General features: G+C 71.4%; 53 protein-coding genes. 20 read left to right on the top strand and 33 right to left on the bottom strand.

The features are described from left to right. Positions 1–261 precede the first annotated feature (261 nt). The 12 genes from DEJ05_RS14200 to DEJ05_RS14145 form a co-directional block, all read right to left on the bottom strand. Positions 262–1584, bottom strand: coding sequence for an ATP-dependent RecD-like DNA helicase (locus DEJ05_RS14200; protein WP_111030936.1), 1323 nt, complete (start codon positions 1582–1584; stop codon positions 262–264). After that, on the bottom strand, positions 1581–3623 hold the full coding sequence (locus DEJ05_RS14195) for a cytochrome c oxidase assembly protein (protein ID WP_111030934.1): 2043 nt from the start codon (positions 3621–3623) through the stop codon (positions 1581–1583). Before DEJ05_RS14195 ends, DEJ05_RS14200 begins: the two co-directional genes overlap by 4 nt. A 163-nt stretch (positions 3624–3786) precedes the next feature. After that, positions 3787–4074 carry an HU family DNA-binding protein gene (locus DEJ05_RS14190; RefSeq protein WP_017886454.1) on the bottom strand — a complete coding sequence of 96 codons (288 nt, stop codon included), beginning with the start codon at positions 4072–4074 and terminating at the stop codon, positions 3787–3789. A 290-nt stretch (positions 4075–4364) separates the two neighbouring features. Beyond that, positions 4365–4670 (bottom strand): 30S ribosomal protein S14, encoded by a 306-nt coding sequence (gene rpsN, locus DEJ05_RS14185; protein ID WP_017886455.1) that lies wholly within the window; start codon positions 4668–4670, stop codon positions 4365–4367. A 2-nt stretch (positions 4671–4672) separates the two neighbouring features. After that, the gene (rpmG, locus tag DEJ05_RS14180; protein ID WP_017886456.1) at positions 4673–4843 is read right to left on the bottom strand and encodes a 50S ribosomal protein L33; all 171 of its coding nucleotides are present in this window, start codon (positions 4841–4843) and stop codon (positions 4673–4675) included. Further along, positions 4843–5079 carry a 50S ribosomal protein L28 gene (rpmB, locus tag DEJ05_RS14175; RefSeq protein ID WP_027464952.1) on the bottom strand — a complete coding sequence of 79 codons (237 nt, stop codon included), beginning with the start codon at positions 5077–5079 and terminating at the stop codon, positions 4843–4845. The genes rpmG and rpmB overlap by 1 nt, the downstream gene beginning before the upstream one ends. A 431-nt stretch (positions 5080–5510) precedes the next feature. Beyond that, positions 5511–6206 carry an alpha/beta fold hydrolase gene (locus DEJ05_RS14170; RefSeq protein WP_071246243.1) on the bottom strand — a complete coding sequence of 232 codons (696 nt, stop codon included), beginning with the start codon at positions 6204–6206 and terminating at the stop codon, positions 5511–5513. 10 nt (positions 6207–6216) lie between these two features. Then, positions 6217–6642, bottom strand: coding sequence for a Fur family transcriptional regulator (locus DEJ05_RS14165; protein ID WP_111030932.1), 426 nt, complete (start codon positions 6640–6642; stop codon positions 6217–6219). Next, positions 6639–7577: a metal ABC transporter permease gene (locus DEJ05_RS14160; RefSeq protein ID WP_111110725.1), complete on the bottom strand. Its 939-nt coding sequence runs from the start codon at positions 7575–7577 to the stop codon at positions 6639–6641. The genes DEJ05_RS14165 and DEJ05_RS14160 overlap by 4 nt, the downstream gene beginning before the upstream one ends. Further along, positions 7577–8422, bottom strand: coding sequence for a metal ABC transporter ATP-binding protein (locus DEJ05_RS14155; protein ID WP_051596603.1), 846 nt, complete (start codon positions 8420–8422; stop codon positions 7577–7579). The genes DEJ05_RS14160 and DEJ05_RS14155 overlap by 1 nt, the downstream gene beginning before the upstream one ends. A 47-nt stretch (positions 8423–8469) precedes the next feature. After that, positions 8470–9381 carry a metal ABC transporter solute-binding protein, Zn/Mn family gene (locus tag DEJ05_RS14150; protein ID WP_111039737.1) on the bottom strand — a complete coding sequence of 304 codons (912 nt, stop codon included), beginning with the start codon at positions 9379–9381 and terminating at the stop codon, positions 8470–8472. Positions 9382–9509: 128 nt separating this feature from the next. Further along, complete coding sequence (locus DEJ05_RS14145; RefSeq protein WP_111030930.1) at positions 9510–10778, bottom strand: PTS transporter subunit EIIC; 1269 nt, start codon at positions 10776–10778, stop codon at positions 9510–9512. Between the two features lie 178 nt (positions 10779–10956). Between DEJ05_RS14145 and DEJ05_RS14140 the strand changes: the two genes are divergently transcribed. Further along, complete coding sequence (locus tag DEJ05_RS14140) at positions 10957–11193, top strand: PTS transporter subunit EIIB (protein WP_111085371.1); 237 nt, start codon at positions 10957–10959, stop codon at positions 11191–11193. Further along, positions 11190–11642, top strand: coding sequence for a glucose PTS transporter subunit IIA (locus tag DEJ05_RS14135; protein WP_071404905.1), 453 nt, complete (start codon positions 11190–11192; stop codon positions 11640–11642). The genes DEJ05_RS14140 and DEJ05_RS14135 overlap by 4 nt, the downstream gene beginning before the upstream one ends. A 76-nt stretch (positions 11643–11718) precedes the next feature. Here the strand turns inward: DEJ05_RS14135 and DEJ05_RS14130 are convergent, their stop codons facing one another. Next, positions 11719–12453, bottom strand: a complete 735-nt coding sequence (locus DEJ05_RS14130; protein ID WP_017886466.1) for a GntR family transcriptional regulator — start codon at positions 12451–12453, stop codon at positions 11719–11721. A 207-nt stretch (positions 12454–12660) separates the two neighbouring features. Here DEJ05_RS14130 and DEJ05_RS14125 point away from each other — a divergent pair, with 207 nt between their 5' ends. The 3 genes from DEJ05_RS14125 (at position 12661) to DEJ05_RS14115 (ending at position 15779) form a co-directional block, all read left to right on the top strand. Further along, positions 12661–13053, top strand: a complete 393-nt coding sequence (locus DEJ05_RS14125) for a lactococcin 972 family bacteriocin (RefSeq protein WP_111088534.1) — start codon at positions 12661–12663, stop codon at positions 13051–13053. Between the two features lie 63 nt (positions 13054–13116). Then, positions 13117–15144, top strand: coding sequence for a hypothetical protein (locus tag DEJ05_RS14120; protein ID WP_111110724.1), 2028 nt, complete (start codon positions 13117–13119; stop codon positions 15142–15144). Then, positions 15141–15779, top strand: coding sequence for an ABC transporter ATP-binding protein (locus DEJ05_RS14115; protein WP_111104993.1), 639 nt, complete (start codon positions 15141–15143; stop codon positions 15777–15779). Before DEJ05_RS14120 ends, DEJ05_RS14115 begins: the two co-directional genes overlap by 4 nt. 4 nt (positions 15780–15783) lie before the next feature. Here the strand turns inward: DEJ05_RS14115 and DEJ05_RS14110 are convergent, their stop codons facing one another. The 5 genes from DEJ05_RS14110 to DEJ05_RS14090 all read right to left on the bottom strand — a co-directional run bounded on the left by DEJ05_RS14110 (position 15784) and on the right by DEJ05_RS14090 (position 21430). Then, positions 15784–16365: a GNAT family N-acetyltransferase gene (locus DEJ05_RS14110; RefSeq protein ID WP_111053910.1), complete on the bottom strand. Its 582-nt coding sequence runs from the start codon at positions 16363–16365 to the stop codon at positions 15784–15786. Between the two features lie 139 nt (positions 16366–16504). Continuing rightward, entirely contained in the window at positions 16505–18103 is a 1599-nt protein-coding gene (locus DEJ05_RS14105; RefSeq protein WP_111110723.1) for a dihydrolipoamide acetyltransferase family protein, read from the bottom strand. Between the two features lie 41 nt (positions 18104–18144). Then, positions 18145–19104, bottom strand: coding sequence for an alpha-ketoacid dehydrogenase subunit beta (locus tag DEJ05_RS14100; protein ID WP_110864996.1), 960 nt, complete (start codon positions 19102–19104; stop codon positions 18145–18147). 86 nt (positions 19105–19190) lie between these two features. After that, entirely contained in the window at positions 19191–20327 is a 1137-nt protein-coding gene (locus tag DEJ05_RS14095; RefSeq protein WP_071404900.1) for a thiamine pyrophosphate-dependent dehydrogenase E1 component subunit alpha, read from the bottom strand. Positions 20328–20350: 23 nt separating this feature from the next. Continuing rightward, positions 20351–21430, bottom strand: a complete 1080-nt coding sequence (locus DEJ05_RS14090; protein ID WP_111110722.1) for a histidinol-phosphate transaminase — start codon at positions 21428–21430, stop codon at positions 20351–20353. A gap of 60 nt (positions 21431–21490) precedes the next feature. Here DEJ05_RS14090 and DEJ05_RS14085 point away from each other — a divergent pair, with 60 nt between their 5' ends. The 5 genes from DEJ05_RS14085 (at position 21491) to DEJ05_RS14065 (ending at position 26021) form a co-directional block, all read left to right on the top strand. Continuing rightward, positions 21491–21889, top strand: coding sequence for a phage holin family protein (locus DEJ05_RS14085; protein ID WP_071404898.1), 399 nt, complete (start codon positions 21491–21493; stop codon positions 21887–21889). 47 nt (positions 21890–21936) lie between these two features. After that, positions 21937–22449: a low molecular weight protein-tyrosine-phosphatase gene (locus DEJ05_RS14080; protein ID WP_111110721.1), complete on the top strand. Its 513-nt coding sequence runs from the start codon at positions 21937–21939 to the stop codon at positions 22447–22449. Continuing rightward, on the top strand, positions 22446–23831 hold the full coding sequence (gene purB, locus DEJ05_RS14075) for an adenylosuccinate lyase (RefSeq protein ID WP_111094300.1): 1386 nt from the start codon (positions 22446–22448) through the stop codon (positions 23829–23831). The genes DEJ05_RS14080 and purB overlap by 4 nt, the downstream gene beginning before the upstream one ends. A 151-nt stretch (positions 23832–23982) precedes the next feature. Next, a complete protein-coding gene (locus tag DEJ05_RS14070; RefSeq protein WP_111110720.1) occupies positions 23983–25212 on the top strand; it encodes a hypothetical protein in 1230 nt (409 codons plus the stop codon). A 2-nt stretch (positions 25213–25214) separates the two neighbouring features. Beyond that, positions 25215–26021, top strand: a complete 807-nt coding sequence (locus tag DEJ05_RS14065) for a L,D-transpeptidase family protein (RefSeq protein WP_258373867.1) — start codon at positions 25215–25217, stop codon at positions 26019–26021. Between the two features lie 82 nt (positions 26022–26103). Here DEJ05_RS14065 and DEJ05_RS14060 read toward each other — a convergent pair whose 3' ends face one another. Further along, positions 26104–27018: a LysR family transcriptional regulator gene (locus DEJ05_RS14060; protein ID WP_111110719.1), complete on the bottom strand. Its 915-nt coding sequence runs from the start codon at positions 27016–27018 to the stop codon at positions 26104–26106. 72 nt (positions 27019–27090) lie between these two features. Between DEJ05_RS14060 and DEJ05_RS14055 the strand changes: the two genes are divergently transcribed. Beyond that, positions 27091–28113 carry an EamA family transporter gene (locus tag DEJ05_RS14055; protein WP_258376165.1) on the top strand — a complete coding sequence of 341 codons (1023 nt, stop codon included), beginning with the start codon at positions 27091–27093 and terminating at the stop codon, positions 28111–28113. Here DEJ05_RS14055 and DEJ05_RS14050 read toward each other — a convergent pair. After that, a complete protein-coding gene (locus DEJ05_RS14050; RefSeq protein WP_110864975.1) occupies positions 28082–29059 on the bottom strand; it encodes an epimerase in 978 nt (325 codons plus the stop codon). The two genes, DEJ05_RS14055 and DEJ05_RS14050, sit on opposite strands and share 32 nt — an antisense overlap. 1 nt (position 29060) lies before the next feature. Then, the gene (locus tag DEJ05_RS14045) at positions 29061–29729 is read right to left on the bottom strand and encodes a DUF4166 domain-containing protein (protein WP_111110718.1); all 669 of its coding nucleotides are present in this window, start codon (positions 29727–29729) and stop codon (positions 29061–29063) included. 47 nt (positions 29730–29776) lie between these two features. On the opposite strand from DEJ05_RS14045, the gene DEJ05_RS14040 reads away from it, so the two are divergent. Next, positions 29777–30691, top strand: coding sequence for a cation diffusion facilitator family transporter (locus DEJ05_RS14040; protein ID WP_111110717.1), 915 nt, complete (start codon positions 29777–29779; stop codon positions 30689–30691). 110 nt (positions 30692–30801) lie between these two features. Here the strand turns inward: DEJ05_RS14040 and DEJ05_RS14035 are convergent, their stop codons facing one another. Next, positions 30802–31407 carry a hypothetical protein gene (locus DEJ05_RS14035; protein ID WP_111110716.1) on the bottom strand — a complete coding sequence of 202 codons (606 nt, stop codon included), beginning with the start codon at positions 31405–31407 and terminating at the stop codon, positions 30802–30804. Positions 31408–31527: 120 nt separating this feature from the next. Next, complete coding sequence (locus tag DEJ05_RS14030) at positions 31528–32817, bottom strand: MFS transporter (RefSeq protein ID WP_111110715.1); 1290 nt, start codon at positions 32815–32817, stop codon at positions 31528–31530. Between the two features lie 81 nt (positions 32818–32898). Here DEJ05_RS14030 and DEJ05_RS14025 point away from each other — a divergent pair, with 81 nt between their 5' ends. After that, a complete protein-coding gene (locus DEJ05_RS14025; protein WP_181440732.1) occupies positions 32899–33777 on the top strand; it encodes a LysR family transcriptional regulator in 879 nt (292 codons plus the stop codon). A 133-nt stretch (positions 33778–33910) separates the two neighbouring features. Here the strand turns inward: DEJ05_RS14025 and DEJ05_RS14020 are convergent, their stop codons facing one another. The 6 genes from DEJ05_RS14020 to DEJ05_RS13995 form a co-directional block, all read right to left on the bottom strand. Continuing rightward, positions 33911–34675 carry a hypothetical protein gene (locus DEJ05_RS14020; RefSeq protein WP_146245113.1) on the bottom strand — a complete coding sequence of 255 codons (765 nt, stop codon included), beginning with the start codon at positions 34673–34675 and terminating at the stop codon, positions 33911–33913. Further along, a complete protein-coding gene (locus DEJ05_RS14015) occupies positions 34665–35204 on the bottom strand; it encodes an RNA polymerase sigma factor (protein WP_111053937.1) in 540 nt (179 codons plus the stop codon). The genes DEJ05_RS14020 and DEJ05_RS14015 overlap by 11 nt, the downstream gene beginning before the upstream one ends. A gap of 142 nt (positions 35205–35346) precedes the next feature. After that, on the bottom strand, positions 35347–35610 hold the full coding sequence (locus tag DEJ05_RS14010; protein ID WP_071404886.1) for a hypothetical protein: 264 nt from the start codon (positions 35608–35610) through the stop codon (positions 35347–35349). Then, positions 35607–36266 (bottom strand): DUF308 domain-containing protein, encoded by a 660-nt coding sequence (locus DEJ05_RS14005; protein WP_228513510.1) that lies wholly within the window; start codon positions 36264–36266, stop codon positions 35607–35609. The genes DEJ05_RS14010 and DEJ05_RS14005 overlap by 4 nt, the downstream gene beginning before the upstream one ends. A 143-nt stretch (positions 36267–36409) precedes the next feature. Then, positions 36410–38419: a DUF11 domain-containing protein gene (locus DEJ05_RS14000; RefSeq protein ID WP_111110713.1), complete on the bottom strand. Its 2010-nt coding sequence runs from the start codon at positions 38417–38419 to the stop codon at positions 36410–36412. 109 nt (positions 38420–38528) lie between these two features. Next, positions 38529–40175 (bottom strand): glycoside hydrolase family 13 protein, encoded by a 1647-nt coding sequence (locus DEJ05_RS13995; protein WP_111110712.1) that lies wholly within the window; start codon positions 40173–40175, stop codon positions 38529–38531. A gap of 106 nt (positions 40176–40281) precedes the next feature. On the opposite strand from DEJ05_RS13995, the gene DEJ05_RS13990 reads away from it, so the two are divergent. From DEJ05_RS13990 to DEJ05_RS13970, 5 genes are all read left to right on the top strand, one after another. Continuing rightward, a complete protein-coding gene (locus DEJ05_RS13990) occupies positions 40282–40848 on the top strand; it encodes an NADPH-dependent FMN reductase (protein WP_027464982.1) in 567 nt (188 codons plus the stop codon). 174 nt (positions 40849–41022) lie between these two features. Further along, complete coding sequence (locus DEJ05_RS13985; RefSeq protein ID WP_111024711.1) at positions 41023–41535, top strand: MarR family winged helix-turn-helix transcriptional regulator; 513 nt, start codon at positions 41023–41025, stop codon at positions 41533–41535. 113 nt (positions 41536–41648) lie between these two features. Beyond that, positions 41649–42155 (top strand): Dps family protein, encoded by a 507-nt coding sequence (locus tag DEJ05_RS13980; protein ID WP_017886495.1) that lies wholly within the window; start codon positions 41649–41651, stop codon positions 42153–42155. A gap of 8 nt (positions 42156–42163) precedes the next feature. Next, complete coding sequence (locus DEJ05_RS13975; RefSeq protein ID WP_071246288.1) at positions 42164–42964, top strand: SDR family NAD(P)-dependent oxidoreductase; 801 nt, start codon at positions 42164–42166, stop codon at positions 42962–42964. Positions 42965–42995: 31 nt separating this feature from the next. Then, the gene (locus DEJ05_RS13970) at positions 42996–44189 is read left to right on the top strand and encodes an NAD(P)/FAD-dependent oxidoreductase (protein ID WP_111110711.1); all 1194 of its coding nucleotides are present in this window, start codon (positions 42996–42998) and stop codon (positions 44187–44189) included. Between the two features lie 156 nt (positions 44190–44345). Here the strand turns inward: DEJ05_RS13970 and DEJ05_RS13965 are convergent, their stop codons facing one another. The 4 genes from DEJ05_RS13965 to DEJ05_RS13950 form a co-directional block, all read right to left on the bottom strand. Further along, the gene (locus DEJ05_RS13965; protein WP_111039756.1) at positions 44346–45416 is read right to left on the bottom strand and encodes an alpha/beta fold hydrolase; all 1071 of its coding nucleotides are present in this window, start codon (positions 45414–45416) and stop codon (positions 44346–44348) included. Positions 45417–45486: 70 nt separating this feature from the next. Next, entirely contained in the window at positions 45487–46362 is an 876-nt protein-coding gene (locus DEJ05_RS13960) for an SMP-30/gluconolactonase/LRE family protein (RefSeq protein WP_111110710.1), read from the bottom strand. 79 nt (positions 46363–46441) lie between these two features. Further along, positions 46442–47275, bottom strand: a complete 834-nt coding sequence (locus DEJ05_RS13955; RefSeq protein ID WP_111039758.1) for a DUF1206 domain-containing protein — start codon at positions 47273–47275, stop codon at positions 46442–46444. 127 nt (positions 47276–47402) lie between these two features. Then, positions 47403–48569 carry an RtcB family protein gene (locus tag DEJ05_RS13950; RefSeq protein WP_111110709.1) on the bottom strand — a complete coding sequence of 389 codons (1167 nt, stop codon included), beginning with the start codon at positions 48567–48569 and terminating at the stop codon, positions 47403–47405. Between the two features lie 504 nt (positions 48570–49073). Between DEJ05_RS13950 and DEJ05_RS13945 the strand changes: the two genes are divergently transcribed. After that, positions 49074–50894 (top strand): glycoside hydrolase family 15 protein, encoded by a 1821-nt coding sequence (locus DEJ05_RS13945; protein ID WP_071404875.1) that lies wholly within the window; start codon positions 49074–49076, stop codon positions 50892–50894. 46 nt (positions 50895–50940) lie between these two features. Then, positions 50941–51543, top strand: coding sequence for a DUF1992 domain-containing protein (locus DEJ05_RS13940; protein ID WP_111088577.1), 603 nt, complete (start codon positions 50941–50943; stop codon positions 51541–51543). The last annotated feature ends 298 nt before the right edge of the window (positions 51544–51841 follow it).

Below are 51841 nucleotides of genomic sequence, written 5' to 3'. Positions count from 1 at the left end.
GTGTATAAGAGACAGGGTCCGGCGGCGGTGGTCCGGCGGGGGGGGGTGCTCCGGCGGGGGTGTCGTGCGGTCACGACTCCCCGCTCAGGTGCTTCGGCCGGTCACGAACTGTCGGATGCGGAGTGTCCAGGCGACAACGAGTGACCACTCGGCGCAGGACCGACGGGGAGTCGTGACCGCTCGGCGGTGTGCGTCCGGGCATGCAGGCGCGCGTGCCGGCGGCGTGTGGCCGAAGCGGACCCAACGGGTCAGTCGGACGCGTCAGTCGGCGTCGGGCTCCGCGTCCGGCTGCTTCTTCGGGGCCTCGAGCTCGGTGGCGACGATGCGGGGCGCCTCGGACATGAAGCGTCGGACGTCCAGGTCGACGATGATGTCCTGCGGCCGGAGCGGCCGGGTGAGGAACAGCCCCTCGAGGGAGGTCAGCCGCGACAGCGCCACGTACGTCTGACCCGCGCTGAACACCCGGTTGCCGAGGTCGACCACGGCCCGGTCGTAGGTGCTGCCCTGGGACTTGTGGATGGTCACGGCCCAGGCGAGCCGGAGCGGGAACTGCTGGAACTCCCCGACGGTGTCCTTCTTGAGTTCCTTCTTGTCCGCGTCGTACGAGTACTTGAACTTCTCCCACACCGACGGCTGGACCTCGAACGACTCGCCGTCGACGTCGACCCACACCGTGTCGCGGATGGCCGTCACGATGCCCAGGGTGCCGTTCACCCAGCGCTGGTCGGCGTCATTGCGCAGGAACATCACGTGCGCGCCGGGCTTCAGCTCGAGGGCTTCGTCGGCCGGGAAGTTCCGTCCACCGAAGTCCCCGTTGACGTCGGCCTTGGCGGTCTTCACCTTGCCGGGCAGCCGTTCGAGGGCCGCCTTGTTGATCCGGGCGACCGTGTCGTTGCGGGTCGCCAGGGTGATGGCGTCGTCCGGGGCCGGGCGGGCCCCCGCGGTGTTCAGCTGCTCGGCGATGTCCGCGGTGACCCGACCGTGCCGGACGGCGGTGAGCATCGCGGCGAAGGCGTCGTCGCGCTGCCGGTGCACCGTGGCGAGCTCGATGATGTTGAGCTCGGCTTCGAGCCACACCTTGGCGTCGAAGAACCACATCGACCGGTAGTGGTCGGTGAAGTAGGCGCGCTCGTCGGCGTCGCCGGGCACCGGGGGCAGCTGGTACGGGTCGCCGAACATCACGACCTGCACCCCGCCGAACGGCTCGAACTGCCGACCGCGGGCCTTGCGGAGCGACCGGTCCATGCCGTCGAGCAGGTCGGCGTTGACCATCGAGACCTCGTCGATGACCAGGGTGTCGATCGTGTTGAGCAGCTTGCGGGTGTCCGGGCCCTGCCGCAGCTCGGCGTCGGCGATGAGCCCGATCGGCAGCCGGAACAGCGAGTGGATCGTCTGGCCGCCGACGTTGAGCGCGGCGACCCCCGTCGGGGCGCAGATGACGACCTGCTTCTCGGTGTTCCACGACAGGTGGTTGAGCAGCGTGGACTTGCCCGTGCCGGCCCGGCCGGTGATGAACACGTGGTCACGGGTGTGCTCGATGTACTCGAAGACGGCGCGCTGTTCGTCGCTCAGCTCGATGCTCATCGGGCGTCCGCTCCGGGCGAGGGTTCGAGGTCGTCGCTGCCGTCGTCGAAGTCCAGGTCGTCCTGGTCAACCCGGGAAGCGGGCTCGGCGGCGGCGGTCGGACCGGCCACAGCTGCGTCGCCGGCAGCAACTGCGTCGACGACGTCGGCCGGGTCTCCCCCGTCACGACGCAGCCGCACGAGCACCACCACGACCACGGTCACCAGGAGCAGCACCCCGGCGACGATCAGCACCAGGCCCGCCCGGGCCTGGTCGACGAGCGGATCGGGCCCCCACGTCCGGCCCATCGCGCCGAACCACGATGCCTGCAGCAGCCCGAGCGGCCCGCGCATCGCGATGCCGAGCGAGACGATGCCCGCCGCGATCACCACCGCCCCGACGATCCGGACGACGGCGGCAGCCGTGGTCGGGCGGCGGTGCCCGGCAGGGATCGGTGTGCAGAGCGTCGGGACGGCCAGCAGCCCGACCAGCAGGAACACGGCGTCGCTGACGGTACGACCGGTGGGGTCGCTCACGGACCACCGGACGGCATCGGTGGCGAAGAAGGCCCACCACAGGGCTGCCGCGAGCAGGAACGCGGGGAACGGCTGGGCCAGGTACCGCACGGACGGGTGCTCGACGATGACGTCGGTCCACTCACGCACCCCGGTGCTGTCGTCGCTGCGGGGGTGCACGGCGGCGCGGATCAGGGCGACCGGTGCCGCCGCCCACACCAGGGCGGGGACCACCAGGCCGAGCAGCACGTGGGCGCCGACGTTCGCCGAGACCAGGAACCGGTCGTACTGGTGGAGCGAGCCCGAGGTCGCGACCACCAGGGACACGATCGCAAGGGCCGCGGCGATCGAGCGTCGCGCCGGCCACCGCACGCCGCTCCGCCGCAGTCGCACGACGCCGGCCACGTACGTCGCGGCGAGCAGCACGGCGGCCATCAGCCAGAACAGGTCGATGTTCCACTGGGTCAGCCAGCCCCACGCACCGGGCGCGTGCGGCAGCAGGTCGTCCGTCAGGAGCTCCGCCGGGCTCGGGTCGGTGGTCTTGCTCAGGGCGATCTGGTCGACCGGGGTGGCGGTCCGTCCGAGTGCCGCGGCGAACCCCGACGCCACACCCATCACCGCGAGTTCGACGACGATGAGGGTCCAGAAGGGCCGCTGCCGACCGGGCGAGGTGGTCAGCGCACGGATGGCCCGACGGCGCTGCACCGCGCCGAGGACCCCGATGGCCACGATCGCGCCGATCTTCACCAAGACGAGCGTGCCGTACGGGGTGAACAGGTTCGACAGCGCTCCGACGCGGATCTGCGCCGACGCGCTGCCCGAGACGGCGACGAGCACGAAACAGCCGAGGGCGATGCTCGAGTACCGCGCCACGACCACGGCCAGCCGGTCGCCGGGCAGCACCCCGCGCAGCAGCACGAGCATGACGAGCCCACCGACCCACAGCGCCGCACCGACCAGGTGCAGCCCCAGTGCCGTCACGGCGGCGTCGTGGCTGGCGGTGCCGGCGGCGTGACCCTGCTGCGCGAGCGGGATGAGGCCGATCATCGAGACGCCGGCGGTCAGGGCGACCATGCCCCGCGAACGGACGGCGAAGCAGAGCACCGTGACGGCCGCGGCGACGAGGACGGTCACGAGCCAGGCGAGCCCGAGCTCGGTGCCGGTGAGGAAGACCCCCATCGACTGCCCGAACTGCTCGTCGATGCTGATGCGCGAACCGGCGACGCTGAGGAACGTGCAGAACGTGGCGACGGCCGACGCGACCGTCCAGACACCACTGGCCCCGGCGGCGACGTCGATCGCGCGGTTCCACTCGGGGCCGGAGCGCGAGAGGCCGACGGTCGCCAGCGCGAGCCCACCGATCGTGGTGGCCGCGGACAGGTCGACGACGAGCCGGGCGATCGGCAGCCCGAAGCGGACGACGGGCCCTGGGTCGGCGATGAGTGCGGGGTTCGCGCCCCCACCGATGACGAGTGCCGTGAGCAGCGCCACGAACCCGACGAGCAGGAGCACGGCGGGACCGGCGATGCGCGCGATCCGATTCACCCGTCAAGCCTAGGCGGTGCCCACCCGGCCGACGGACGGGGCGGGCCGATCTGTGCAAACCGGCACGGGCCTCCAGGCCAGGACCCGCGCACCACGCGCCCGCGCGCCCCGGGAACGACGAAAGGGACGGCCGAAGCCGTCCCTCCCGATGCGCGGAACAGTCTTACTTGACCGCAGCCTTGAGCTTCGAGCCGGCGCTGACCTTGACCGAGTCGCTCGCGGCGATCTCGATGGCGTCACCCGTCTGCGGGTTGCGGCCGGTGCGGGCGGCGCGGTGCGTCTTCTCGAAGGCGATCCAACCGGGGATCGTGACCTTCGTGCCGTCGGCGACGGACGACGAGACGACGCTGAAGAGCGCGTCGACGACGCCGTTGACGGTGGCCTGGCTCTGGCCGGACTCAGCGGCGACGGCAGCGACGAGCTCGGTGCGGTTCAGTGACTTGTCAGCCATGGATGTCCTCCTCGGACTTCTTGCAGTATCGGTCGGACGCACGTGTCGTCCGGCGCCCGGAGCGGGTGCCCCGTGCCACGGTGCCAGTGGGCCGAGGGCCCGGCGGAACCGGAGTTGAACCTACCAGCCGCCGGGGGTGAAAACCGCCGACTCGCCCGGATTTCCGGGGTTGCCGGGGCTCCGAGGGGGTGCTGGAGGGGCAGATGTGACGAATGACGGCTCGCATGTACCCCGTACACAGCGAACGCCCCGCCACCAGGAGGTGACGGGGCGTCGTGTACTGCGAGTGCTTACCAGGAGCTCTTCGTGATGCCGGGGAGCTCGCCGCGGTGGGCCATGTCACGGAAACGGACACGGCTGATGCCGAACTCACCGAGGTGGCCACGGGGGCGGCCGTCGATGGCGTCGCGGTTGCGGTAGCGGATGGGCGATGCGTCGCGGGGCAGCTTCTGCAGGCCCACGCGGGCGGCCTCACGCGACTCGTCGGTGCCGTTCGGGTCCACGAGGGCCTTCTTCAGCTCGAGACGACGCTCGGCGTAGCGCGCGATGATGACGGCACGCTGGTTGTTCTTCGCGATCTTGCTCTTCTTCGCCATGCTTAGCGCTCCTCACGGAAGTCGACGTGCTTGCGGATCACCGGGTCGTACTTCTTGAGCACGAGTCGGTCGGGGTTGTTCCGACGGTTCTTCTTGGTCACGTAGGTGAACCCGGTGCCCGCCGTCGAGCGGAGCTTGATGATCGGACGGATGTCCTGACCCTTTTTCGCCATCAGATCTTCTCCCCACGGGCGAGGAGATCCTTGACGACGGACTCGATGCCACGTGCGTCGATCACCTTGATGCCCTTCGCGCTGAGCGTGAGCGTGACGTTACGACGAAGCGAGGGCACGTAGTACGTCTTCTTCTGCACGTTCGGGTCGAAGCGACGCTTCGTCCGGCGGTGCGAGTGCGAGATGTTGTGACCGAAGCCGGGAACGGCGCCGGTCACCTGGCACACTGCTGCCATGGTTTCCTCCTGAGTACCGTGCGACCGGACGGCCGCACCCAAGTTCACTTGCCTGGTGCACACGCGCAGTGCCACCGGGGTGGCCGTGCGAGGGGGTTGTGTGCACCGCCCAGGTCCGCTTCCCCTGTCGAAGGAGAGCCGGACACCGCGCGACCGCGGCGTTCGCGACGGTCGGAGGGCTTGGAACAACGGGCCCGCCGCGCGGACGCGGAGAACCAGGGGTCCACGTTACGCGAGGACCGGGCGTGTCGCAAGCCGCGCCTCCAGGCCTGGAGGCCCGTGGCGGCAGACCGGACCGCTCTCGTGGCCCCGTTGGTCACCCCCACGGCGTTCGAGTGTGCAGAAGACGCCGGGTGCCGGAGGCGGACCCGACGTCTTCTGCTCACTCGACGGCGACGCGCACTCGAGGCCGCGCGCTCGGCGCTGCGCGCCTACGGCGCCTGCGTCGGCTTGGGCGCGAGCGCCTGCACCATCAGCTCCCCGAGCTGCTGCGGCGCCGTGAACATCGGCCAGTGGCCCGTCTCGAGCCCGACGATGGAGAGCTCCTCGGTCGCGACGAGCTCAGCCGCCCAGGCCTGGTGGTCCGCCACCATCGCCAGCAGCTCGGCGGCGGGGATCTCGCAGGTGATGATCGTCGCGGGGATCGTGTGCCGTGCGGGGTCGGCGTAGTGGAACCGGTCCGACGGCACCGAGGCCGGCTCGGGGATCGCCCGGTGCTCGACGTCCTGCCGGACCTCGGGCGTCATGCCCCGGACGGTGGCGGGTTCCCAGATGTCCCACGACGGCAGCGGCACGACCCCGTCGACCACGGGCAGCTCGTCGTTGACGCACCCACCCTCGGGCCCCGGGAACGTGTCGACGTAGAGCAGGTGCGCGACGAGCGACGGGCGCTGGTCGGCGGCCATGTACGCGATCGGCCCGGCACCCGAGTGTCCGGCGAGCACGACGGGTTCGTCGGCGGACGCGACGTCGTCCAGGATCGCGACCAACGCGGCGACCTGCTCGTCGAGCGTGTCGCCGTCGCGCGTGACGGCCTGCACCGAGTGCCCGGCTTCCCGGAGCACCGGGGCGACGTCGTCCCATGCGCTCGCGTCGAGCCAGAACCCGGGGACCAGGATGACGTGCATGCGGGGCAGGTTACTCGCCGGTGGAGTCCGTCGCGCGGGCTGCCGTGCAGACGGCGCACTCGCCGAAGATGTCGACGACGTGACTGGCGTTGGTGAACCCGTTGGCGGCGGCGACGTCCTGCGCCCACTGCTCCACCGGGTCCGCCTCGATCTCGACGGTCCGGCCGCAGTTCCGGCAGATCAGGTGGTGGTGGTGCGCGTCCGTCGTGCACGCCCGGTACAGCGATTCGCCGTCCTGCTGCAGCGAGTCGGCATCACCCTCGGTGGCCAGGTCGGCGAGCGCCCGGTAGACGGTGGCCAGACCGATGGTCGATCCCTCGTCCCGCAGGTGCTGGTGCAGCGCCTGCGCACTCACGAACCCCTCGGTCGAGTCGAGGGCTCCGCGCACCGCTTCGCGCTGCCACGTGTTCCGCTTGGTCTTCTGCACGGCGTTCATGCTGACACCTCTTCCTTCCGACCGGCTGTCGACGTCGTCCCTGCCTGGAGGCCCGGCTCGCCCCCGCCACGCTGGCTCCGGCCGGCGACGCGGTTGCGTCCCCGCTTGTCGCGTCGTGACCCGACGATCCGGCAGACCACCCAGATCGCGAACGAGATGGTCGTCACGTACGGGCTGATCGGCAGGCCGCCGCCCAGTGCGAGCAGGATGCCCCCGACGACCGACGTCACCGCGAACACCGTCGACAGCACCGGCACGACGACCGGGTGCGAGCTGAGGCGCAGGGCAGCGGCCGCCGGGGTGACGAGCAGGGACAGCACGAGCAACGCACCGACGATCTGCACCGACACGGCGGTGGCCAGTCCGAGCACGAGCATGAACACGATCGCGAGGGTCCGCACCGGGATCCCCGCGGCCGCAGCCACGTCGGGGTCGACCGAGGCGAACATCAGCGGGCGCCAGATGACGAGCAGCGTCGCCACGACGATCGCGGCGACCACGATCAGGAACGTCAGCTGCGGGTTGTCGACCGAGACGATCTGCCCGGTGAGCAGCCCGAACTTGTTGGCGGCCCGGCCCTTGTAGAGCGCCAGGCAGAGGATGCCGAGCCCGAGCCCGAACGGCATGAGGACGGCGATGATCGAGTTGCGTTCCCGGGCACGCGACCCGAGGAGACCGATGAGCAGAGCGGCGATGACCGACCCGACGAGCGATCCGGACACCACGTTCACCCCGAGCAGCAGCGAGGCGCTGGCCCCGGCGAACGAGAGCTCCGAGATGCCGTGCACGGCGAACGGCATGTTCCGGGCGACGACGAACGGGCCGATGAGGCCGCCGACGATGCCGAGCACCGCGCCGGCCCAGATCGAGTTCTGCACGAGCACGAGGAGCTCGCCGTAGTCCTGGAACGAGAAGACGGTCGACAGCAGGTCCATCAGATCCGCCCTTCGTCGGGCTGGTCGGCGTGCGGGTCGACCTCGCCCGGGTGGTGCTCGTGGGCCTCGTTGGCCCCGACGATGACGATGCGTCCCATGGTGCGGACGACGTCGACGGGCGTGCCGTACAGGTCGCTCAGGACGTCGGCACGCAGGACCTCGTCCGGGGAACCGATCCGGAACCGACCCCCGGCGATGTACAGCACCCGGTCGACGACGTCGAGGATCGGGTTCACGTCGTGCGTCACGAACAGCACGGCGGCCTCGCGCTGCCGGCGCTCGCGGTCGATGAGCTCGGTGATCCCGCGCTGGTGCCGCAGGTCGAGCGAGATGAGGGGTTCGTCGCACAGCAGCAGGGCGGGGTCGGCGGCGATGGCCTGCCCGACGCGGGTGCGCTGCTGCTCGCCGCCGGAGAGCTCGGCGACGGGGGCGTCCGCGAAGGCGGTGGCGCCGACCTCGTCGAGGACCCGGTCGATGCGCATCCGGTCGGCCTTCGACGCCCGTCGGATCCCCCACCGGTGCCCGGTCACGCCCTGGGCGATCATGTCCCGCGCGCGCAGGGGCGTCCCCGCCTCCATCAGGCGCTGCTGCGGGATGTAGCCGATCTTCCGGTGGCCGCGGTGCACCGGCTGCCCGAGGAACGACATCGTGCCGCTCGTGAGCCGCTGCTGCCCGAGGACGGTGCGGAGCAGTGAGGTCTTGCCGGCGCCGTTCGGGCCGAGGACCGCGACGAACTCCCCCGGCGCGAGGTCGAGGTCGAGGCCTGCCCAGAGCTTCCGGGCGCCGTAGGACAACCCGGCGTCGCGGAGCGCGAGGACCGGACGAGCCGCAGCCCGGTCGTCCACCGTGGTGGTCGCCGGGCTGGGGGTCGCCGCTGCTGCGGTCGAGGTCGTCACTTCTGGAGCGCTGCCTTCACCGCGTCGATGTTCGCCTGCTGCCACGAGACGTAATCCTGCCCCTTGGGGAGCGTCTCCGTGACACCGACGACGGGGATGTCGTTCTGCTCGGCCGCCTTCTGGACCTGCTCGGTCTCGGGGCTGGACGCCTGGTTGTTGTAGGCGAGCAGCTGCACGCGCTTGCCGGTGAACAGCGCGAGGGTGTCGCGGAGGGCCGCCGGCGGGACGTCGTCGCCTTCCTCGATGGCCTCGGAGAAGTCCGGCGGGGTCTCGTTCTCGAGCCCCATCGCGTCGAACAGGTACCCGGGCACCGGCTCGGTGTACGCCACCTTGTCGCCGGAGTCCTGCTTCTTGACGGCGTCGGTCTGGGACTCGAGGTCCTCGAGCTTGGTGGTGAGCGTGGCGGCGTTCTTCTCGAAGGCGTCCTTGCCGCTCTCGTCGAGCGCGCTGAGGTCCTTCGTGACCGCCTCGACCAGCTTCACCATCGTCGGGTAGCTGTAGAAGACGTGCTCGTTGAACTCGGCGCTGCCTCCCTTGTCGAGGCCGGAGAGCTTCACGACGTTGATCGTGTCCGCCTTGGTGTCCGAGGCGTTCGCGAGCGTCGTCATGAAGTCGTCGTACCCGCCACCGTTCTCGATGAGCAGGTCGGCCTTGGACACGGAGAGCTGCGTGCGGGCGCTCGACTCGAACGAGTGCGGGTCCTGCGACGGGTCGCTCAGGATGCTCGTCACGGTGACGGCGTCGCCACCGATGGTCTTGACGATCGAGCCGTAGACGTTGGTGGAGGCGACGACGTTGACCGTGCCGTCACCGCTGGCCTCCCCCGAGGCGGACGAGGTGGCGCACCCGGTCAGGGCGAGCGCGGCGGCGCCGGCGACGAGTGGGAGGGCGAGGAGGCGGTTGTGCATGGCACGACGCTAACGCCTACTGATAACGATTGTCAAAACCGCTATGAGGGCTCTCAGCGCGACCGGGAGACGGACGGGAGGCCCGGTGCCAGCTGGCACCGGGCCTCCCGTCATGGAGACGCTCGCGTCTACGGCTTGGTGGCCGCGTCGATCGTGTTCTCGGCGATCGTGTCCTCTTCACGGCCGGGCGTGCGGAGGTTCCACTTCTTGATCACGAAACTGAACAGGAAGTAGTACACGACCGCGTAGCCGAGGCCGATCGGGATGAGCCAGATCGCCCCGTCCGCCTTGCCGAAGTTCAGCACGTAGTCGATCGCGCCGGCCGAGAACGAGAACCCGTCGTGGATCCCGAGGGCGTTCACCAGGGCGAGCGAGGTGCCCGTGAGCACCGCGTGGATGATGTACAGCGGGAACGCGACGAACATGAACGAGTACTCGAGCGGCTCGGTGATGCCCGTGACGAACGAGGTCAGTGCGGCGGAGATCATGATGCCGCCGACGAGCTTGCGGTTCTGCGGCTTGGCGTTGCGCCAGATCGCGAGGGCACCGGCGGGCAGCGCGAACATCATGATCGGGAAGAAGCCGGTCTGGAAGATGCCCGCGGTCGGGTCGCCCGCGAGGAAGCGAGGGATGTCACCGTGGACGAGGTCGCCGGCCGCGTTGGTGAAGCTGCCGAGCTGGAACCACGGGAAGAAGTTGAGCAGCTGGTGCAGCCCGATCGGGATGAGCATGCGGTTCGCGAAGCCGAAGATGCCGCCGCCGATCACGGCGTTGTCGGCGACGGCGGTGCCGGCCGCGGTCAGTGCGATGTCGAAGTAGCGGTAGACGAACGACATCGCGACGGCGATGACGAGACCCGCAGCGGCCGTCAGGATCGGAACCAGGCGGCGACCGGAGAAGAACCCGAGGAAGTCGGGCATCTTCGTGCGGTGGAACTTCTCCCACATGACCGCGGAGACGAGCCCCATCACGATGCCGCCGAGCACCCCGTAGTTGATCGTGGCCTGCTCGCCATTGGCGTTCTTGACCCCGGCGAGGACGACCGGCGACATCACTGCGAACACCTCGTACATGACCATGTAGCCGACGACCGCAGCGAGCGCGGTGGTGCCGTCGGACTTCTTCGCCCAGCCGATCGCGATGCCCACCGCGAACAGCAGCGGGAGCCACGTGAAGATCGCCTGGCCGGCAGCTGAGATGACTCCGGCGCCGGTCTCGAAGCCGGGGATCGCGCCGAGGAGGTCCGGCTGACCGATGCGGTTCAGGATGCCCGCCGCCGGCATGACCGCGATCGGCAGGAGCAGGCTCCGTCCGAGGCGCTGGGCCTGTGCGAACAGCCGTGACTGCTTCTTCGGCTTCTTCTTCTCCGGCACATCCGTGGCAGTGGTGGCGCTCATCGGAGGTCCTCTCGTCATTGGGTGGAGCTGTCGGGGTGAGTTGAGTCGTGCAGCCAGCGCAGGTAACCTCGGCGGTGTCGCCAGGTCCGGTCCTGTCCGGTCATGACCAGTTCCGTAGTCTGATCCGAGAGCGGTCCGGTGTCAACCTGCGACGCAAACCCTTAACGAGGAGGAAACGATGGCCGACATCAAGGCAGCCGACATCATCGCCGCACTCGGCGGTGCCGATAACATCGAAGAGGTCGAGGGCTGCATCACGCGCCTCCGCGTCGAGGTCGAGGACGGGGACCTGGTCGACAAGGCAGCCCTGCAGGCAGCCGGGGCCCAGGCGGTCATCGGTGGCGGCACCGGCTGGCAGGTCATCGTCGGAACGGTCGCCGACAACCTCGCCCAGGACATCCAGGACGAACTGTGACCGTCGTCCGCACCCCGTTCGGCGGCCCGGTCGTTGCCCTCGCCGACGTGCCCGACCCGGTGTTCGCCGGGCAGCTCGTCGGCGCCGGCGTCGCGGTCGACCCGACGGGCGTCGAGGGTGCGGTCACCGCGGTGGCCCCGGTCGACGGCACCATCGTCAAGCTGCACCCGCACGCGTTCGCCCTGCAGGGCGCCGCGGGCACCGACGTCCTGGTGCACGTCGGCATCGACACCGTGAAGCTCTCCGGCGAGGGCTTCGAGCTCCTCGCGACCGAGGGCGACACCGTCACCGCCGGTGACCCCGTCGTCCGGTTCACCCCCTCGGTCATCTCGGCCGCCGGGTACTCGCCGATCTGCCCGGTCGTCGTGCTCGGTTCGACGCCGGACAGCGTCGACCAGGGGACGGTCGGCACCACGGTGCTCGACGGCGACACCCTCTTCGAGGTCTAGGCCACTTCCCCTTCGAGAGCGACTGTGCACTGCGGAACACCCGCGGCGCACAGTCGCTTTCGCGTTGCTGGCCGGACTACGCGACCGCGGGGGTCGCGGTGACCTCCATCTGCACGCGGTAGCGGTCCGAGCGGTACCAGCTGCGGGTGTGCTCCACGGGTCGTTCCCCCGCGTACGACACCCGGTCGAACTCGAGCACCGGCGCTCCGGTCTTCGTCCCGAGCAGCGTCGCGACGTCGTCGGCCGCCGGGTTCGCCGCGACGGTCTGCTGCGCGCGGTCGATCGGGGTGCCGTACTCCGTGGCGATGATCGAGTACACCGACCCCGACAGGTCGTGGTCGAGCAGACCCGGGAACGCGTCGGCCACGAGCCAGGCGTCGTCGATCGACACCGGGGCACCATCGGCCATCCGCAGGCGCTTCACATGGAAGGCCGGCACGTCCGGGTCGATCCGCAAGGCTGCGGCGGTGTCGGCCGGCGGTACCCGCTCTTCGCGCACGAGCACCACGGTGGTCGGTTCGTGCCCCATCGCCCGCATCTCCTCGGTGAACGAGGCGAGGTGCAGCGTCGACTGCACGGGCCGGTGCGCGACGAAGGTGCCCTTGCCGCGGACGCGCTCCAGGTAGCCCTCGTTCACCAGCTGCCCGAGGGCTTCACGCACGGTGATCCGCGAGACGCCGTACTCGGCGATGAGCTGCCGTTCGGACGGGATCGCAGCACCGGGAGCCAGTCGCGTGGTGACGAGGTCGAGCAGGATGCGCCGCAGCTGCTGGTGCTTCGGTTCGGCACCCTCGGTGATGCGGCTCGTCATGCGTCCCTCGTGCTCCGTTGCTGGTCCTGGGCGGTGGTCATGCGCGGACATGACCAGTTCCCATCACAGTAGCGAGTCAGGCCGGGAAGACCAACGTCGGGCGTCTCGGTCTCTGTGGAACATGTATTCCAGATTCTTGACATCAGTGCTACGCCGCTGCCACGATCGGTCGAGCCTCATCGGGGGGGCACATGGGAGGAAACAGTCATGCACAAGTCCAGAACGAAGATGCTCGTCGGCCTCGGTCTCACCGTCGGCCTGATCACGGGCACTGCGACGGCGGCATCAGCTGCGCAGTTCGAGGTCATGGGATCAGGGTCGGAAGCCGGCGGAGTGGCCGTCGCTGCTTCCGGCGCAAGTGCGAGCGGTGAGACCAGGGGCATCGGTACCGACAACGACGGCGGGGGCGGGAGCTTCTGGCAGTGGGGCGTCGGCAAGGACGACACCTGGTCGAACTACTTCCGCGAGAAGCGGTGCCACGGCGCGACCGCGGTCGGCAAGAAGTCGAAGCGCGTCACGAACGTGCCAGGCGGCCGGTACGCGATGGCGATGACACCGAAGGCGCGCAGCGGCAACAAGGCGTACTACCACAACTGCTGAGACCGGGAGCGGGCAGTCCCGAGCAGCCGTCCGCTCCGGCTCACGCTCGCCGCAAGGGGGACCATGAACATCCGATCGGTGACGCTCGCGTACTTCGTCCCGCCCCTCCTGGCTGCCGTCCTGGGCTTCATCGGCCTGGTGCAGGTCAGCGAAGCCGGCATCGTGGGCGCCTCGTCCGTGGTGACCGCTGCCGCCGGTGCTGAGACCCGATCGAACCAGCGGGTCGCGATCGCACTCGAGCGGGTCGCCGAGGCCGAGCACGCGACGATCGCCCGGGTGGTGGCGGACCGCGAAGCTCCGACGACGCGCCGCGTGGCGCTCGTCACCGACGCTCCCTCAAGCCGCGGTGCCGGCTGGCTCCTCGACGGGTACGAGGACTTCACGAGGTCGATGGCCACCACCGTCCGTCCGATGTCGGAACTCGACCAGTTCGACCCGACCGGCTCGTACTCGGTCTTCGGGGACGACGACGCTCGGCGAGCCGTCGTGAGCGCACTGACAGACGCCGGGTACGAGGTCAGCGTGGAGCGCGTGCCGCTCCTGCAACGCATCGGCGTCACCGACGGCTTGGATCAGACCCTGGCCCTGGTCGGAGCACTCGTCTCGGGATGCGTGGCGCTCTGCCTGATGACGACCGTCGGGGCCCCTCGCCGCAGCGCAGTCCGCCGACTGCACGGAGACACCACAGCCGCCATCGTCGTCCAGGAGCTGGCTGAGCTCCGGACCGCCGTGCTCGTCACCGCCATCGGAGCACCCGTCGCCGCCATCGGGCTCTGGTTCTACAACGGGCTCGCTTCGGCACCGACCCTCGCCGCAGCGATCTCAGTGTTCCACGTGGGGCTGCTCGTTCCGGTCGTCGTCGCGCACACGATCGGCACGGTGGTCGCGTGTCGACAGCCGTTGGCTGGCGCACTTCGGGGCGCTCGACCAGCGGGCGCGCTCCTGCTCGTCGCACAGATCGCACGGGTGCCCGCGCTGCTGTTGCTCGTCGCGGCCGTCTTCGAACTGACCGGGGCGGTGACCACCGCGCGACAGGGAACGGCAGAACGGGATCTTCGGGCGGCCGGCGAAACCGTCCAGCTCTGGGTCACCCCGGATCCCCGCCCGGTCGAGGAGCAGGCCTACTGGGACCGCATCGGTGACTTCGCCGGCGGGGCACTCGAGCGGCGTGATGCATTCCTCGCCGCTGCGGTCGAGGTGTCGAGTGGCCGAGGGAAGTCGATGGTTCCTGCGCTCGTCGTCGACCAGGGCTACCTCGCCCTGCAGGACGTCCGTTCCGAGGACGGGGCACGCATCACCACCGACGGCGCGGAGATCGCCGTGTGGATGCCTGCCGACAGTGACCTCTCCCGCGAGCGGCTCGTCGAGGGTCTGACCGACTGGCAGTTGCGGGATGCACCCGACGCCCTCCTTGAGCACGTCACCGGCGGCACGCTGGCCCGCCAGCAGGTCTACTCGTACCCGGACGACGCGTCGTCGCGCGCGTGGCTCGACGATGCCGTGATCGTGGTCGTCCCCACGCCGGTCGACGTCTTCTCGGCCGATGAACTCGGATCGTGGTTGTCGACCGGAGACGTCGTCTTCACGTCCCGTGCTGCCGCCGAGCGGTCGATCGGCGCGTCGGGGCTCCGCGACGAGTTCAGCGCGGTCGTCGCGGTGGGTCAGTCTGCGGCGGAACAGGCACGGCACGCAGCGACGACCGTGGCGATCGGGACGGGCACCCTGGTCAGCACCCTCGCTGTCAGCGTCATGCTCGGGATGGTCGCCACGATCGCGCACCGACGCCGTCACGGCCGTGCGCTGTTCGCGAAGTTCACCAGTGGCGTCTCGCCCGTCCGCACCGATGCTGGCCTGCTGGTAATCGAAGCCGGTCTGGTCTCGATCTCCGTCGTCGCCGTCGTCAACACCTGGTGGTCGCAACGCCCGGACGGGAGCGGTCTCAGATCGTCACTCGACCCGGTCGCGCAGTCGGCCGGAGTCGCCGGGGCGCTCGCGCTCGTGACGCTCGCGGCGGTGAGCGCCACGAGCCTCGTCGTCATGGCCGTCACGGCACGGAGCACTGCACGCAACCGAGGGAACGGATCACGATGATCGAGGTACGGAACGCATCGAAGCGTCGTGGAGGCCGTGCACTGTGGCACGACCTGACGTTCGAGGTGGCAGGCGGAGAGATCGTCGGCTTGGTCGGGCCGAGCGGCTGCGGGAAGTCGACGCTGCTCGACTGTGTCGGGCACGTCGATGCGCTCGACGGCGGCACGATCCGGATCAACGGAGAGTCGGCGGGCTCGAACGAGCGGCGGGCACGACTGATCCGGCGGCGCCACCTCGGGTACCTGTTCCAGGACTTCGGGTTGGTACCCGACATGACGGTCCAGTCGAACGTCGACGTGGTTCGCCTGCCGGACGGACGGCGGAGACACCGAGGCATCCGGACGGGCGAGGCCCTCGACCGTGTCGGTCTGGCTGGACGCGGAACGGACCGCGTCCACGAACTCAGCGGCGGCGAGCAGCAACGCGTCGCGATGGCGCGGCTCCTGGTGAAGCGTCCGTCGGTCATCCTCGCCGATGAACCGACGAGTGCCCTCGACGACGACAACGCGGCGATGGTGCTCGACCTACTGGGCGAGCTGGCGGCTGGCGGAGCGGCCGTCCTGATCGCGACACACTCGTCATCGGTCGAAGCGCGCGCCGCACGGAGCATCACGCTCAGCGGACCCGCTGGCTGACGGGTCAGGCGTTGGCGACGAGCCAGGCGAACTGCTCGTCGGAGAGCAGCCGATCGGTCCAGACCTGCCCCTCGACGCCGGCGGCCGCACGGTTCTGCGCGGCGGGAGCCCCCTGCCACACCAGCGACAGCCCGGCACGACGCAGCACGGCTGCAGAAGCAGGGTTGTTCGTGAGCACCCGGCCGGTCACCGGGACGTCCGGAGCGGTGTCGGCGGCGGCACGCACGGCAGCGAGAGCGATCTCGGACGCGAAGCCCTGCCCCCATGCCGCGGGCGCCAGGCGGTAGCCGAGGTTCCAGACCCCACCGGCGGTCATGTCGACCCCGCCCACGCCGACGAAGGCGTGGTCGGAGGCGCTCCGGACTGCCCAGGATCCGAGGCCGTGGCGTGCACGCCCGCCGATCTTGCGCTGCACCATGTCCACGCTCGAACTCCGCGCCACGTGCCGACCCGTGGGCAGGTGCTGCCACGTGCGGGCGTCCGAGAAGAGCGTGTGCACGTCGTCGATGTCGGCCGGGGTCAGCGGGGTGAGGAGGAGGCGATCCGTTCGGATCTCCTGCGAGGGGGTCAGGAGCTGGTGGACCATGCACCGATCATGCCGCCGACCCCCGACATCCGTGTGAACACCACGCGACGTTTGCGGAAGCCCGCAGATGGTGAGCAGGAATGGTCGAGTGGCTCGAAGCAACCCGACCACTTCTGCTCACGAAGCGGAACGACCGACGCTAGTCGAGCAGGAGCGCGGGCTCCTCGAGCACCGAGGCGACGTCGTGCACGAAGCGGGACGCCACGTCACCGTCGACGACACGGTGGTCGAACGACGCACCGATGGTGGTCACCATGCGCGAGCGGACCTCGCCGTCGACGACCCACGGCTTCGGCTTGATCGTGCCCATGGCGACGATCGCGACCTCTCCCGGGTTGAGGATCGGGGTCCCCGTGTCCATGCCGAACACCCCGATGTTCGTGATCGACACCGTGCCGTTCGCCATCTGCTTCGGCGTGGTCTTGCCGTCGCGGGCGGTCAGGGTGAGTTCCTCGAGCGCCTGCGCCAGCTCGAGCAGCGACATGTCCTGCGCGTCCTTGATGTTCGGCACGATGAGCCCGCGCGGGGTCGCCGCGGCGATGCCGAGGTTCACGAAGTGGTGGACGATGATCTCGCGGTCGGTCCAGGTCGAGTTCACCGAGCGGTTCCGGCGGACGGCCCAGATGACGGCCTTCGCAACGATGAGCAGCGGCGAGACCTTGACGCCGGCGAACGTCGGCGAGGCCTTGAGGCGCTTGACGAACTCCATCGTGTGGGTCGCGTCGACGTCGACGAACAGCGACACGTGCGGTGCCGTGAACGCGGACGTGGTCATCGCGGTGGCGATGGCCTTGCGGACGCCCTTGACCGGGATCGTCTCGCTGCGGACCTCACCCCACTCCGGCGTCTCGATGTTCCGGAAGACGCTGGCCTGCTTCGCGTGCCGGATGACGTCGTCGCGGGTGACCTCGCCGGCCAGACCGGTCGCGACGATCTCGGTCAGTTCGACGCCGAGGTCCTTCGCGAGCTTCCGGATCGGCGGCTTCGCCAGCACGTTGGTCGCGGTGCTCTGCTTGTGCGCGGAGCCCGTCCCGAGGGCGCTGATCGCCTCGGCGGTGCTCTCCTCGCCCGGGTCGACGGAGGCTTCCGCCGCCGCGGCGGTGTCCACACTGGAGGCGCGGCTCGCCTCGGCCGCGAGCGCTGCGGCCCGGCGGGCGCCCGGCTTGCGACGGGAGGGCGACGAGGTCGCCGAGCCGTAGCCGACGAGGACGGCACCGGAGGACTCGTCGGTGCCCTGGACGGTCGCGTCGACGGCGACCGGCTGGACCGGCGCCGCCGGCGCGGCGGCAGGGGCAGGTGCTGCCGGTGCGGGGGCAGCGGCGCGTGTCGGCACCGCCGCGGGAGCGGGAGGGGTCTGCGCGACCGGAGCCGACGGGGCGGCAGCGGTCGGAGGGGTGGACGCGACAACGGGCGAGACCGGGGCGGTCTGGGCGACGGGCGCCGCGCCTCCAGGCTGTTCCGCAGGCGGTGTGAGGGCCGCACCGGAGGCGACCGACGCGTCCGAGTCGACGCGGATGATCGGCTTGCCCACCTCGACCGTGTCCCCCTCGGAAACGAGCAGACCCGTGACGGTGCCGGCGAACGGCGACGGCAGCTCGACGAGCGACTTCGCGGTCTCGATCTCGACGAGCACCTGGTCGACGGCGATCTCGTCCCCGATCGCGACGCGCCACTGCACGATCTCGGCCTCGGTGAGACCTTCACCCACGTCGGGCAGGGGGAATTCGGCGGCGGCCACTACGGCTCCTTCGCGGATCTGGTCGTGCTCGGTCGGACGGGTCAGTAGGCGAGGGCGCGGTCGACGGCCTCGAGGATGCGGTCGGCGTCCGGCAGGTGCAGGTGCTCGAGCTTCGACACCGGGAACGGCACGTCGAAGCCGGAGACCCGCAGCGGCGGTGCCTGCATCGTGTAGAACGCCCGCTCGGCGACGGTCGCGGCGATCTCGCTACCGACACTGACGAAGCCGGAGGCCTCTTGTGCGATGACCAGGCGACCGGTCTTGCGGACGGAGGCGAGCAGCGGCTCCCAGTCGATCGGCGAGATCGAGCGGAGGTCGATGACCTCGCAGCTGGTGCCCTCGGCCTCGGCGATGTCCGCCGCCTGCATCAGGGTGGCGACCATGGCGCCGTGCCCGACCAGGGTGACCTCGGTGCCGGTGCGGGCGACGCGGGTGGTGTGCATCGGGACGTGGCCGTCGACCAGGTCCACCTGGCCCTTGGGCCAGTAGCGGGACTTCGGCTCGAGGAAGACCACCGGGTCCTTCGACGCGATGGCCTCCTGGATCATCCAGTAGGCGTCGTTCGGGGTGCTCGGGCTGACGACCCGCAGGCCCGGGGTGTGCGCGAAGTACGCCTCGGGGGACTCCTGGTGGTGCTCCACGGCGCCGATGTGGCCGCCGTAGGGGATGCGGATGACGACGGGCAGCGACATGTGTGCCGGCAGGCGGTTCGCCATCTTCGCGAGCTGCGAGGTGATCTGGTCGAAGCCGGGCCACACGAAGCCGTCGAACTGGATCTCGACGACCGGGCGGTAGCCGCGCAGGGCGAGGCCGATCGCGGTGCCGATGATGCCGGCCTCGGCGAGCGGGGTGTCCCGCACGCGCTCGGCGCCGAAGCGGTCCTGCAGGCCCTCGGTGATGCGGAAGACGCCGCCCAGCTGGCCGATGTCCTCGCCCATCAGCAGGACCTTGTCGTCCGCTTCCATGGCCGCGGCGAGCCCGGCGTTGAGGGCCTTGGCCATCGGCAGGGTCGGGGTGGGGTCGCTCGGGACCTCGCCGGCGCCCGGGTGGGAGCGCAGGGTGTAGTCGAAGAGCTGCTCGGTGGTGCTCATGCGTGGGCGCCCCCTTCGAAGCCGGCCTCGTACTGGGCGAGCCAGGCCTTCTGCTCGGTGATCCGCGGGTGCGGTTCGCGGTACACGTTGTCGAACATGACGTCGACGGACGGTGCGGTCAGGGCGACGGTGCGGCGTCGGACGTCGGCGGCGATGTCCTCGCCCTCTTCGTCGAACGCGGCGAACTGCTCGTCCGTCGCACCCTTCGAGCGCAGGTACGCCTCGGACCGGACGATCGGGTCGCGGAGGACCCACTCCTCGAGCTCGCCGTCGGCGCGGTACCGGCTCGGGTCGTCGGAGCTGGTGTGCGCACCGATGCGGTATGTGTCGGCCTCGATGAAGGCCGGGCCCTGGCCGCTGCGGGCGTGCTCGGTCGCGACGACCGAGGCCGTGTAGGACGCGAGGATGTCGTTGCCGTCGATCAGGACGCTCGGGATCCCGAAGCCGCGCGGGCGGTCGACGAGCGGCGTCGGGGACTGCACCGACACCGGCACCGAGATGGCCCAGTGGTTGTTCTGCAGGAAGAAGACGACCGGCGCCTTGGTCGACGCGGAGAACACGAAGGCCTCGTTCACGTCGCCCTGGCTGGTGGCGCCGTCGCCGAAGTAGACGATCGAGCAGGCGTCGCGGTCCGGGTCGCCCGTGCCGACGTCGCCGTCGAGCTTCTGGCCGAGCGCGTACCCGGTGGCGTGCAGGGTCTGCGAGCCGATCACCAGCGTGGAGATGTGCGTGTTGCCACGCTGGTCCGGGTCCCACCCGCCGTGGGTCTGCCCGCGGTACATCGCGATGATCTCCATCGGCTCGACGCCGCGGTGCATCGTGACGGCGTGCTCGCGGTAGGACGGGAACACGTGGTCCTGGGCGCGCAGGGCGAAGGCCGAGCCGGTCTGTGCCGCCTCCTGCCCGTGGCTGGGCACCCACAGGCCGAGCTGGCCGGTGCGCTGGAGGTTGTGGCCGGCGTGGTCGAACCGACGGGTGAGCACCATGCGGCGGTGCATCGCCAGCAGGGTCTCGTCGGGGATCGCCCGCGCGGCGGCGGCGAACTCGGCGTTCTCGTCGGTCTCCACGAACCGCCCCTCGGGGTCGAGGAGCCGGACGGTGGTCGTCGCGGGAGCCGCGGCGCGGAATGACATGCGGGCCAGCGTAGCGCCAGGCACTAGTCGGCCACCTGGAGGTCCCCCACAAGTGAGCGGGCTGTTTGGAGGAGCGTTTCCACAGCTTCGTGCTCGCCGATCGAGATGCGGATGCCCTCTGGCGGGAAGGCCCGGACGATGATGCCGGCGTCCTCGAACGCGGCCGCCGCGGTCGCCGTCCGCTCGCCCGTCGGCAGCCAGAGGAAGTTGCCCTGGGCGTCGGGGACGTCCCAGCCCTGGGCCCGGAGCTCGACGACGATCCGGTCGCGCAGGGTGGCGATCTCGGTCACGCGTCCGAGCAGTTCGGCCTCGCGTTCCAGGCTGGCGAGCGCCGCCGCCTGGCCCTGGGCGGTCACGGACAGCGGGATGGCGCAGGCGCGGACGGCGTCGAGCACGTAGTCCGGACCGAGCGCGTAGCCCACCCGGAGGCCGGCGAGCCCGTACGCCTTCGAGAAGGTGCGGAGGACCACGAGGTTGGGGTGCGCGGTGAGCAGCGGGTGGCCGTGCACGGCGGCCTCGTCGGTCACGAACTCGGCGTATGCCTCGTCGAGCACGACCAGCACCGACTGCGGCACCGCGGCCATGAACGCGTCGAACTCCGCGGCGGTCACGATCGGCCCCGTCGGGTTGTTCGGCGAGCAGACGAGCACCATGCGGGTGCGTTCGGTGACGGCCGCGGCCATCGCGTCGAGGTCGTGCCCGCCGTCGGCGCGGTTCGGCACCTGCACGCTGGTGGCGCCGGCGACCGTGACGACGCCCGGGTACGCCTCGAACGAGCGCCACGCGTAGACGATCTCGTCGCCGGGGCCCGAGGTCGCGCGGGCGAGTTCGTGCAGGATCGCGACACTGCCCGGGGCGACGTGCACCTGCTCGGCGGTCAGCCCGAAGCGGTTGGCCAGCACGGCGCGCAGGGCGAGGGCGGTGGCGTCGGGGTAGCGGTTGTACGAGGTCTGGGCCTGCACGGCCTCGACGACCCCGGGGAGCGGCGGGAACGGGTTCTCGTTGCTCGACAGCTTGAAGGCGGAGTCGGACGCCTGTCGCCCCTGCTTGTACGCGGGGAGGACGGCCACCTCGGGCCGGATGTGCACACGCTGCTCGCTCACGGGTCCAGGCTACCGGCAGGCCCACGGCACCCACGAGGGGAACGAGGGCATCATGGGCGCATGCGATTCCTCGTCCGCCTCGTCGTCAACGCCCTCGCGCTCTGGCTCACCACGCTCATCGTCAGCGGCGTCTCCGTGACGCCGTTCGGTGACGGCGGGACCACTGCGACCGTCCTCACCTTCCTGCTCGTGGCGTTCGTGTTCGGTCTCGTGAACGCGGTGATCGGCACGCTCATCCGGATCGTGGCGTTCCCGCTCTACATCCTCACGCTCGGGCTCATCTCGTTCGTCGTGAACGCGATCCTGCTGCTCATCGTCGCGGGGATCTCGGAGGCGTTCGGCTTCGGGCTCGAGGTCGACTCCTTCGGCTGGGGCATCGTCGGTGCCTTCGTGCTCGCGGTCTTCGCCTGGCTGATCGGGCTCTTCGCCCGCCCGGTGCTCAACCGCCAGCGGGCGTGACCCCGGCGGACCTCGCGGAGGACCCCGCCCTGCGTCATGATGTGCTCATGACCCAGGACGTCGACGCCCCGTTCCGCGTCTCGTTCGTCTGCAGCGGCAACATCTGCCGCTCCCCCATGGCCGGTGTCGTGTTCGCGCAGATCGCCGCGGACGCCGGACTCGCCGACCGGTTCCAGGTGGAGTCGGCCGGCACCGGTGACTGGCACGTCGGCGAACCCGCCGACGAGCGCACGATCGCAGCGCTGGCGGCGCGCGGATACGATGGCAGCAGGCATCGCGCCCGTCAGTTCGACCCGGACCGGTTCCCGGACCTCGACCTGGTGGTCGCACTCGACCGCTCCCACGAGCGCATCCTGCGTTCGTGGGCCCCGACGATGGACGACTCCGCCAAGGTGACGCTCCTGTTGCGGTACGACGCCGCCTGGCCCCAGCAGACCGACGTGCCGGACCCGTACTACGCGGACCGGCACGAGTTCGACCGAGTGCTCTCGACCGTCGAACGGGCCTGCCGGGCGCTCTTCCACCAGCTCGAGCCGGCAGTCCGTCAGGGAGCCCCATGACCCCCCTTCCCCCGCAGCCGATCAGCCCGCTCGACGGGCGCTACTACCCGATCGTGCACACGGTGGGCGAGCACCTCTCCGAGGCCGGCCTCAACCGCGCGCGCATCGTGGTCGAGGTCGAGTGGCTCATCTTCCTGACCGACCACGCGATGTTCACCACCTCGCCGCTCAGCGTCGACGACAAGGCAGCACTGCGCCGGATCGTCGAGACCTTCGGCCAGGACCAGATCGCGGAGCTCGCCGAGATCGAGGCGACGACCCGTCACGACGTCAAGGCTGTGGAGTACTTCGTGCGCCGCCGGCTGTCCGAGCTCGGGCTCGACGCGATCGCCGAACTCACCCACTTCGCTGCCACGAGCGAGGACGTCAACAACCTGTCCTACGCACTCACCGTGCGGGACACCGTCGACCAGGTCTGGCTGCCCGGCTTCCGTGCCGTGCTCGAGAAGCTCCGGACGCTCGCCGTCGAGCTGAAGAGCGTGCCGATGCTCTCGCACACCCACGGTCAGCCGGCCACCCCGACGACGCTCGGCAAGGAGCTCGCGGTCGTCGTCTACCGGCTCGAGCGCGTGCTCGCCCAGATCGAGGGCGGCGAGTACCTCGGCAAGTTCTCCGGCGCGACCGGCACCTTCTCAGCACACCTCGCCGCCGACCCCGAGGCCGACTGGCCCGCGCTGTCCCGCGAGTTCGTCGAGGGCCTCGGCCTGACGTGGAACCCGCTCACCACGCAGATCGAGTCGCACGACTGGCAGGCCGAGCTGTACGACCGGGTACGTCACGCCAACCGGATCCTGCACAACCTGGCCACCGACGTGTGGACCTACATCTCGATGGGGTACTTCACGCAGATCCCCGTGGCGGGTGCCACCGGGTCGTCGACGATGCCGCACAAGATCAACCCGATCAAGTTCGAGAACGCCGAGGCGAACCTCGAGATCTCGTCGGCGCTCTTCTCGACGCTGTCCGAGACCCTCGTGACCAGCCGACTGCAGCGAGACCTGACCGACTCCACCACGCAGCGGAACATCGGCGTCGCGTTCGGGCACTCACTGCTCGCGCTCGACAACCTGCGCCGCGGACTGGGCGAGATCGCCGTGAACGAGGTCAAGCTCGCCGACGACCTCGACCACAACTGGGAGGTCCTCGCCGAGGCGATCCAGACGGTCATCCGTGCCGAGGTCACCGCCGGGCAGTCGAACATCGAGGACCCCTACGCGATGCTCAAGGAGCTCACGCGGGGCAAGCGGGTGAGCCAGCAGGACCTCATCGTGTTCGTGAACCGTCTGGACATCTCCGACGGCGCGAAGGCCCGGCTGACCAACCTGACGCCGGCGACCTACACGGGCCTGGCGGACGAGCTGGTCGACCACCTCGACGTCTGAGCACGACGGACCGGCGGCCGGACGGTCGTCGGTCCGTCATCGGATCCGCGTCCGGGGGGTGCGGAATCCTGAGCGGTTCGATAGGTTCGTATCGCTGAGTACATCTCAGCACGGGGGGCGTCGCAGTGGATGCACCCTGTCCACTGACCGGATGGATCTCCACACCGTGCTTCGTTCTCGCATCACCGCGGCCGCCGTCGGCGCCACCGTGCTCGGCGTCTCCGCCGCCCTCGTCCCGACGGTCTCGACCGCCCTGGTGACGAGCACCGCTGCTTCGGCCATCGTCACCTGGACCGACTCGGCCGACGACTTCACCGCCGCGCCGACCGGCACCTTCCCGCTGACCGACCAGTGGTACTGGGCGTCCGTGACCGACCTGGACGGTGGCGGTTCGATCACCGACCACGCCACGCTGGACGAGGACGGCCTGTCCGTCTCCGAGGGCGAGGCCGTCGGCCTGGTCCGCGGCCTGAACAAGCCCGTCCCCCCGAGCAGCGTCCCCGCCCTCGCCGCCGGCATCAGCATGACGACCACCGGCGCGACGAGCTTCGGTCTCGCGGTCCAGGAGGGCGGCGACACCAGCGCGCAGACCGTGGTCTTCGCCACGGACGCGCCCGAGACCGGTGACGGCGTCGGCATCTCCGACGGCACCAGCAACTGGATCGACCCCGCGACCGGCGAGGTCGAGTCGACGACGGAGCTCACGGCCGACCTCGAGGCCGCCGACGCGCAGGTCGTCGGGTACGTCGTCTACGTCGGCATCGACGTCGCCGCCGACACCACGGCCCCGCCGACGCCCGAGCCGACCGAGACGCCCGCTCCGACCGACGAGCCCACCCCGGCCCCGACCGTCGACGGCACCCCGGCACCGAGCGCGCTGCCCAGCAGCGAGCTGAAGAGCCTCGCCGCCCCGCTCGAGGCGAACGGTCAGTCCCTCGCCGCCGACGCCAGCGGTTCGATCTCCGCGCTGCGCATCGACGACACCACGACGTACTTCACGCCGCAGCCCACCGCGGCCGCCGAGCTCCTCACCCCGACGGCCACGCTGACCGAGGCCACCACCACCGGTGTCCGCATCCAGGGCTCGGGCTTCGCTCCGAACGAGCTCGTCGGCGCCGGAGTCGGCACCGGCGCCCAGGGCACCGACATCCCCGGGGTCGCGTTCCGCGCCGACGCCGACGGCAACGTCTCCGGCACCATCGTCCTGCCCGCCGACTTCGTGAACACCGCCGGCGCGTACAGCGTCGGTCTCGTCGGCGCCTCGTCGGCGCAGGCCGCGCAGGCCGCGCTCACCGTCACGGCCGACCCGGCCGCTGCCGGTGACCCGGGCACGGCACCGGTCGCCGTCCCGGTGCCCGGAACGGCGAACTTCACGGGCTGATCTTGCCGATCCTCCCGACCGAGCCACGGCGGCGTGCGACTGTGATCGCCGCCGCCGTGGCCGTCGTCTGCGCAGGGGCCGTCGCGTTCGTCGCGCTCGGTCCCCTGTCAGCCGCGCCCGCCCCGACACCGACCCGGTCCGTCGCGGCACCGACGCCCACCCCCACGACGACACCGGAGCCGACGCGGTCGGCAGCACCCGTCGACGCGCTCGACGCCCCGGCCAGCACCACGGTCGCTGCCGTGACCGGCGCGTCCGTCCCGGTCAGCGCGAGCGCGGGCGGCACGGCGACACAGACCCTCGAGAACCCGCAGGCATCCGGCGCGCCGCTCGTCTTCCGGGTCGTCGACCAGCAGGACGGCTGGGCGGAGGTGCAGCTCGCACAGCGCCCGAACGGCAGCACCGGCTGGGTGCCGACCAGCGCCGTCACCCTGACCGAGGACCCGTACGCGATCGTCGTCACCCGCTCGACGAAGACGCTCGACCTGTACAAGGACGGCAAGGTCGTCGACAGCTACCCCGTCGCCACCGGTACCGGGGGCACCCCGTCGCCGACCGGTCGGTTCGCGCTGACCGAGCTGCTCGCGCCGACCAACGAGGGCTACGGCCCGTACGCGTACGGCACGACGGCGTTCTCGGACGTGCTCAACTCGTTCGGCGGTGGCCCCGGCCAGATCGGGCTGCACGGCACGGAGGACACGTCGAGCATCGGCACCGCCGCCTCGCACGGCTGCATCCGCATGCACAACGCCGACATCACGGCGCTGGCGGAGCGCCTGCCGCTCGGCACGCCGTTCCAGGTGCGCTGACGTTCCAGGTGCGCTGACGTTCCAGGTGCGCTGACAGGCGGCCTGGAGGCACGGCGTGCGCCCGGCGGTGGGCGCCACCGTCTCAGGTGGTGACGTCCAGGGCGACGGCGACCAGCGCCTCCAGGACGGTGTGCACCACGGGACGGACGGCACGGTCGGGGCGGACCAGTGCCTCGATGCGGCGTCCGGCACGGACGTCGGCGAGCTCCGCCAGGTGGAAGCGCCCCGCGGCCCGCGTGCCCGACGTGTACCGCGGGACGAGTGCGATGCCGTGGCCGCCCGCCACCAGGTTCTCGATGACCGGCAGGTGGATCGTGCGGAACGCGACACTCGGCGGGGTGTCCGTCGCCGCGGCCATCGCGTGCAGCACCCGGTCGATCGGGTAGCCCTCCGGCACGCCGATCCAGCGTTCCCCGACGACCTCGTCGATGCCCACGCGCGCGCGGCCGGCCAGCGCGTGCCCGGGCGGCAGGGCGACGTCGAGGGGTTCGCGGAGCAGCGGCACGGTGTCGACCGATCCCTGGTCCGCCGGGCGGACGCCGTCGGACCGGTGCCCGACGACCACGTCGTGGTCGGCCGCGAGCGGTGCGAACTCCCCCTCGCTGACGTCCACGTCGACCAGGGTCAGCGCGATGCCCGGGTGCGCCTGCATCCGGGTGAGCACGCCGGGCAGCAGCAGTTCCGCCGCCGACGGGAAGATCGCCAGCGACACCGGTCCGGTCGTGCCGCCGAGGTGCTCCTGCCAGGCGGCATCCACCCGCGCGATCGCGGTCGCGACCCCGGACGCCAGGCCCGCGAGCACTTCGCCGTGCGGGGTCAGCCGGACCCCGCGCCCGACGCGTTCGACCAGCGGGACGCCGACCTGCCGCTGCAGCGTCTGCAGCTGCTGGGAGACGGCGCTCGGTGTGCGGTGGGTGGCCTCGGCGACGGCCGTGACGCTGCCGCGCTCGGCGAGCTCCCGCAAGACCGCCAGCAGCTGCACGTCGAAGTCGACCATGCAGGGACCCTACATCGTCGTTCGCGAAGGTTTCGATGGACCTACAACGTGCTGGCCGGGACGATGAGGAGCATGACCACCCGAGACCGCCTCCTCGCCGTTGTCGTCGCCGTGGTCTGGGGACTGAACTTCCCCGCGACGGCACTCGCGCTCGAGCACTTCCCGCCGTTCCTGCTCGCGGCGCTGCGGTTCACGATCCTGGCGGTCCCGACGCTGCTGTTCGTGCCGCGGCCGCGGATCCCGTTCGGGCGACTGCTGCTCGTCGGTCTCGGGCTCGGCGTGCTGCAGTTCTCGTTCCTCTACCTCAGCATGGCGTCCGGCATGCCGTCAGGGCTGGCCTCGCTCGTGCTGCAGGCCTCCGCGCCGTTCACGGTGGTGCTGGCCGGGGTGTTCCTGCGCGAGCGGCTGACCGGCCGGCAGGTCGTCGGGGTCACCGTCGCCGTGGCCGCCCTCGCCGCGATCGCCCTGCACCGTTCCCAGACCGCTGCGCTGCTGCCCGTCGTGCTCGCACTGTGCGGTGCGCTGGGGTGGGCGATCGGCAACGTCGCGACCCGGCGGGCGGGGGCCGCGAACCCGCTGCACCTGACCCTGTGGTGGTCCGTCGTGCCGCCGGTCCCGATGGTCGTGCTGTCGCTCGTGGTCGAGGGCCCGGACCGCATCGGCACCGCTCTCGGTTCGGCGTTCACGGCGGCCGCGCTGCCCGCCGACCTCGGCCTGCTCTACATCGTGGTCGTCGCGACCCTGGTGGGCTACGGCATCTGGTCGCGGCTGCTGGCGGCCTACCCCTCGAGCACGGTCGCGCCGTTCTCGATGCTCGTGCCCGTGGTCGGGGTGCTCGCGTCGTGGGCGGCCTTCGGCGAGGTGCCCGACCTGGTCGAGGTGCTCGCCGGCGCGGTCGTCGTGGCCGCCGTGCTGTGGTCGTCGCGACCGGCGCGGGACCGTGGGCCACGGCCGGCCCCCGTCGACGAGGGCGTACGACGTGCCGCGGCCGTGTCGCCGAGGACGCACGACGTGCCGCACGGACCGCTCGCGAGCGGCAGTCCGCGCGACCTCGACCCGGCGCTCAGCCCCGGTGCTGGCGACGCTCCGCGATGATCCCGGCGAGCGCCCCGCGCAGGTGCGGGTACCGGAACTCGTAGCCGGCCTGGGTCAACCGGGTCGGCACCACCCACCGGCTCTTCAGCACGAGTTCGGTCTCGGTGCGGATCGCGAACGACCCGAGCTCGAGCATCCACCGCCAGGTCGGCACGCCGAACCGGCGCCCGACGGCGTCGCGGAGGGTCGCCATCACGGTGCGGTTGTCGGACGGGTTCGGGCTCGAGATGTTCACCGGCCCCTCGATCTCCGGGTGGTCGCGGAGGAACCGGATCGACCCGAGGACGTCGGCGATGTGTACCCAGCTGAAGCGCTGCCGACCGTGCGTGGGCCGGTGGTGGTGGTACGTGCCGGCGCGGAGCCGGGAGCGCGTCGGCACCCACGGCCCGTCGTACTGCGGCCCGCCGAGGCCGGCCTGCGCGAGCCGGAGGAGCGGCAGCAGGGCGCTGCCGTCGCCGAACACGATCGCCATCCGGAGCGCCACACGACGGGTGCCGGGCAGGTCGGCGCCGAAGAAGGCGTCCTCCCACGCGCGGGCGACGGAGACCGAGAACCCCTCGCCGATCTCCCCCGTCGCTTCGTCCTGCGGTCGGTCGTCGGCGTGCCGGTAGATCGTCGCGGTCGAGGCGTTCATCCACAGCGGTGTCGGGTGCTCGGACGTGCGGATGGCCTCGGCGAGCTCGAGCGTGGTGTCCACCCGCGAGCGCATGATCTCCGCACGGTTGCGTCGGCCGTAGCGGCAGTTGACGCTCTTGCCCGCCATGTTCACGACCATCGCGGCGCCGTCGACGAGTTCCCGGATGCGCATGGTGTTGCCCCACACGGCGTCGCCGGTCCGGCCGATGGTGACGACCCGGTACCCCTCTTCCGTGAAGGCGTCCCGCAGGTACCGCCCCACGAAGCCGCTCGCTCCCGCGATCACGACGCGGCCCTTCTGGTCGCTCATCTCATCCCCGTTCTGTGTCCGGCGCGATCTCGTACCGGAACGCCCCCTCGTACCGGTACAGCGTGCCGAGCACCGGTGCCGAGAGCACCAGGGACACGCGCTGGAGGTCCGCTTCGTCATCGAATCGTTCCATCAGCGTCACACGCGGGCTCAGGGCGACCGGGAGGCGCAGATCGCGTCCCAGCGCACGGAACGTCACGCGCGTGGAGACCAGGCGCAGGGCGCCCGCGTCGGGACCGTCAGCGTCGACCTGCGCCCGCAGACGCGCGCTGACACGCCCGCAGCGACCGAGGTGGTCGACCAGGCCGTCCGGTTCGGCGGTGATGGCGTCCACCATCGTGCGGGCGCCCGAACGGAACCGGAAGGTGCGGTGCGCGCGGACGGCGGGGCGGGCCTCCAGGCCGTTGCCGGGTCCACGACGGACGCGAGCCGGCCGGTTCTCGACCGTGAACGGGACGTCCCGCTCCCAGACCGGGAACATGACGGAATCGCGGGCGAACACCGCGAGCACCGGCCAGAGCCACCGACGTGGGGTGCCGACGACGTCGAAGACGCCCTCGCCGCGGCCGACGTGCCCGGGCGGGACGGGGCCGAAGTACGTGCGGAGCCGCGGGTGCAGCCGAGCCAGCACGTCCGGCGGTGTGGACAGCTCGTAGGGCGACCGGCTCACGGTTCGATCCTGGCATGTCGTCAGTGCGGATCCCTACGATGTCGCACATGGGACACGACCACGGGCACGGCGCCGGGCACGCCTCGGAGCGCGCCCTGCTCATCGCGTTCTGCATCTCGGCGGGCATCCTGCTCGCCGAGGTCGTGGGCGCCGTGGTCACGGGTTCGCTCGCGCTGCTCGTCGATGCCGGGCACATGGTCGTCGACACCGGCGGACTCGGCATCGGGCTCGTCGCGACGCGGCTCGCCCGCCGGTCCCCGACTGCACAGCGCACCTGGGGCTTCCAGCGGGCCGAGGTCCTCGGGGCCACCGCGCAGGCCGCGATCCTGCTCGCCGTCGGGGTCTACGTGATCATCTCGGCGGTCCAACGGCTGTTCGTGCCGGAGGAGATCCACTCCGGGCCGCTGCTCGTCTTCGGCATCGTCGGACTCGTCGGCAACCTGGTGGCCTACGCGGTGCTGCTGCGGGCCTCGGGCGAGGGGTTCACGTCGCGCGCCGCCCGGCTCGAGGTCCTCAACGACACCCTCGGGTCAGTCGCCGTCATCATCGCCGCGATCGTGCTCATGCTGACCGGGTGGGAGCGGGCGGACTCCGTCGCCGCGATCCTGATCGGCCTGCTCATCCTGCCGCGGGCGATCCGGCTGCTGCGCGAGACCGCGAACGTGCTGCTCGAGTCGACGCCGCCGGGGCTCGACCTCGACGACGTGCGTGGTCACATCCTCGAGCTCGACCACGTCATCGCGGTGCACGACCTGCACGCGACGCTCGTGGCGACCGGGGTGCCGAACCTGACAGCGCACGTGGTCGTCGACGACCACTGCTTCTCGACGGCGCACGCCCCGGCGATCCTCGACGAGCTGCAGCGGTGCGTGGCGGAGCACTTCGACGTGCCGGTGGAGCACTCGACGTTCCAGTTGGAGCCGGTGTCACACCGGCGGCACGAGTACGAGGTGCACGCGTAGGGTCCGCGCTCGGGCGTGTGGGCGTCGGTCGGGGTCGCTTCGGCTTCGCGACGATCCACCAGGTGATCGACGCGTGGTCTGTCGCAGAACGGGTGTCCGCAGGTGCCGCGTCAGCAGTCGTCGGTGCGCGTGGGGTACGCCGTGATCACCCGGTCGGTGGTGGCCGAGACGATCACCTTGACCCAGGGCTCGTCGTCGGGGCGTGAACCGTCGTCGAACCGGACGGGTGCGGCGTAGCAGACCTTGCCGTCGCCGGCGTCGAGCGGGAACCCGGGGCGCGGGTCCTCGAGCGCCGTCTGCACCGCGGTGAGCATGGCGTCGTCCCAGTCGCGCGAGCCGTGCCCGGTGACGACGTCCTGCCAGTCGGCGGTGTGCCGCACCCGGATGTGCTCGTAGCCCTGGGCAGCGGTGCCGCACTGCAGGGTGACGCGGCCCAGGGCCTCGGTCTCGTACTGCGCGACGGCCGCCCGGGTCGTGGTGTCGCACCGGCCGAGCGCGGTGCTGCCGGGCATGTCCGGTCCGGTGCGGGTGATCGTGACGGTGCCGTCACCGGCGGCCGTCGGCGCGTCGCTGGGCGTCCGTGAGGCCGAGCCGGCACCGATGGTCGGGTCGTCCGCGCCCTGCCGTGCCGTCAGGAACAACCCGCCGGCGAGGAGACCGGCGGCCACCACGGCCGCGACGCCGGTGAGCACGGGACGGTTGCGGTTCCGGGGCACGCGCCCAGTATGCCGGGAGTTCGACCGCACGACGGAACCAGGCTCCGGACACGGCACCGCGCGATCGCGTGGTGCGGTGTCCGGAACCTGGTTCCGGGCGGACGGGAGGCCCGCCACACGTCAGGCGCGCGCGGCCAGCCGGGTGCCGGCGACGACGGCCAGGACGGCGACGAGCACCACGTACCCGATCAGGACGGGGAGCGTCGGGATCACCAGCAGCGCCGCCCCGACGGCCACGACCGGCACGGTGAGCCCGGCGTACGCGATGAGGAACGTGGCGGCGAGCACGCCGCCCCGGCGCTCCGGGCCGACCAGTGCTGCGGCGCTGCCGATCGCGGCGCGGAACAGCAGGCCGACGCCGGCTCCCGCGACGACTCCGCCGCCGATGAACCCGGCGACCTGCAGCAGGACCGCGGCGACGGCGAGGACGACCAGTCCGACGACCAGGAGCACCATGCCGAGCCGGATCTGCGCACGCTGCGACAGTCGGGCGAAGACGATCTGCGAGAGCGCGCTCGCGGCGAAGACCCCGAAGGTCGTGGCACCGGCGGCCAGGCGGTCGGTGACGTGGAAGGTGGTGCCGAGGAAGCTCGGCGCGACCGAGGTGAAGAGGCCCTGCACGGCGAGCGCGGCGAACGCGGCTGCGCCGGCGGCCCAGAACGCGGCACCCTGCCCCTCGGGAGCCTGCATGCGCTGCGGGCGGTAGGCCACGGGCTGCTCGGGACGGTCGACCGTCTCCGGTGCGGCCAGCACGAGCACGAACGCGACGGCCAGCGCGATCACGAACACCACGTACGGGACCATGAGCGGCTGCCCGACGAACTCGGCGAGCGCTCCGCCGACCAGGGCGCCGAGCGACAGCCCCCCGAGGTTCACGGCTCCGGCGGCGACGCTCGCGCCCTTCGCAGAGTCGCTCGACCCGGTGGCACGGACCCGGAGCTCACCGAGGTGCGCCGTCGCGGTCGCCGTCAGCGTCCCGACGCCGAGGCCGGTCACGAGCCGGGCGAGGATGAGGCCGGTGACGTCGTTCCAGAGCAGGAACAGCACGGCGGCGACGAGTTCGAGGGCGATCGACACCAGGATGAGCGGACGGCGTCCGTGCACGTCGCTGAGGTGCCCCGCCAGGTACAGCGACCCGACGACCCCGACCCCGTACGCCGCGAAGATCACCGTCGTGGTGAAGGTCGGGAAGCCGTCGCGGGCCTGGTAGATGACGTAGAGGGGTGCGGGGACGGTCGCGAAGGCCATCACCGCGAGGAACGCGAAGGCGACGACCCAGAAGCCGAAACCGTGGCGCCGACGGGTGTGGACACGGCGTCCGCGCGGGGCGACGACACGGTCGCTCGCGGATGCGGGAGCGGCGGTGGTGGCGGGGACGGTGCCCGTCGGGGTGTCGGTGACGGTTGACATGCTCCGATGATCGCGCTCGCGGTGCATCGAGTCCAACGAATGCGCTTGATGTGCACGATCGATCTGCTCGATACTCGGACGATGGAGACCCGACTGCTCGAACAGTTCGTCACCGTCGCCGCCGAGGGCAGCGTCACCCGGGCGGCGGAACGGCTCTGGGCCGCGCAGTCCACGGTGTCCGCGGGCATCGCCTCGCTCGAGCGCAGCTTCGGCGTGCGGCTCTTCGACCGCACCGGACGACAGCTCGTGCTGACCCCCGCCGGCGAGGACCTGCTCCCCCACGCCCGCGCGGTGCTCGAGTCCCTCGACCGGATGCGCGACCTGGCCACCGCCGACGACGCCGACCTGCGGGGCCGGGTGCGGCTCGGCATCTTCACGAGCATGGACATCGTCGACCTGACGGGCGTGCTGCAGCGGTTCCGGCGGCAGCACCCGCTCGTCGCCGTGGAGCTGATGACCTCGCCGTCGGGGACGACCGGCCTCGTGCAGGACCTGGTCGCCGGGCGGCTCGACATCGCCTACACGGGCCTGCCCACCGTGCCCGCCGGCGTCGTCGTGGAGCCGTTGCGGGAGATGCCGTTCCGGGTGTTCACCGCGGCGGACCACCCGCTCGCCGGTCGGTCGTCGGTGTCGCTCGCCGAACTCGCCGATGAACCCTTCGTCGACACGGCGCACGGGTTCGGCAACCGGATCATCCTCGACGGGGCACTCGAGCGGCTCGGCATCCGTCGGCGCATCGTCGCGGAGATGAACGACATGCCCGCCGTGATCCGGTTCGCCTCGGCCGGGCTCGGCGTCGGGGTCGTGCCGGACTCGGGCGTGCGGTACGACGGGGCGGTGCTCGATCTGGAGGACGAGGTCGACCCGCTCCGCATCGGCCTGGCGGTCCGGACGTCCCCGGAGCCGAGCCGCGCGGTCCGGACGCTGGCGCGCGACATCGTGGCGGCGCGGGTGGGGTGACGCTGGGCGCGCTCGCTGTGTTCCGTGAGCAGGAACGGTCGCGTCACGGTGCGCGAGGCGACCGTTCCTGCTCACGATCTGACCACCGACGGACTGGAGGCACGGGTCGGGTCCGCCACGTGCCTCCGGGCCGTCAGTCCCCCCAGATCTCCCCGACGACGGCGTCCAGCAGCCCGTTCGTCGGGAAGTTCGCCTGCCGGATCACGATGAAGGTGTCGTCGCGCAGGAAGAAGGTGGAGACCTGGTCCACCGGGGCAGCCTCGGCCGGGACGGACGACTGGCACACCCGCCCGCCGTCGCGGTCCTCGCACTCCAGCGGACTGGTGGCGAGCACGTCCGCGGCCCCGGGCCCGGCCGTTCCCACGGTCATGGTGAGCCCACTGACGTCGGCTCGGGGATCGGCCCACGTGCAGATGATCTTCGACTCGCCGTTCGCCCAGGTGACGTCCTCACCATCGCCGCCGGCCGTGCCGTCCTTCGCCTTCGAGATCTCGGTCAGCGGAGTCTCCCCGAAGAGCCGGGTGTAGTCCTCTGCCGGGACCATGTCGCGGCACGTCGCCGGGATCGTCGCCGCGGCGGCGGTCGGTGTCGACGTCGGGGTGGGCTTCGGGACGGGGGCACCCGTGATCGGGGCGGAGCTCGGCGTCGTGGAGGACGGCGCGGGCTCGGGCTGCTGGGTCTGGGTGGGAGCGGCGACCGGGTCGGCGTTCTGCTGCGACAGGGTCAGGGCGACGGCGCCGGTCGCGGTGCCGACGGCGAGCAGCGCGACGACACCGATGACGATCCCGGACCGGCCACGACGACGCTTCGGGAGCGGGGTTGCACGTTCGAGGACGTTCTGCTTCATCGAGACGAGCATGCGCTGCAGGTCGTCTCCCTGCGGAGGCTCAGTGTTCATCGTGCATCACCACCTTCTTGAGTCGTCGACGGTTGCGGGACACCCGCTGGGTGACCGCGCCGACCGTGAGTCCGAGGAGTTCGGCGGCCTCGGCGTACGAGTGCCCCTCGAGGAGGCAGAGCTCGCAGATGCGGCGGTCGAGGTCCGGGAGCGCGGCGATCTCGGCACGGACCCAGCGCAGGGTCTCGCGGGCCTCGTCGTGGTCGGCGGGCGAGGCGAGGTGCTCCGGGAGCTCGTCCGTGCGGCGCCGGGCCTGCTTGCGCCCGGTGTTGAAGGCGTGGTTGCGGCACACGACGAGCAGCCACGGCAGCACCGTGTCCGCCGGCAGCTCGAGGGTCGCGGCGCGCTGCCAGAGCGTCAGGAACGTGTCCTGCACGATCTCCTCGACGTCGGACCGGTCGTCGACGAGCGCCCACGCGTAGCGGGTGAGGGTGGGGGCGTACCGGTCGAACGCCCGGGCGAGCGCGCCGGTGTCCCCTTGTGCCATCGCACGGACGAGTCCTTCGTCCGTGTCGGTGCCGGTCGTCACGTCCACATCCCACCTCCTTCACTCAGAGGTGTCGGCAGGACCCGCGATCCTGACAGGACCGTGGCGGATTCGTGATCTCGGGCGTGTCCGCCCGGAGCCGTCAGCCGTCAGCCGTCAGCTGTCAGCTGTCAGACGTCAGCCGTCAGTGGAAGTCGTCGCCGTCGCCCTCGCCCGGCGTCTTGTGCCCGCCGAGCATGTCGTTGTCGTCCTGCTCGCTCGACGAGGCGAGCTGCAGCATCGCGAGCACGACGACGACCACGATGAACGCGACGCCGAGGAAGATCACGGCCAGCTGCAGTTCCCGCGTCGAGAACAGCACGACGAGCCCGGTGAACACCGCGATGATCGCGGAGATCCCGAGGAGCTCGACCGGGCGCAGACGGTCACGACGGCTGGGGGTGGTCATGCGTGTGGTGCTCCGTCCGGGGCGACGGCCGGCGTGGCCGTGCCCCACTTGTGCGAGAGGCCGGCGATCACGTGGAAGACGGCCGTGATGGCGAGGTACGCGCCGAGCAGGCCGACGAGCACGATCGAGGCGTCGAGGGTGCCGGTGACCTGCTCCACGCCACCGAGCTGCTGGGAGTAGTCCGGCGGCGTGACGAGGAAGGCGACCGCGAGCAGCAGCGTGAGGCCGCCGATCGTGGTCCAGTCGCGAGCGAAGGGCGAGCGTCGCCGGGCACGGAGCCCCTGCGACAGCTCGAGGGCCCCGGTCAGCACCGCGAACGCGACGATGACCGTGATGAAGGCCGGCAGCCCGAACCCGTTGCACGCGAAGGCGGCGACGGCCGCGAGCAGGGTGATGACGGCCTGCAGCAGGGTCGTGCGACGCGATCGACCGTCGAGGGGCAGTCGGGAGATCCCGGCGAACAGGAGCACGAGGCCCTCGACCAGAGCGAAGCCGCCGAACAGCAGGAGACCGTAGCCCGCGGCGTGGTTGGTCGAGAAGGTGATCACCATCGCGACGACCGCTGCGGGGACCGCCCGGAGGATCGGGATCGGCCAGTACCGCGCGCGCTGGGTCGCGTCTTCCACGGTGGTGGCGTCGTCCACGGTGTCGGACACGAGACCTCTTTCGGGCATGCGGATCGTGGATCCGATCCTACCGCCGGTGGGGTGGACGCCCGACCGGAGCGGACTCGACCCCCTGTGGACGTCCACACCCGTGCACCGGGACGACACCGCCGTCCGGTGCCGTCCCGGCGGTGTCAGGGCTGCTGCGGGTCGTCGGTCAGCGCGTTCCGGCGAGCACGACGTCGGGCGAGCCACCAGCACACGGACCCGGCGGCGGCGGCCAGGGCGGCGAGCGCCGCGGCGAGCCCGAGCCCTTCGGCGCCGGTGTAGGCGAGGGCTCCGACGGGGGCAGCCGCCCGGCGGTCGGCTGCGGGGTCACCGGCTCCGCCGTCGTCGTCGACACCGGAACCGTCGTCGCCTCCGGAGCCGTCACCGCCGGCGTCCCCGTCGTCCGGAGCCGGCCCGGTCGTCGGCACGGGGCCGCTCGTCGGCACGGGGCTCGGCGCGGGCCCCTCGTCGTCCGGGCCCACGACGATCGCGACGCCGGTGGACGGGTCGCCGCCGTCCGCGTCGGTCGGCGAGGTCGCCGTCGCCACGTTCACCACGTCGGAGCCGTCCCCCTGGTACGCGGGGTCGAGCTCGGCGCGGATGCGGAAGTCCAGGGTCTCGCCCACCTCGAGCGACACGTCGGAGCTGCAGGTCACCCGCTGCCCCTCGGCCGTGCACCCGTCGTCGGAGCCCACGAACCGCATGGCCTGGGGCAGGTCGTCGACCGCCCCGACCTGCTGCGCCACCGCCGGCCCCCGGTTCCGGGCCGTCACGAGGTACTCGACCTCGTCACCGGGCCGGACGGTCGACGGCGACACCGACTTGTCGGTCTCGACGTCGGCGGCGATCACGGGGGCAGTGACCGTGGTGGTCGCCCGCGAGGCGTTGTCGGCCTCGTTCGTGTCGGACAACGAGGTCGGCGGGGCGATGGTCGCCACGCTCTCCAGCGCTCCGGACGTGCCCTCGGCCACACGGCCCTCGATCGTGACGACGGCGGAACCCCCTCGGGGCAACGACAGGTCGGTCGCGACGTCACCGGTGCCCGACCCGGTCGCGCAGGCGGAGCCGTCCGCGGCCGTGCAGGTCCAGGTGACGTCCTCGACGCCGTCGGGCACGTCGACCTGCAGCGGACTCGGGTCGGCGGCGTTCGGGCCGGGGTTCCGCGCCGTCACGGTGTAGCGGAGCGGTTCGCCCGCCGTCGCGGTCGTGGGCAGGTCGTGCTCGACGGACAGGTCCGCCGGCTTCCAGACCCGGAGCGCGTCGACCTCGTGCTTGTCGACGTGACTGCCGGTGGCCCCGGCGAACCCGAGGCGCAGCGTGCTCGGCAGCGCGGCCTGCCCGTCGCCGTGCAGCGGGACCGAGTCGAGCACGGTGCGCATGGTCGAGCCGACCTGCAGCCGGACGGAGACCGCGAGCCCGCCGTCGTCGTCGGGCAGCAGGGTGATCCGGACCGTCCGGGGCGTCGAACCGGCCGTCACGGTGCCACCAGGCGCCGCGGCACCGGCGACGTACCGGTAGCCCTCGGTCCCGTTGCCGGAGCCCCGGACCACCACGTGGTCGGGCTGTGCTCCGGGACCGGACCCGTTGATGCGTGACGAGAAGTTGCCGTAGTGGTCGATCGCGACGGCCGCGAAGCCCCCGGGGACGCCTGGCAGGTCGCACTCCCGGCCACCGCCCTCGGTCGCCTCCTTGCGGCAGGCGTACCCGAGACCGGCGCCGAAGGACCCGACGCCCTGCGCCGCAGCGCCGTCGGCCAGGTACAGCAGCAGGCCGTCGGCGCCGGGGTCGTCCTTCTCGGTGTGCATCGCGTACGTGAACTCGATCTCGAGCCCGGTGTCCGACGGGAACGTGTCGTTCGTCGACCACGCTCCCGCCTGGTTCCGGACGTCGTCGGTGAGCCGCAGTCGGCCGCCGGACACCGCGGCGTCACCGTGCAGGGCACCGCCGGACGCACTGGAGAACTGGTTGACGTACGGGAAGTCGAGGGCGGCCGCACTCGACCCGGACGGCAGGACCGCGGGTGCCGCGAGCACGCCGAGCGCGGTCAGGGTGGCGCACGCCGCGGCGAGACGGCGGACGACCCGCGAGCGGAACGACCGCCGGTCGAGGGAAGACGCTGGGGCAGGAGCTGGAGCTGATGCAGTGGGATCTGTCATGCCCCGATGCTCGCGACCGGGACGTCACCCCCGGGCGGCGGGGAGACGATCTGTGGAACGCCCCCACGGGCCTCCCGGCTGTGGAGGACGAACGACGCAAGCGGACCGCTCAGGCCAGCCACACCGTCGTCTCACCCGGCAGCAGCCCCGGCGCGACCCCGTCGAGCGGCCCGGACGCGACGACGACGGTCCCGGCCGGCAGGGGCACCGGCGTGGTGCCGAAGTTCGTGACCGACCGCCAGAGGTCGTGCCGCGCGAACGCCACGACCTCGGAGCCGGACTCCAGCCACGTCAGCGCCTCCCCCTGCTGCAGCCGACGCCGTGCGGCCAGTGCCCGGCGGTACAGCGACAGGGTCGACTCGGGATCGCCGTCCTCGGCCTCGACCGAGGACTCCCCGAAGTCCTGCGGCTGCGGCAGGTGCGGTGCGACGTCCCCGAAGCCGAACGACGGTCCGGAGCGCGTCCACGGGATCGGTACGCGGCAGCCGTCCCGGCCCTTGACGGCGTGTCCGGTGCGGAGCCACTTCGGGTCCTGCAGCAGGTCGCGCGGGATCGCGGCGGCCTCGTGCAGCCCGAGCTCCTCGCCCTGGTAGACGTACGACGACCCGGGCAGCGCCAGCATCAGCATCGTCGCCGCTCGGGCCCGACGGAGCCCCCGTGCACGGTCGAGCTCCGGCGTCGTGCCGTCCGTCATGAGCCAGGCGTCGGTGTCGGTGCCGTCCGGCAGGCCGTAACGGGTGGGGTGCCGCACGACGTCGTGGTTCGAGAGCACCCAGGTGCTCGAGGCGCCGGACTGCTCCGAGGCGGCCAGGTTCCGCTCGATGATCCGACGGAACGCATCGGGCTCGAACGGGGCCTCGAGCAGGTCGAAGTTGAAGGCCTGCCCGAGCTCCGTCGGCCGGGCGTACAGGACGCGGCGGGGTGCCGGGGCCCAGGCCTCGGCGACCGCGGCACGGGGCGGGTCGTACTCGTCGAGCACCCGGCGCCAGGTGGCGAAGATCTCGTGCACCTCGTCGCGGTCGTAGAGCGGATCGGAACCGTCGAGCGGCAGGTCCTGCTCGTTCGACGGCCGGTACGGGGTCGACAGGTCCTTCGCCAGACCGTGCGCGACGTCCACGCGGAACCCGTCGACACCGCGGTCGGACCAGAAGCGCAGCGTGTCCTCGAAGTCGGCGCGGACCTCGGGGTTCGACCAGTCCAGGTCGGGCTGCTCGGGGGCGAACAGGTGCAGGTACCACTGCCCGTCGGGCACCCGGGTCCACGCGCTGCCACCGAAGTTCGACACCCAGTCGCTCGGCGGCAGTTCCCCGGAGGCGCCGGAGCCCTCACGGAGCACGTACCGCGCACGCTCGGCCGACCCCGGCGCGGACGCCAGCGCGGCCCGGAACCACTCGTGCTGGTCCGAGGTGTGGTTCGGCACGATGTCGACGATGACCTTGAGGTCGTGCTCGTGGGCGGCCCGGACCAGGGCGTCCAGGTCGTCGAGGGACCCGAGCTTCGGGTCGACGGCGCGGTAGTCGGCGACGTCGTAACCACCGTCGGCGAGCGGCGACGGGAAGAACGGGGAGAGCCACAGGGCATCGACGCCCAGCGATGCCAGGTACGGCACCCGGCTCGTGATGCCCGCGACGTCACCGAGCCCGTCGCCGTCCGTGTCGGCGAAGCTGCGCGGGTAGACCTGGTAGACGACGGCATCGCGCCACCAGGTCGGGTCGGTGGTTCGTGGCGTGCTGGCCGGGGTCCGAAGCGTGGTCACGTCGCCACCGTACCCAGGGTGCTGGGAATAGCGGCCCCTACGATCGCATTGGTTGTCGCTGACACCTTTCCGTCCAGCAACAGCATCCCGCAACAGAAGGAGCTCCATGACGAACGTCCTCGTCCTCGTCGGCAGCCTGCGCGCCGACTCCATCAACCGCAAGCTCGCCGAGGCCGCCGCGCACCACGCGCCGGAGGGCATCGAGCTGCACACCTTCGACGGCATCGTCGACCTGCCGTTCTACAACGAGGACATCGACGGCGACACCCCGCCCGCCGCTGCCGTCGCCTTCCGCGACGCCGTCGCCACCGCGGACGCCGTCCTGCTGATCACCCCCGAGTACAACGGCACCATCCCCGCCGTCCTGAAGAACGCGCTCGACTGGGGTTCGCGTCCGTTCGGTGCCTCGCCGCTGTCCGGCAAGCCCCTCGCCGTGATCGGCTCGGCGTTCGGCCAGTACGGCGGCGTCTGGGCCCACGACGACGCCCGCAAGGCCGCCGGCATCGCCGGCGCGAAGGTCCTGGAGGACGTCAAGGTCGCCATCCCGCAGTCGGTCGTCCGCTTCGCGGAGACCCACCCGCGTGAGGACGCCGAGGTCACGACGCTCGTGCAGGGCGCGCTCACCGCGCTCGCCGAGGCCGCAGCCGGCACGGACGAGCAGGCAGCCGCGTAACGCGACGAACCACCGGACAGGAGGCCCGTGGCGACCCCGCCACGGGCCTCCTGTCCGTCCGGCGCGGACGCAACGGTCGTTGCGAACGCATCGGACGGTGCGGACGCACCGGTCGTGGCGGAACCCGGGAGTTCGCTAGACGGCCGAGATACGAGACGGGTTACCCTGAACGCCATGTCGACGCAGGAGATCACCGAGGCGTCCGGGTACTGGTTCCCGGACGACGACGCGACCCAACGCGGGGTCGCGGTGCTGAACGCCCTGCGCCGGTACCGATCCGCCGAGACGGCCATGCGCCGCCGGACCCGTGACTCGATGGGCATGGGCGAGACCGACCTGCTCGCCGTGCGCTTCCTGCTGCAGGCGCAGCGCTCCGGCACCGCCGTGAGCCCGAAGGACCTCGCCGCGTACCTGAAGATCTCGTCGGCCTCGACGACCATCCTCATCGACCGCCTGGTCAAGTCGAACCACGTCCGCCGCGACCCGCACCCCACCGACCGCCGGGCCCTCGTCATCACGCCGACGACCGAGACCGACGACGAGGTCCGCGCCACGCTCGGCGTGATGCACCGCCGGATGATGTCGATCGCCGAGGGGCTCCCCGCGTCCGAGGCGCGGATCGTCGCCGGGTTCCTGGAGCAGATGCGCGACGCCGTCGACCAGGTCGACCCCGCGCCGTCGCACTGAGCAGCCCTGCACCGGACGACCTCGGGGGACGCTGCCTCCGAGCGCACTGAGAGCGTGCACTGCGGCACCGCGTAGACCGGAACGGTCACACCGACGCGAAAGGAGCCACAACCATGCACGCTTCGGACAAGATGGCCAAGAACCTCCAGGCGGTCCTCGTGGACCTCATCGACCTGCACCTGCAGGGCAAGCAGGCCCACTGGAACATCCTGGGCACCAACTTCCGCGACCTCCACCTGCAGCTCGACGAGATCGTCGACGCAGCTCGTGAGTTCGCCGACGACACCGCCGAGCGCATGCGTGCGCTGTACCTCGTGCCGGACGGCCGCTCGGCGACCGTCTCCGCGGGCAGCCACCTCGACGCGTTCCCCTCGGGCGAGATCACCACGCACGACGCCATCGACCAGGTCACGCTCCGGCTGTACCAGGCGACCGGCACCATGCGCGATGTCCACGACGAGGTCGACGAGGAAGACCCGACGACCGCGGACCTGCTCCACGGCTTCATCGAGCGCCTCGAGCAGCTCGCGTGGATGGTCTCCGCCGAGAACCGCGCGCCCAGCACCCCGCTGGCCTCCGCCACCACGCCCGCCGTCGCCGACGCGTCGGCACACGCGTAGGGGCCCGGGTGGACCTCGGTATCCAGGGCAAGACCGCACTCGTCTTCGGCGGCGACTCCGGCATCGGCTGGAACACGGCGCGCATCCTCCTGGCAGAGGGTGCGACCGTGGTCGTCACCGACATCGACCAGAGCCGTCTGGACACCAGTGCGGACCAGCTCGAGGCGCCGCTCGGCAAGTTGCACGCCTTCGCCGCCGACGTCCGGAGCGCCGAGAGCCTCGCCGCCCTGCACGACAAGGTGCGTGAAGCGGTCGGCGAGATCGACATCCTGGTGCAGTCCTCGGGCGTCACCGGCGCCCAGGGCATGTTCCACGAGATCGACGAGGCCGGCTGGGCGGAGACGATCGACATCGACCTGATGGGGCCGGTGCGGATCACCCGCGAGTTCATCGGCGACCTGCGCCAGGGCGGCTGGGGACGCATCGTCTACCTGGTGTCCGAGGACGCCTCGCAGCCGTACGACGACGAGCTGCCCTACTGCGCCGCCAAGGCCGGGGTGCTCTCGTTCGCGAAGGGCCTGTCGCGCTCCTACGCCTCCGAGGGCCTGCTGGTGAACACGGTCTCCCCCGCGTTCATCCACACGCCGATGACCGACGCGATGATGGACAAGCGGGCCAAGCAGCGCGGGACCTCGTTCGACGAGGCCATCGGCAGCTTCCTCGAGGAGGAGCGGCCGTACATGGAGCTGAAGCGCCGCGGCGAGCCGGAAGAGGTCGCGAACGTCGTGGCCTTCCTGTGCTCGGACCTGGCCAGCTTCGTGAACGGCGCCAACTACCGGGTCGACTCCGGCTCGGTCGCCACGATCTGATCGTGGCACCACAGCACCGCCAGGAGGCGTCATGACCGACTTCCGCTACCTCATCGTCGGCGGCGGGATGGTCGCCGACGCCGCTGCCCGTGGCATCCGCGAGCTCGACACCGACGGGTCGATCGGCATCCTCAGCGAGGATGTCGACCGGCCCTACGCCCGGCCCGCGCTCTCGAAGAAGCTCTGGACCGATCCGGACTTCAGCTGGGACGACAAGGTCGACCTGCACACCGAGGAGACCGGGGCGCAGTTCGTCCTGGGAACCGCGGTCACCGGGATCGACCGTGCCGCGAAGACCGTCACGACGGCCGACGGCGTGACCCACGGCTACGAGCGGCTCCTGCTCGCAACCGGCGGGAAGCCACGCGGGCTGCCGGGGCTGTCCCCGTCGGCACGCGTGCTCGACTACCGCAGCGCGTCGGACTACCGCCGGCTGCGTGAACTCGCGGACGCCGGAGCACACGTCGCCGTCGTCGGCGGCGGGTACATCGGTCAGGAGATCACGGCGGGCATCGTGCAGAACGGCGCACGCGTCACGCTGGTCGACCCGGACGAGGTCGTCGGCGGACGAATGTTCCCCGAGGACCTGGCCCGGGCGTTCCAGCAGCGCTTCGTCGACCACGGCGTCGAGCTCCGCACCGGTCGTCGGGTGTCCGAGGGCACCGAGACGGCCGACGGCGTGCGGCTGACGCTCGACGACGGCTCCGTGGTCGAGGCCGACGCGGTCGTCGCCGGACTCGGCATCGAACCCGCGACGCAGCTCGCCGCCGACGCCGGACTCACCGTCCGCGACGGCATCGTGGTGAGCTCGACGCTGCTCACCGACGACGACTCCGTGTTCGCCGCCGGTGACGTCGCCGAGTACCCGGACCGCATCCTCGGCACCCGCCGGGTGGAGCACGTCGACAACGCCCAGCAGCAGGGTCGGCAGGCAGGCCGCAACCTGGCCGACGCCGACGAGACCTACGACCACACGCCGATGTTCTACTCCGACGTCTTCGACATGGGGTACGAGGCGGTTGGACAGGTCAGCTCGAAGCTCCGCACGGTCGAGGACTGGCAGGACCCCACCGTCACCGGCGTCGTCTACTACCTGGACGACGACGACACGGTCCGGGGCGTGCTGCTCTGGAACGTGTGGGACAAGACCGACGAGGCCCGCAAGGTCCTCGCCGAGGCGAACGCGCTGACGCCCGACATGCTGCCGGGCCGCATCACGCCCTGACCGCTCGCCCGTCGCGGTGGTCGCGACGCCCTGGAGGCCCGGTGCCGGTCCGGTGGACCGGCACCGGGCCTCCAGGCGGTCACCCGCAGATCGCGACGCCCGCTGCTTCGACGGTGCTCGCTGCTTCGACGGTGCTGGCTACTTCGACCGTGCTCGCTACTTCGACTCCGGCGCGACTTCGTCGACGACCGCCCGGCGATCGGCCGGGTCGACCGGCAGGTCGTCACCGTCCGCCATCGCGACGGCGTGCGCGGACTTGGCTGCCTCGAGCGTCTCGTCGTCGTTCCGGGCCATCCCGAACAGCTCGATGAACCGCGACTTGACCAGCAACCAGGCGTCCCCCGGGCTGAGCCGCGCCAGGTCCGACGACGTCGAGTCGTCGCGCACCCGCTGCAGCGACGACACGCCCCGGTCGGGGATCCGGTGGTCGACGTGCGCCACCGCGAGCCGTGCGACCGCGTCGGCCTGTGCGTGCATGACCGAGTGTGCGCCGTCGACGACCTCGCGGAGGACCGCGTACGGGAACACCCGCGCCAGCCGACGGACCCAGTCCCGCGGCACCATCGCGTCGTGCTCACCGCGGACGATCAGGGTGCGGGCCTGCACGTGGGCGGCGCGCTCCTCGATCGGGAACGCGATCATCCGCGGCAGGACCTTCCGGAACCAGTGCCACCCGCACAGCGCGTACGCCGTGATGCCGTGCCAGCGGACCGCGGCGGGCTCGTGCAGCGTCGACCGGAGGAACCGGAACGCCGACTGCCGCACCGTGCGCGCCGACGAGTCGACCACCGGGCTGATGAGCACGAGGTCGGAGATCCCCGGACGGCGGGCGGCGACCTCGGTGACGACCTGCGTGCCCATCGAGTGCCCGACCAGGACCGGGTCCTGGAGCCCGAGGTCGTCGATGACCCGCTCGACCGCGTCGGCGTAGCGCTCGATCGAGACCTTCCCCCGGAACCGCGGGACACCGGCGAAGCCCGGCAGGTCGAGCGCGTGCACGGGACCGTTCTCGTTGAGGTGCGGGGCGAGCCGCTCGTAGTAGGTCGAGGCGATGCCGAGCCCCGCGACGAGCAGGAAGGCCCGCTCGCCCGGCTCACCGATCGAGCTCACCCGGACGTAGGTGCCGTCGACCGCGACCCGGTCCACCTGCACCGTGACGTCGGCGTCCTCGGCCTGGGCGAGCTCGCCGGCCGGGTCCGGCCGCGGTGCCTGGCGTTCGTCGTCCACGTGGGTCTCCTCCGGTCGGGCGGTCGCCCAGGATACCCGGCCGCCGTCCGCGCGGGCGGCGACGACGTGCTCAGCCGCTGAAGGTGTTCGCGGGGAACCCGTGCACCGTCGTCGGCACCGCGAAGACCGCGCCGGACCGGGGCGCCTGCTCCAGGTCCTGCTCGGTGAGGTTCTCGCGGGCCGTCCCGACGAAGAGCGTCGACATGTCCGGGCCGCCGAACGCCACCGACGTCGGGTTGGCGACGGGGAGCTCCACCGTCTCCAGGTGCGAGCCGTCCGGCCCGTAGCGCTCGACGCGGGACCCGCCGTAGATCGCGCTCCAGAAGCAGCCCTCGTCGTCGCGGACCAGGCCGTCGTGCGCCTGACCGACGATGAACGGCTCGAGTTCGCCGAGCTCGCCGTCCGGGCCGTACGACCCCCGGAAGACCGTCGAGGCACTGGTGTCGGTGACGTACATCGTGCTGCCGTCCTCCGACCACTCCATGCCGTTCGTCACGCCGAAGCCGCCGCGGAGCACCCGGGTCGTGCCGTCGGCCTCGATCGAGTAGAGCGCCGCGTCGGGTTCGCCGGTCGTCACGTTCATGCTGCCGACCAGGAACCGGCCGAACGGGTCGCACTTGCCCTCGTTGAACCGGTTGCCCGAGGTGCTGTGGGTGACGCGGGCGATCTCACGCTCCACGGATCCCTGCTCGTCCGTCACCACGACGGTGTCCCCGAGGGCCGCGACGAACCCGCCGGAGGCCCGGGGCTGGAAGCTCGCCAGCGGGGGCGGCACCGGCACGCTCGAGCGCACGGTGCCGTCGGCCTCGGCGGTGTTGAGGGTGCCGAGGGTGATGTCGGCCCACCGGAGCAACTGTGCGGGCGGGTCCCAGACGATGCTCTCGGCGAGGACCGCTCGGGCGTCGGCGAAGACGGTCGCGGGGCCGGTCGTGACGTTGGTGCTCATCGACCCCGTTTACCGCGGGGGCGGTCCGTGCCCGTTCAGGCGTGCGTGCGTCGGTGGGTAGCGCGGCAGCGCCGGCGGGTCAGAGGCGGGCGAACCGCGCGCGGAAGAAGCTGTAGACGCCGAAGGCCAGGAACCCGATGCCGATCGCGACGAGGACGAACACCCCACCGGGCATGCTCCGCACCGCGTCGAACGCGGCGTCGAGGCCGGTGGCCTGGTCGGGGTCGCTCTGCAGCCCCGCGACGGCGATGAGCACGCCCACGATGACCACGGCGACGCCCTTGCCGACGTACCCGACGACGCCGAGCACGGTGACGACGCGGTCGAGCTGGCCCGACGGTCGCGTGATCTGCTTCCGGAACGACCGGCGGCAGCCGATCACCACGAGCCCGATGCCGACGGCGACCGCGATCGCCCCGGCGAGGACCAACACGAACACCCCGCCCGGCGTCGCCAGGGTCTTCGCCGCGGCACTCTGCGACGAGCTGCTCGAGCTCGACCCGGCACCGAGCGCGTACGAGGCCGCCGAGTAGGCGATCACGCCGTAGACCACGGCCTTCGCGACGTCCTTCAGCCGGGCGAGCCAGCCCCGCGTGGTGTCGGAACGGCCACCGACGATCGCCTCGACGACCAGACGCACGGTGAGTGCGGCCGTGCCGACGGCGATCAGCCAGAGCAGGAACACCCCACCGGGGACCGCGGCGATCTGCTGCAGCGCACCGGACTGGTCCGTCTCGCCGCCGGAGGACGCGTTGCCGATGCCGAGCAGGATCGCCAGGTACCCGATCAGCAGGTGGACGATGCCGCTGCCGACGAACCCGGCGCGTGCCGTGACCTCGAACCAGCGGCTGTCGGCCGCCCGCCGGACCTGTCGTCCGGTTTCCTTCGCTGCGTGCTCCGCCGTGTCGCTCATCACGGCCCAGCGTGCCCGACGCGTGGCGTCCTGTCCGGGGCGCGCCGGGCCGTGCGGTCCGCCACGTGGCGGACGGGAGGCCCGTGGCGGTGCCGCCACGGGCCTCCCGTCCGTCGGTGGGCGCGTCTCAGTCGCCCTTCACGTTGACGACCTGCCGCAGGGTGTGCCGGATCGACACGAGGTCCTCGGCGTCCGCCATGACCTGGTCGATCGGCTTGTAGGCCGCCGGGATCTCGTCGAGGAACGCGTCGGTGTCGCGGTACTCGATGCCGGCCATCGCCTCGCGCAGCTGCTCGTGGGTGAAGGTCCGCCGGGCAGCGCTCCGCGAGAACAGCCGGCCGGCACCGTGCGGGGACGACTCGAGCGAGGGCTTGTTGCCGAGTCCCTCGACCACGTACGACGCGGTGCCCATCGACCCGGGGATCAGGCCGGGCTGACCGGCCTTCGCCTGGATCGCACCCTTGCGCGACACCCACACGGACTTGCCCCAGTGCGTCTCACGCTGCGTGAAGTTGTGGTGGCAGTTGATCCGCTCGCGCTCGTCGACGGGCATGCCGACGGCCTCGGACAGCTGCCGCACGACGCGGTCCATCATCTCCTCGCGGTTGAGCAGCGCGAAGTGCTGGGCCCACCGCAGCTCGGCGATGTACCGGTCGAACTCCGGCGTGCCCTCGACCAGGTAGGCCAGGTCGGGGTCCGCCAGCTGGATCCACCAGCGCTCCATGGCCTTCTTGGCGACCTTGATGTGCCGCTGCGCGATCTTGTTGCCGACGCCCCGCGACCCGGAGTGCAGGAAGAGCCAGACCCGGTCCTGCTCGTCGAGGGAGACCTCGATGAAGTGGTTGCCGGACCCGAGCGTGCCGAGCTGGTTCCGCCACCCGCCGTGCACGCCGTCGGGGTCGAACCCGGCGGTCTCGGCCATCGCCTCGAGCTCGGCGATCCGGGGAGCGGCGGTCGCCACGATCTTCCGGTTCGACGCACCGGCCGACAGCGGGATCGCGCGCTCGATCTGCTCGCGCAGCCCCTGCAGGTCGGCGGGCAGGTCGGTGGCGGTGAACTGCGTGCGGACCGCGATCATGCCGCAGCCGATGTCCACGCCGACGGCCGCCGGCATGATCGCGCCGAGGGTCGGGATGACCGACCCGACGGTGGCCCCGAGGCCCAGGTGTGCGTCGGGCATGAGGGCCAGGTGCGGGAACACGAACGGCATGCGCGCGGTCGTGCGGGCCTGCTGCTCGGTGTTGTCCTCGAGCATCGAGGCCCAGCTGAGCAATCGGTCGTTGATCTTCTTCATGGAGTCGTCTCGCTTTCGTGACGGTCGAGGTGACGGTCCGAGACGGTCGTACGCCGGGCCTCCTGGTCGTCGCCGGACGTGGCGGACGGAAGGAAGCGGTGCTGACGAACGCCCCGGGCCGGGTGGGCACGGGGCGTCCTGGGACGTCGCGTGCCTACGCGGGATAGCGGAGGGACCACTGCTGCTCGGGCAGCGCGGCGGCCGCGGCGAGCTGGAGCTCGACGCGTTCCTCGTTGTGCTGCACGGCGCGCATGCGCGGTCCTTCCGGTGTGCCCGGGGCGGGCGGTCTGCCTGATCGGCAGGAGGACGACGCTAGTGCGACACGCCCGGGATGCGCAAGCCGCGTGGGCGTGTCGGCTGGGCGCCGGGGGTTCGCCGGCGGCTGTCCTGGGGTGCTCCGGCGGTTCGCCGGTGGTTCTCCACAGGCGGGAGGCCCGGCGTGCGTTCTCCACGAGGGGTACGTCCGCCTGATGGTCGCCACCGGCGCCGGGGCAGGCTGGACGCATGACCGAGCGCACGCGAGACACCCCCGACGCGACCGAGAACGAGGAACGGACCAACGGGTACGTCCCGCTCCGTTCGTACGGCGCGATCGGCGACGGGCGGACGGTCGCCCTCATCGCGCTCGACGGCCGGATCGACTGGCTGCCGATCCCGTCGATGGACTCACCGCCGGTGTTCGCGAGCATCGTCGACGCCGAGCACGGCGGACACGTCGCCCTGCGGCCGGTGGACGACCAGGCGCAGGTGTCCCGCGCCTACCTGCCGGGGACGAACGTGCTCGTGACGACGTGGACGACCCCGTCCGGCACCGCCACCGTGACCGACGCCATGGTCACCGGTGTGGCCGGACGCCTGCCGTGGGCCGAGATCGGCCGCTGCGTGCAGGGGGTCGAAGGGTCGGTCGAGATGGAGTGGGCTGTCGTGCCCGGCACGATCCTGAACACGGCGGAACCGCGCCGACTCGACACCGCGAACGGCACGGTGATCGGCATCGACGGCGTGACCATCGCGATCGTCGAGCAGGGCTTCGAACCGGTGCACGACGACGGCCCCCGGTTCTCGGGGCGGTTCACGACGACCGAGGGCTCGAAGTCGATCCTGACCATCGTCGGCACGTACGACGAGCCGATCTTCCTGCCCGAGCCGGAGCGCACGCTCGAGGGGGTCGACCGCACGATCGAGAACTGGTCGACCTGGTCGAAGGAGTTCAGCTACGACGGCCCCTGGTCGGACGCCGTCCAGCGCAGCGCCCTCGCCCTGAAGCTCCTGATCTTCGCCCCCACCGGCGCCATCGCCGCGGCCCCGACGACGAGCCTGCCCGAGGACCGCACAGGCGGGAAGAACTGGGACTACCGGTTCGCCTGGGTGCGCGACCTGGCGTACACGGTGCACGCGCTCACCCGCTTCGGCCTGCGCGAGGAGACGCACGCCGCCGTGTCGTGGGTGATGCGCACGATCGCCGAGCACGACGAGACGATGCCGATCTTCTACGGACTCGACGGGTCGAAGAGCGACACCGTCGAGGAGCGCGACGTCCCGGGCTGGAACGGCATCGGGCCGGTCACGATCGGCAACCGCGCCGGTGACCAGCTGCAGCTCGGGGTCTGGGGCGACGTGTTCGAGATCATGCGGCAGTACGTCCGGGCCGGCAACGTGCTCGACCGCAAGACGGCCTCGGTGCTGCAGGACCTGGCGGACGACGCGTGCCACCGTTGGCCGGAGCCCGACTCGGGCATGTGGGAGCTGCAGGAGGCGCAGCACTACACGACGAGCAAGATCGGCTGCTGGCAGGCGCTCGACGCCGCGGTCGAGCTGCACGACGCGGGGATGATCGACGGCCCGCGCGAGAAGTGGATCGAGAACCGCGAGCTCATCGAGGACTGGGTCGCCGAGAACGGGTGGAACGAGGAGCTCGGCCACTACGTCATGTACCCGGGCACCGACGCGCTCGACTGCTCGATCCTGCTGCACGCGATGTCGGCGTTCGACCGCGGACCGCGCATGGAGTCCACGATCCGTGCGATCGAGGAGCAGCTGCAGCACGGCCCCCTCGTGTACCGGTACTCCGGCATCCAGGACGAGGAATCGCCCTTCGTGGCGTGCTCGTTCTGGCTCGCTGCGGCCCTCGCCTGCGTCGGACGGGTCGACGACGCGAAGCAGCTGATGGACGACATGGTCGCGCAGGCGAACGACGTCGGCCTGTTCAGCGAGATGCTCAGCGCCGTCGACGGGGACTTCATGGGCAACATCCCCCAGGGGCTGTCACACCTGGCGCTCATCCAGGCCGCGCTGACCATCGAAGAAGTCTCAGAGAAGTCCTGACCGGGCTGGACGAACCGTCGGGGGCGCGGGGCATCATGGTCTGACGATGAACGACGTCGATGCACGGATGGACCGGCTCCGCAGGGCCGCGCGCTACCGCTACCAGCAGCTCGTCGACCAGGAGATCGAGCGGGGGTCGCTCGACCCCGACGAGGTGCGGTCGGAACGTGAGGAACGTCGGCTGCTCAAGGCCGCCGACGTCGCCGCGCATGCCCGGGCCCAGATCGCGGAGGCCGAGCGGCGCGGGGTCTTCGAGGGCAACCCGTACCACGGCAAGCCACTGCCGGGACTCGACGGGCAGCACGACCCGGACTGGTGGATCAAGTCGAAGATCGAGCGTGAGGACATCCGGGGCATCGCGCCGCCGGCCCTGGCACTCCGGACCGAGGACGCCGAACTCGACGACGCACTCGACGCCCTGTCGCTCGAGACCGACGTGCGCGACGTCCTCGTGGACTTCAACGCGCGGGTGAAAGAGGCCCGACGGCAGCTGCTCGGCGGGCCGCCGGTGGTGACGCCGATGCGCGACGTCGAGGCCGAGGTGCTCGCGTGGCGGGAGCGCCGCGAGGTGCGCATGGCCTCCGCTGCGCAGGCTGCGGAGCAGGCGCGGCTCGAGGCCAAGCCGCGGCGGTGGTGGCGGCGCCGCTGAGCGGTACCGCCGTGCGGTGCGGTGCGGTGGGGTCCGGGCGCGATTTCGCGCTGAGCGACAGTCCACGCGAACGTGAGCACGTGAGGTGTCGCCCAGCCCGTGACGACGCCGCGGCCTGCGGGCCCGCACGACGCAAGTCGGCCCGGGCCACGCTGCTGCGTGGTCCGGGCCGATTGTGGCGGTGCGGGGTGTTACTTGATCTGTGCGGTGATGGTGGCGGTGCCGACGAGGAGGCCGCGCTTGACGGCGTCGGTGCCGAAGGTCTTGTTCAGCAGGCCGGCGGCGTCTTCGGAGATGT

Source organism: Curtobacterium sp. MCLR17_045 (assembly GCF_003234405.1).
GTDB lineage: Bacteria > Actinomycetota > Actinomycetes > Actinomycetales > Microbacteriaceae > Curtobacterium > Curtobacterium flaccumfaciens.
Note: the sequence above shows the minus strand (reverse complement) of the source record. Positions and strands in the feature narration are given on the sequence as shown.

Excerpts from the sequence above, each read along its gene's own strand:
- DEJ05_RS13970 (WP_111110711.1), top strand. The coding sequence starts at position 42,996 with ATGACCGACTTCCGCTACCTCATCGTCGGCGGCGGGATGGTCGCCGAC.
- purB (WP_111094300.1), top strand. The coding sequence starts at position 22,446 with ATGACCCCCCTTCCCCCGCAGCCGATCAGCCCGCTCGACGGGCGCTAC.
- DEJ05_RS14170 (WP_071246243.1), bottom strand. The coding sequence starts at position 6,206 with ATGCACGTCATCCTGGTCCCCGGGTTCTGGCTCGACGCGAGCGCATGG.
- DEJ05_RS13985 (WP_111024711.1), top strand. The coding sequence starts at position 41,023 with ATGTCGACGCAGGAGATCACCGAGGCGTCCGGGTACTGGTTCCCGGAC.
- DEJ05_RS14140 (WP_111085371.1), top strand. The coding sequence starts at position 10,957 with ATGGCCGACATCAAGGCAGCCGACATCATCGCCGCACTCGGCGGTGCC.
- DEJ05_RS14060 (WP_111110719.1), bottom strand. The coding sequence starts at position 27,018 with ATGGTCGACTTCGACGTGCAGCTGCTGGCGGTCTTGCGGGAGCTCGCC.
- DEJ05_RS14190 (WP_017886454.1), bottom strand. The coding sequence starts at position 4,074 with ATGGCTGACAAGTCACTGAACCGCACCGAGCTCGTCGCTGCCGTCGCC.
- DEJ05_RS14110 (WP_111053910.1), bottom strand. The coding sequence starts at position 16,365 with ATGGTCCACCAGCTCCTGACCCCCTCGCAGGAGATCCGAACGGATCGC.
- DEJ05_RS14145 (WP_111030930.1), bottom strand. The coding sequence starts at position 10,778 with ATGAGCGCCACCACTGCCACGGATGTGCCGGAGAAGAAGAAGCCGAAG.
- rpsN (WP_017886455.1), bottom strand. The coding sequence starts at position 4,670 with ATGGCGAAGAAGAGCAAGATCGCGAAGAACAACCAGCGTGCCGTCATC.
- DEJ05_RS13955 (WP_111039758.1), bottom strand. The coding sequence starts at position 47,275 with ATGAGCGACACGGCGGAGCACGCAGCGAAGGAAACCGGACGACAGGTC.
- DEJ05_RS13990 (WP_027464982.1), top strand. The coding sequence starts at position 40,282 with ATGACGAACGTCCTCGTCCTCGTCGGCAGCCTGCGCGCCGACTCCATC.
- DEJ05_RS14080 (WP_111110721.1), top strand. The coding sequence starts at position 21,937 with ATGACCCAGGACGTCGACGCCCCGTTCCGCGTCTCGTTCGTCTGCAGC.
- DEJ05_RS14120 (WP_111110724.1), top strand. The coding sequence starts at position 13,117 with ATGAACATCCGATCGGTGACGCTCGCGTACTTCGTCCCGCCCCTCCTG.
- DEJ05_RS14125 (WP_111088534.1), top strand. The coding sequence starts at position 12,661 with ATGCACAAGTCCAGAACGAAGATGCTCGTCGGCCTCGGTCTCACCGTC.
- DEJ05_RS13960 (WP_111110710.1), bottom strand. The coding sequence starts at position 46,362 with ATGAGCACCAACGTCACGACCGGCCCCGCGACCGTCTTCGCCGACGCC.
- DEJ05_RS13940 (WP_111088577.1), top strand. The coding sequence starts at position 50,941 with ATGAACGACGTCGATGCACGGATGGACCGGCTCCGCAGGGCCGCGCGC.
- DEJ05_RS14040 (WP_111110717.1), top strand. The coding sequence starts at position 29,777 with ATGGGACACGACCACGGGCACGGCGCCGGGCACGCCTCGGAGCGCGCC.
- DEJ05_RS14165 (WP_111030932.1), bottom strand. The coding sequence starts at position 6,642 with ATGAACGCCGTGCAGAAGACCAAGCGGAACACGTGGCAGCGCGAAGCG.
- DEJ05_RS14030 (WP_111110715.1), bottom strand. The coding sequence starts at position 32,817 with ATGTCAACCGTCACCGACACCCCGACGGGCACCGTCCCCGCCACCACC.
- DEJ05_RS13945 (WP_071404875.1), top strand. The coding sequence starts at position 49,074 with ATGACCGAGCGCACGCGAGACACCCCCGACGCGACCGAGAACGAGGAA.
- DEJ05_RS14010 (WP_071404886.1), bottom strand. The coding sequence starts at position 35,610 with ATGACCACCCCCAGCCGTCGTGACCGTCTGCGCCCGGTCGAGCTCCTC.
- DEJ05_RS14020 (WP_146245113.1), bottom strand. The coding sequence starts at position 34,675 with ATGAACACTGAGCCTCCGCAGGGAGACGACCTGCAGCGCATGCTCGTC.
- DEJ05_RS14025 (WP_181440732.1), top strand. The coding sequence starts at position 32,899 with ATGGAGACCCGACTGCTCGAACAGTTCGTCACCGTCGCCGCCGAGGGC.
- rpmG (WP_017886456.1), bottom strand. The coding sequence starts at position 4,843 with ATGGCGAAAAAGGGTCAGGACATCCGTCCGATCATCAAGCTCCGCTCG.
- DEJ05_RS14085 (WP_071404898.1), top strand. The coding sequence starts at position 21,491 with ATGCGATTCCTCGTCCGCCTCGTCGTCAACGCCCTCGCGCTCTGGCTC.
- DEJ05_RS14115 (WP_111104993.1), top strand. The coding sequence starts at position 15,141 with ATGATCGAGGTACGGAACGCATCGAAGCGTCGTGGAGGCCGTGCACTG.
- DEJ05_RS14050 (WP_110864975.1), bottom strand. The coding sequence starts at position 29,059 with ATGAGCGACCAGAAGGGCCGCGTCGTGATCGCGGGAGCGAGCGGCTTC.
- DEJ05_RS14000 (WP_111110713.1), bottom strand. The coding sequence starts at position 38,419 with ATGACAGATCCCACTGCATCAGCTCCAGCTCCTGCCCCAGCGTCTTCC.
- rpmB (WP_027464952.1), bottom strand. The coding sequence starts at position 5,079 with ATGGCAGCAGTGTGCCAGGTGACCGGCGCCGTTCCCGGCTTCGGTCAC.
- DEJ05_RS14130 (WP_017886466.1), bottom strand. The coding sequence starts at position 12,453 with ATGACGAGCCGCATCACCGAGGGTGCCGAACCGAAGCACCAGCAGCTG.
- DEJ05_RS14070 (WP_111110720.1), top strand. The coding sequence starts at position 23,983 with ATGGATCTCCACACCGTGCTTCGTTCTCGCATCACCGCGGCCGCCGTC.
- DEJ05_RS14200 (WP_111030936.1), bottom strand. The coding sequence starts at position 1,584 with ATGAGCATCGAGCTGAGCGACGAACAGCGCGCCGTCTTCGAGTACATC.
- DEJ05_RS14100 (WP_110864996.1), bottom strand. The coding sequence starts at position 19,104 with ATGGCCAAGGCCCTCAACGCCGGGCTCGCCGCGGCCATGGAAGCGGAC.
- DEJ05_RS13980 (WP_017886495.1), top strand. The coding sequence starts at position 41,649 with ATGCACGCTTCGGACAAGATGGCCAAGAACCTCCAGGCGGTCCTCGTG.
- DEJ05_RS14095 (WP_071404900.1), bottom strand. The coding sequence starts at position 20,327 with ATGTCATTCCGCGCCGCGGCTCCCGCGACGACCACCGTCCGGCTCCTC.
- DEJ05_RS13950 (WP_111110709.1), bottom strand. The coding sequence starts at position 48,569 with ATGAAGAAGATCAACGACCGATTGCTCAGCTGGGCCTCGATGCTCGAG.
- DEJ05_RS14150 (WP_111039737.1), bottom strand. The coding sequence starts at position 9,381 with ATGCACAACCGCCTCCTCGCCCTCCCACTCGTCGCCGGCGCCGCCGCG.
- DEJ05_RS14055 (WP_258376165.1), top strand. The coding sequence starts at position 27,091 with ATGACCACCCGAGACCGCCTCCTCGCCGTTGTCGTCGCCGTGGTCTGG.
- DEJ05_RS14160 (WP_111110725.1), bottom strand. The coding sequence starts at position 7,577 with ATGGACCTGCTGTCGACCGTCTTCTCGTTCCAGGACTACGGCGAGCTC.